At 72.1% G+C, this 56,093-nt stretch carries 50 protein-coding genes and 1 riboswitch; of the genes, 32 read left to right on the forward strand and 18 right to left on the reverse strand.

Features of this window, described 5'->3' with window-relative positions:
• The first annotated feature begins 151 nt into the window (after positions 1-151).
• Positions 152-2,314, forward strand: a complete 2,163-nt coding sequence (locus tag ACWD10_RS26110; protein ID WP_451095046.1) for a primosomal protein N' — start codon at positions 152-154, stop codon at positions 2,312-2,314.
• 490 nt (positions 2,315-2,804) lie between these two features.
• Here ACWD10_RS26110 and ACWD10_RS26115 read toward each other — a convergent pair whose 3' ends face one another.
• Complete coding sequence (locus ACWD10_RS26115; protein WP_451095048.1) at positions 2,805-3,341, reverse strand: hypothetical protein; 537 nt, start codon at positions 3,339-3,341, stop codon at positions 2,805-2,807.
• Between the two features lie 389 nt (positions 3,342-3,730).
• Here ACWD10_RS26115 and fmt point away from each other — a divergent pair, with 389 nt between their 5' ends.
• From fmt to ACWD10_RS26135, 4 genes are all read left to right on the forward strand, one after another.
• Positions 3,731-4,660: a methionyl-tRNA formyltransferase gene (gene fmt / locus ACWD10_RS26120; RefSeq protein ID WP_451095050.1), complete on the forward strand. Its 930-nt coding sequence runs from the start codon at positions 3,731-3,733 to the stop codon at positions 4,658-4,660.
• 198 nt (positions 4,661-4,858) lie between these two features.
• On the forward strand, positions 4,859-6,352 hold the full coding sequence (locus tag ACWD10_RS26125) for an RsmB/NOP family class I SAM-dependent RNA methyltransferase (RefSeq protein WP_451095052.1): 1,494 nt from the start codon (positions 4,859-4,861) through the stop codon (positions 6,350-6,352).
• Between the two features lie 348 nt (positions 6,353-6,700).
• Entirely contained in the window at positions 6,701-7,387 is a 687-nt protein-coding gene (gene rpe, locus ACWD10_RS26130) for a ribulose-phosphate 3-epimerase (RefSeq protein ID WP_451095054.1), read from the forward strand.
• Between the two features lie 348 nt (positions 7,388-7,735).
• Positions 7,736-8,719, forward strand: coding sequence for a sugar-binding transcriptional regulator (locus tag ACWD10_RS26135; RefSeq protein WP_451095056.1), 984 nt, complete (start codon positions 7,736-7,738; stop codon positions 8,717-8,719).
• Positions 8,720-8,857: 138 nt separating this feature from the next.
• Here ACWD10_RS26135 and ACWD10_RS26140 read toward each other — a convergent pair whose 3' ends face one another.
• From ACWD10_RS26140 to ACWD10_RS26150, 3 genes are all read right to left on the reverse strand, one after another.
• Positions 8,858-10,024, reverse strand: coding sequence for an amidohydrolase family protein (locus tag ACWD10_RS26140; RefSeq protein WP_451095058.1), 1,167 nt, complete (start codon positions 10,022-10,024; stop codon positions 8,858-8,860).
• A gap of 1 nt (position 10,025) precedes the next feature.
• On the reverse strand, positions 10,026-11,336 hold the full coding sequence (locus ACWD10_RS26145) for a glutamine synthetase (protein WP_451095060.1): 1,311 nt from the start codon (positions 11,334-11,336) through the stop codon (positions 10,026-10,028).
• A 113-nt stretch (positions 11,337-11,449) separates the two neighbouring features.
• Positions 11,450-12,985 (reverse strand): ATP-dependent DNA ligase, encoded by a 1,536-nt coding sequence (locus ACWD10_RS26150; protein WP_451095062.1) that lies wholly within the window; start codon positions 12,983-12,985, stop codon positions 11,450-11,452.
• 393 nt (positions 12,986-13,378) lie between these two features.
• On the opposite strand from ACWD10_RS26150, the gene ACWD10_RS26155 reads away from it, so the two are divergent.
• Complete coding sequence (locus tag ACWD10_RS26155) at positions 13,379-13,726, forward strand: barstar family protein (RefSeq protein ID WP_451095064.1); 348 nt, start codon at positions 13,379-13,381, stop codon at positions 13,724-13,726.
• Positions 13,727-13,762: 36 nt separating this feature from the next.
• On the opposite strand, the gene ACWD10_RS26160 is transcribed toward ACWD10_RS26155, so the two are convergent.
• Entirely contained in the window at positions 13,763-14,335 is a 573-nt protein-coding gene (locus ACWD10_RS26160) for a GNAT family N-acetyltransferase (RefSeq protein ID WP_451095066.1), read from the reverse strand.
• Between the two features lie 218 nt (positions 14,336-14,553).
• Between ACWD10_RS26160 and ACWD10_RS26165 the strand changes: the two genes are divergently transcribed.
• The 5 genes from ACWD10_RS26165 (at position 14,554) to ACWD10_RS26185 (ending at position 21,195) form a co-directional block, all read left to right on the forward strand.
• The gene (locus tag ACWD10_RS26165; RefSeq protein ID WP_451095201.1) at positions 14,554-16,002 is read left to right on the forward strand and encodes a GuaB1 family IMP dehydrogenase-related protein; all 1,449 of its coding nucleotides are present in this window, start codon (positions 14,554-14,556) and stop codon (positions 16,000-16,002) included.
• A 371-nt stretch (positions 16,003-16,373) separates the two neighbouring features.
• Entirely contained in the window at positions 16,374-17,861 is a 1,488-nt protein-coding gene (locus tag ACWD10_RS26170) for an amino acid permease (RefSeq protein ID WP_451095068.1), read from the forward strand.
• Between the two features lie 63 nt (positions 17,862-17,924).
• Complete coding sequence (locus ACWD10_RS26175) at positions 17,925-18,377, forward strand: Lrp/AsnC family transcriptional regulator (RefSeq protein ID WP_451095070.1); 453 nt, start codon at positions 17,925-17,927, stop codon at positions 18,375-18,377.
• A gap of 203 nt (positions 18,378-18,580) precedes the next feature.
• Positions 18,581-19,369 carry a carbon-nitrogen hydrolase family protein gene (locus tag ACWD10_RS26180; protein WP_451095203.1) on the forward strand — a complete coding sequence of 263 codons (789 nt, stop codon included), beginning with the start codon at positions 18,581-18,583 and terminating at the stop codon, positions 19,367-19,369.
• A gap of 101 nt (positions 19,370-19,470) precedes the next feature.
• Complete coding sequence (locus tag ACWD10_RS26185; protein WP_451095072.1) at positions 19,471-21,195, forward strand: flavin monoamine oxidase family protein; 1,725 nt, start codon at positions 19,471-19,473, stop codon at positions 21,193-21,195.
• Between the two features lie 31 nt (positions 21,196-21,226).
• Here ACWD10_RS26185 and ACWD10_RS26190 read toward each other — a convergent pair whose 3' ends face one another.
• From ACWD10_RS26190 to ACWD10_RS26205, 4 genes are all read right to left on the reverse strand, one after another.
• Positions 21,227-22,156: an LLM class F420-dependent oxidoreductase gene (locus tag ACWD10_RS26190; protein WP_451095074.1), complete on the reverse strand. Its 930-nt coding sequence runs from the start codon at positions 22,154-22,156 to the stop codon at positions 21,227-21,229.
• Positions 22,157-22,232: 76 nt separating this feature from the next.
• Positions 22,233-22,865, reverse strand: a complete 633-nt coding sequence (locus tag ACWD10_RS26195; protein ID WP_451095205.1) for a DUF5995 family protein — start codon at positions 22,863-22,865, stop codon at positions 22,233-22,235.
• 181 nt (positions 22,866-23,046) lie between these two features.
• Positions 23,047-24,444, reverse strand: a complete 1,398-nt coding sequence (locus ACWD10_RS26200; protein WP_451095076.1) for a uracil-xanthine permease family protein — start codon at positions 24,442-24,444, stop codon at positions 23,047-23,049.
• 66 nt (positions 24,445-24,510) lie between these two features.
• The gene (locus tag ACWD10_RS26205; protein ID WP_451095207.1) at positions 24,511-25,749 is read right to left on the reverse strand and encodes an MFS transporter; all 1,239 of its coding nucleotides are present in this window, start codon (positions 25,747-25,749) and stop codon (positions 24,511-24,513) included.
• 125 nt (positions 25,750-25,874) lie between these two features.
• Between ACWD10_RS26205 and ACWD10_RS26210 the strand changes: the two genes are divergently transcribed.
• Complete coding sequence (locus ACWD10_RS26210) at positions 25,875-27,137, forward strand: ROK family transcriptional regulator (RefSeq protein ID WP_451095078.1); 1,263 nt, start codon at positions 25,875-25,877, stop codon at positions 27,135-27,137.
• On the opposite strand, the gene ACWD10_RS26215 is transcribed toward ACWD10_RS26210, so the two are convergent.
• The gene (locus tag ACWD10_RS26215) at positions 27,138-27,869 is read right to left on the reverse strand and encodes an SDR family oxidoreductase (RefSeq protein WP_451095080.1); all 732 of its coding nucleotides are present in this window, start codon (positions 27,867-27,869) and stop codon (positions 27,138-27,140) included. It abuts the gene before it with no gap.
• Between the two features lie 157 nt (positions 27,870-28,026).
• A riboswitch (FMN riboswitch) is annotated at positions 28,027-28,157 on the forward strand.
• Positions 28,158-28,315: 158 nt separating this feature from the next.
• Between ACWD10_RS26215 and ribD the strand changes: the two genes are divergently transcribed.
• The 10 genes from ribD to ACWD10_RS26265 all read left to right on the forward strand — a co-directional run bounded on the left by ribD (position 28,316) and on the right by ACWD10_RS26265 (position 37,145).
• Entirely contained in the window at positions 28,316-29,485 is a 1,170-nt protein-coding gene (ribD, locus tag ACWD10_RS26220) for a bifunctional diaminohydroxyphosphoribosylaminopyrimidine deaminase/5-amino-6-(5-phosphoribosylamino)uracil reductase RibD (RefSeq protein ID WP_451095082.1), read from the forward strand.
• A 1-nt stretch (position 29,486) separates the two neighbouring features.
• Positions 29,487-30,104, forward strand: coding sequence for a riboflavin synthase (locus ACWD10_RS26225; protein WP_451095084.1), 618 nt, complete (start codon positions 29,487-29,489; stop codon positions 30,102-30,104).
• A gap of 74 nt (positions 30,105-30,178) precedes the next feature.
• Positions 30,179-30,760 (forward strand): nicotinamide mononucleotide transporter family protein, encoded by a 582-nt coding sequence (locus ACWD10_RS26230; RefSeq protein WP_451095209.1) that lies wholly within the window; start codon positions 30,179-30,181, stop codon positions 30,758-30,760.
• Positions 30,757-32,031, forward strand: coding sequence for a bifunctional 3,4-dihydroxy-2-butanone-4-phosphate synthase/GTP cyclohydrolase II (locus ACWD10_RS26235; RefSeq protein ID WP_451095086.1), 1,275 nt, complete (start codon positions 30,757-30,759; stop codon positions 32,029-32,031). Before ACWD10_RS26230 ends, ACWD10_RS26235 begins: the two co-directional genes overlap by 4 nt.
• A 64-nt stretch (positions 32,032-32,095) precedes the next feature.
• Entirely contained in the window at positions 32,096-32,581 is a 486-nt protein-coding gene (gene ribH, locus ACWD10_RS26240) for a 6,7-dimethyl-8-ribityllumazine synthase (protein WP_451095088.1), read from the forward strand.
• Between the two features lie 34 nt (positions 32,582-32,615).
• Complete coding sequence (locus ACWD10_RS26245) at positions 32,616-32,888, forward strand: phosphoribosyl-ATP diphosphatase (protein ID WP_409004520.1); 273 nt, start codon at positions 32,616-32,618, stop codon at positions 32,886-32,888.
• A gap of 60 nt (positions 32,889-32,948) precedes the next feature.
• Positions 32,949-33,806: an ATP phosphoribosyltransferase gene (gene hisG, locus ACWD10_RS26250; RefSeq protein ID WP_451095090.1), complete on the forward strand. Its 858-nt coding sequence runs from the start codon at positions 32,949-32,951 to the stop codon at positions 33,804-33,806.
• 29 nt (positions 33,807-33,835) lie between these two features.
• Positions 33,836-34,279: a PH domain-containing protein gene (locus ACWD10_RS26255; RefSeq protein WP_451095092.1), complete on the forward strand. Its 444-nt coding sequence runs from the start codon at positions 33,836-33,838 to the stop codon at positions 34,277-34,279.
• A 329-nt stretch (positions 34,280-34,608) separates the two neighbouring features.
• The gene (locus ACWD10_RS26260) at positions 34,609-36,066 is read left to right on the forward strand and encodes a hemolysin family protein (protein WP_451095094.1); all 1,458 of its coding nucleotides are present in this window, start codon (positions 34,609-34,611) and stop codon (positions 36,064-36,066) included.
• Complete coding sequence (locus tag ACWD10_RS26265) at positions 36,063-37,145, forward strand: hemolysin family protein (protein ID WP_451095096.1); 1,083 nt, start codon at positions 36,063-36,065, stop codon at positions 37,143-37,145. Before ACWD10_RS26260 ends, ACWD10_RS26265 begins: the two co-directional genes overlap by 4 nt.
• A 48-nt stretch (positions 37,146-37,193) precedes the next feature.
• On the opposite strand, the gene ACWD10_RS26270 is transcribed toward ACWD10_RS26265, so the two are convergent.
• Together ACWD10_RS26270 and ACWD10_RS26275 are read right to left on the reverse strand one after the other, a co-directional pair.
• A complete protein-coding gene (locus ACWD10_RS26270; RefSeq protein ID WP_451095098.1) occupies positions 37,194-39,155 on the reverse strand; it encodes an AAA family ATPase in 1,962 nt (653 codons plus the stop codon).
• Positions 39,156-39,629: 474 nt separating this feature from the next.
• On the reverse strand, positions 39,630-40,268 hold the full coding sequence (locus tag ACWD10_RS26275; protein WP_451095100.1) for a uridine kinase family protein: 639 nt from the start codon (positions 40,266-40,268) through the stop codon (positions 39,630-39,632).
• Positions 40,269-40,507: 239 nt separating this feature from the next.
• On the opposite strand from ACWD10_RS26275, the gene ACWD10_RS26280 reads away from it, so the two are divergent.
• Together ACWD10_RS26280 and ACWD10_RS26285 are read left to right on the forward strand one after the other, a co-directional pair.
• Positions 40,508-41,947: a peptidase C39 family protein gene (locus ACWD10_RS26280; RefSeq protein ID WP_451095102.1), complete on the forward strand. Its 1,440-nt coding sequence runs from the start codon at positions 40,508-40,510 to the stop codon at positions 41,945-41,947.
• Positions 41,948-42,080: 133 nt separating this feature from the next.
• Entirely contained in the window at positions 42,081-42,239 is a 159-nt protein-coding gene (locus tag ACWD10_RS26285; protein WP_451095104.1) for an SCO1431 family membrane protein, read from the forward strand.
• On the opposite strand, the gene ACWD10_RS26290 is transcribed toward ACWD10_RS26285, so the two are convergent.
• From ACWD10_RS26290 to ACWD10_RS26300, 3 genes are all read right to left on the reverse strand, one after another.
• Positions 42,217-43,140, reverse strand: coding sequence for a hypothetical protein (locus tag ACWD10_RS26290; RefSeq protein WP_451095106.1), 924 nt, complete (start codon positions 43,138-43,140; stop codon positions 42,217-42,219). The genes ACWD10_RS26285 and ACWD10_RS26290 overlap by 23 nt on opposite strands.
• Entirely contained in the window at positions 43,137-44,066 is a 930-nt protein-coding gene (locus ACWD10_RS26295; RefSeq protein ID WP_451095211.1) for a DUF6114 domain-containing protein, read from the reverse strand. Before ACWD10_RS26295 ends, ACWD10_RS26290 begins: the two co-directional genes overlap by 4 nt.
• A 95-nt stretch (positions 44,067-44,161) precedes the next feature.
• A complete protein-coding gene (locus ACWD10_RS26300) occupies positions 44,162-44,755 on the reverse strand; it encodes a DUF6230 family protein (protein WP_451095108.1) in 594 nt (197 codons plus the stop codon).
• Positions 44,756-44,849: 94 nt separating this feature from the next.
• On the opposite strand from ACWD10_RS26300, the gene ACWD10_RS26305 reads away from it, so the two are divergent.
• The gene (locus ACWD10_RS26305; protein WP_451095110.1) at positions 44,850-45,479 is read left to right on the forward strand and encodes a TetR/AcrR family transcriptional regulator; all 630 of its coding nucleotides are present in this window, start codon (positions 44,850-44,852) and stop codon (positions 45,477-45,479) included.
• A gap of 85 nt (positions 45,480-45,564) precedes the next feature.
• On the opposite strand, the gene ACWD10_RS26310 is transcribed toward ACWD10_RS26305, so the two are convergent.
• Positions 45,565-46,818: a glycoside hydrolase family 18 protein gene (locus ACWD10_RS26310; RefSeq protein ID WP_451095112.1), complete on the reverse strand. Its 1,254-nt coding sequence runs from the start codon at positions 46,816-46,818 to the stop codon at positions 45,565-45,567.
• A 466-nt stretch (positions 46,819-47,284) separates the two neighbouring features.
• Between ACWD10_RS26310 and ACWD10_RS26315 the strand changes: the two genes are divergently transcribed.
• The gene (locus ACWD10_RS26315) at positions 47,285-48,514 is read left to right on the forward strand and encodes an acyl-CoA dehydrogenase family protein (protein ID WP_451095114.1); all 1,230 of its coding nucleotides are present in this window, start codon (positions 47,285-47,287) and stop codon (positions 48,512-48,514) included.
• 99 nt (positions 48,515-48,613) lie between these two features.
• On the opposite strand, the gene ACWD10_RS26320 is transcribed toward ACWD10_RS26315, so the two are convergent.
• Entirely contained in the window at positions 48,614-48,964 is a 351-nt protein-coding gene (locus ACWD10_RS26320; protein WP_451095115.1) for a hypothetical protein, read from the reverse strand.
• A 194-nt stretch (positions 48,965-49,158) separates the two neighbouring features.
• Between ACWD10_RS26320 and ACWD10_RS26325 the strand changes: the two genes are divergently transcribed.
• On the forward strand, positions 49,159-50,283 hold the full coding sequence (locus tag ACWD10_RS26325) for a hypothetical protein (RefSeq protein WP_451095117.1): 1,125 nt from the start codon (positions 49,159-49,161) through the stop codon (positions 50,281-50,283).
• 38 nt (positions 50,284-50,321) lie between these two features.
• Positions 50,322-51,428, forward strand: coding sequence for a phosphotransferase family protein (locus tag ACWD10_RS26330; RefSeq protein WP_451095119.1), 1,107 nt, complete (start codon positions 50,322-50,324; stop codon positions 51,426-51,428).
• A 31-nt stretch (positions 51,429-51,459) separates the two neighbouring features.
• Here the strand turns inward: ACWD10_RS26330 and ACWD10_RS26335 are convergent, their stop codons facing one another.
• Positions 51,460-51,891, reverse strand: coding sequence for a hypothetical protein (locus ACWD10_RS26335; protein ID WP_451095121.1), 432 nt, complete (start codon positions 51,889-51,891; stop codon positions 51,460-51,462).
• A 249-nt stretch (positions 51,892-52,140) separates the two neighbouring features.
• On the opposite strand from ACWD10_RS26335, the gene ACWD10_RS26340 reads away from it, so the two are divergent.
• From ACWD10_RS26340 to ACWD10_RS26355, 4 genes are all read left to right on the forward strand, one after another.
• Positions 52,141-52,581 carry an Lrp/AsnC family transcriptional regulator gene (locus ACWD10_RS26340; RefSeq protein ID WP_451095123.1) on the forward strand — a complete coding sequence of 147 codons (441 nt, stop codon included), beginning with the start codon at positions 52,141-52,143 and terminating at the stop codon, positions 52,579-52,581.
• Positions 52,582-52,622: 41 nt separating this feature from the next.
• Positions 52,623-52,763, forward strand: a complete 141-nt coding sequence (locus ACWD10_RS26345) for a hypothetical protein (RefSeq protein WP_451095125.1) — start codon at positions 52,623-52,625, stop codon at positions 52,761-52,763.
• Between the two features lie 444 nt (positions 52,764-53,207).
• A complete protein-coding gene (locus tag ACWD10_RS26350) occupies positions 53,208-54,755 on the forward strand; it encodes an amidohydrolase (RefSeq protein ID WP_451095213.1) in 1,548 nt (515 codons plus the stop codon).
• A gap of 538 nt (positions 54,756-55,293) precedes the next feature.
• The gene (locus ACWD10_RS26355) at positions 55,294-56,019 is read left to right on the forward strand and encodes a polyprenol monophosphomannose synthase (protein ID WP_451095215.1); all 726 of its coding nucleotides are present in this window, start codon (positions 55,294-55,296) and stop codon (positions 56,017-56,019) included.
• Positions 56,020-56,093: the final 74 nt, after the last annotated feature.

The following is a 56,093-nucleotide window of genomic DNA, read 5'->3' on the forward strand; positions in this document are numbered from 1 at the left end:
GACCGTGTCAACCGCGGTCGCCTCGTGCGGGACGCGATCGTCACGGCCGTCGCGGTCGGCTTCTCGCTGGGGCCGCGGCCGTGTGCGCTCCGGCAGGACGCGGTTTCGAGGGCCGGCTCGAGTGTCCGTGCGGTCTGATAGGAATTCTGGTGTGAGCAGCCAGAATGAGGGCCGGGCGGACGGCGCGCAGGACGCGGCGCCGGAGCAGCTTGCGCTCATTCGGGAGAGCGTCCGGAAGGCCCAGGTGCCGCGGGCCAAGCCGCGCACCTGGCGCGGTGCCGAGCTGGCCGGGCAGCGGCCGGTGGCGCGGGTCCTCGTCGACAAGGGCGTCCTGCATCTCGACCGGTACTTCGACTACGCCGTGCCCGCCGAGATGGACGCGGACGCGCAGCCGGGCGTACGGGTACGGGTGCGGTTCGGCGCCGGACGCGGTCAGGTGCACGGGGGGCGGCGCGAGGGCGGCGGCCTCATCGACGGCTACGTCATCGAGCGACTCGAAGAGTCGGACTACGCAGGCCCGCTGGCCGCGCTCGCTCAAGTCGTATCTCCCGAGCGGGTGTTGAGCCCCGAACTACTCGGGCTCGCCCGGGCCGTGGCCGACCGGTACGCCGGAAGCCTCGCCGACGTACTGCAACTGGCGATTCCGCCGCGGAACGCCAAGGCCGAACGCAAGCCGTCGCCGGAGCCGCTGCCGCCGCCCGCCGCACCGGAACCGGGGACCTGGGAGCGGTATCCGCGCGGGGCCGGGTTTCTTCAGGCGCTGGCCCAGGGGAGCGCGCCGCGCGCCGTATGGCAGGCCCTTCCCGGGGCCGAGTGGGCCGGGGAACTGGCGCGGGCCGTCGCCGCGGCGCTGGCCTCCGGGCGTGGCGCGCTCGTCGTCGTACCGGACGGACGGGCCGCCGCGCGCGTGGACGCCGCCCTGACCGAGGTGCTCGGCCCCGGGCGGCACGCGCTGCTCACCGCCGACGCCGGGCCCGAGAAGCGGTACCGCGAGTGGCTGGCCGTGCGGCGCGGGTCCGTGCGGGCCGTGGTGGGGACGCGGGCCGCCATGTTCGCGCCCGTCCAGCACCTGGGGCTCGTCGCCATCTGGGACGACGGGGACGACAGCCACAGCGAACAGCACGCACCACAGCCACACGCCCGGGACGTGCTGCTGCTGCGCGCCGCCCACGAGAAGTGCGGCTTTCTGCTGGGCAGTTGGAGCTGCACGGTGGAGGCGGCCCAGCTCGTCGACTCCGGCTGGGCGCAGCCGATAGTCGCCGACCGGGAACAGGTGCGGGCCACCGCGCCGCTGGTGCGCACCGTCGGGGACGGCGACCTGGCAAGGGACGAGGCGGCCCGCGTGGCCCGCCTCCCGACGCTCGCCTGGCAGGCCGCCCGCGAAGGGCTGCGGCACGGGCCGGTGCTCGTACAGGTGCCCCGCCGGGGCTATGTTCCGCGGCTGGCCTGCGAGCGGTGCCGTGAGCCCGCGCGCTGCAGGCACTGCTCCGGGCCCCTGGAGGCGCGGGACAGTGCCTCCAGGGGGCTGCTGCACTGTGCGTGGTGCGGGCGGGACGAGGGCGAGTGGCAGTGCCAGGAGTGCGGCGGGTTCCGGCTGCGGGCCCAGGTCGTGGGGGCCCGGCGCACCGCCGAGGAACTGGGCCGTGCCTTCCCGGCGGTGCCGGTACGCACCTCGGGGCGCGAGCAGGTACTCGACACGGTCTCCGACGCCCCGGCCCTCGTGGTCTCGACCCCGGGCGCCGAGCCCGTCGCCGACGGCGGCTACGCGGCGGCGCTGCTCCTCGACGGCTGGGCGATGCTCGGCCGGGCCGACCTGCGGGCGGGCGAGAACGCCCTACGACGCTGGATCGCGGCGGCCTCGCTCGTACGTCCCCAGGGTGCGGGCGGCACGGTGGTGGTCGTCGCCGAGCCGACGCTGCGGCCCGTGCAGGCCCTGGTCCGCTGGGACCCGGTCGGCCACGCGGTGCGCGAACTGGCCGAGCGGGCCGAACTGGGGTTCCCGCCGGTGTCCCGGATGGCGGCGGTGTCGGGGCGGCCGGAGGCGCTCGGGGAGTTTCTGGCGGCGGTCGAACTACCCGGGGACGCGGAGGTGTTGGGCCCGGTCCCGGTGCCCGTGACCTCCCCGGGAAGCCCGCGCCGCCCGGGCGGCCCGCCGCCGGGGGAGCAGTGGGAGCGGGCGCTGATCCGGGTGCCGCCGGGCAGCGGGGCGGCGCTTGCCGCTGCGCTCAAGACGGCTCAGGCGGGGCGGATGGCGCGGGGCGCTCGGGCCGCTTCGGGGGTGTGGGTGCGGATCGATCCGCCGGATATCGGGTGAGGGGACACTTCCCCCACCCCGCCCCTTCCCGTAAGCCTGACGGCGCTTCGGGGGCTCCGCCCCCGGACCCCCGCTCCTCAAACGCCGGAGGGGCTGGATTTGGGGCGCCCGGGACCGGGGCTCCGGTGGGGCAGGTCCGGAAACTCTCAGCCCGTCCGGCGTTTGAGGACGAGCGCCTTAAGCGCGATGGAAGCGGGGGTCCGGGGGCGGCAGCCCCCGAAGCGCCGTCAGGCTTACGGGAAGGGGCGGGGTGGGGGAGCAAACCGAGCCGCAGGCGCCAAGTCGCCGCCGCCCGGCATGTGAATGCCCCCGCCGAAGGGAGCGGGGGCATCGAGGGCGCGCGCAGTGAGGTGGCAGCGGGTCGGCGTGGCAGTGCCCATGGGTGCGCGGCCGGAAGGGGGGGGGGCGGCGCGGGGCCGGAGTGGAGCTCTGCCGTCGCGCCTGTGGTCAGCAGGGGAGGCCGAGCGGGGCGCGGGCCCGGGGGCGAAGCTCAGCCGTTGCGTGGGCCGGGGAACGCTCCCGGGCGTGCTTCGTCGCGGAGCTTCGGGCTGCCCGCCGTGGGCTGGGTCGGCATCGTGCGCGCCGCGGGCACCGAGGCCAGGGGGCCCGAACTCACGGGCACCGGGCGGCTGCCCGCTGTCTCGGTGGCGCGCTCGGCCTCCGCGGCCGCCTGCGTCGTGGCCCGACGGGCGCCGTAACGGCGGTGCACCGCCTGCTTGGTGACACCCAGAGCGGAGCCCACCGCGTCCCAGGAGAACCCCAGGGAACGGTCGAAGTCCACCGCGGCCGTCACCAGGGTCTCGACGCTGTCCCGGAGTTCCTGGGCGAGGCGGACGGTCGGGGCGGGGGCGCGCCCGTACACGACGAAGCCCGTGGAGGGCCCGGAGCGTCGCGGGCGGTAGACATTGCCCAACTGCGCGGTGAGCGTGCGCAGGGCGTCCACCTGCCGGCGGACCCGCTCGATGTCCCGCACCAGCAGATGCAGGCTGGCCCGTGCCTGGGCGTCGTGGGTTGCGTGGTCGGCCATGAACAAGCCTCTCGAACCGGCGTTGAAAAGGATCGGGCCGCGTCCGCGGCCCGTTGTGGTCAACTCTTTCTTGACCAACGCGCCACCCGTAGATGTGGTCACGGTGTCAGGGCGTATGGGCATATGCGCAGGGCGCCCGGCTCGACGTACGCCCCCCAAAAGGGGAGTTGGCCTAAAGGGGAGTCGGCCTAAGGAACCTAAAGGGGAGTTGGCCTAAGGAACCAGCAATCCCCGAAGCCGACCCGGCGGACAGCGACGTGCCTACGTCCCCGGGGGCGCGCCCGAAGACGCGCCCATAGACTGGTGCGCTGCTCGTCGCCCGGGGACCTAGGCCCTCTTCGACCTGGGACGGCGGGCGGAATCAGCCCGAGATAGCGAGGTAACCCCGAGTGAAGCTGGTCTTCGCAGGCACCCCCGAGGTCGCCGTACCCGCCCTGGACGCCCTGATCGCCTCCGACCGGCACGAGGTGGCCGCGGTCGTGACCCGCCCCGACGCCCCCGCCGGGCGCGGCCGCAGACTGGTCGCGAGCCCCGTCGCGGAGCGGGCCGAAGAGGCGGGCATCGAGGTGCTCAAGCCCGGCAAGCCACGGGACGAGGGCTTTCTGGAGCGGCTGCGTGAGATCGGGCCCGACTGCTGCCCGGTGGTGGCCTACGGCGCGCTCCTGCCCCGGGTCGCGCTCGACGTACCCACGCACGGCTGGGTCAATCTGCACTTCTCGCTGCTCCCGGCCTGGCGCGGCGCGGCGCCGGTGCAGCACGCGCTGATGGCCGGGGACGAGATCACCGGCGCCTCGACCTTCCAGATCGAAGAGGGCCTGGATTCCGGGCCGTTGTACGGAACCGTGACCGAGCATGTGCGACCCACCGACACCAGCGGCGACCTGCTCACGCGGCTCGCGTTCGCCGGGGCCGGGCTGCTCGCGGCGACCATGGACGGCATCGAGGACGGCTCGCTCAAGCCCGTGCCGCAGCCCACCGACGGGGTCTCGCTCGCCCCGAAGATCACCGTCGAGGACGCCCGGGTCGACTGGGCGGCGCCCGCGCTGGGGGTCGACCGCGTGGTGCGCGGCTGCACGCCCGCGCCGGGGGCGTGGACGACGTTCCGCGGCGAGCGCCTGAAGCTCGTCTCGGTGCGCCCGGAGCCGAAGCGTACGGAGCTCACGCCCGGGCAGCTCGCGGTCGGCAAGAACGACGTGTACGTCGGCACCGGCTCGCACGCCGTGGAGCTGCTGTGGGTGCAGCCGCAGGGCAAGAAGCCGATGAAGGCGGCGGACTGGGCGCGCGGGGTGCGGATCGAGGCCGGGGAGATGCTGGAGTAGCGGCCTCCTGGCGGGGCGTGGGGCCGGGTGTGGGGCTGGGCGTGGGGCTGTCCCGGACGGGCGTGGGGCTGTGTCCCGGAGGCCCTCAGCGGTCCCCGGAGCCTTCGGCCGCCCCCCTGTTCGGGCAGAACGCGGCGGCTCCCGGCTGCGGCGGTAGGGTTGACGTGCATCTTTATCCCAGAACCGGAGCACCTTTTCGTGACCGAGCAGCCTCGTCGGACCCGTCGGCCCCAGGGGCAGGGCGGCGGGACCCCCGGCAAACACGCCAAACCCGGCAAGCCGTACCGCCGCCCCAAGAAGGACCCTGTGCGGATCCTCGCGTTCGAGGCGCTGCGGGCGGTGGACGAGCGGGACGCGTACGCGAACCTCGTGCTGCCGCCGCTGCTGCGCAAGGCGCGCGAGAAGGAGGGGCCGGAGAAGTTCGACGCGCGTGACGCCGCCCTCGCCACCGAGCTCGTCTACGGCACGCTGCGCCACCAGGGCACCTACGACGCGATCATCGCGGCCTGTATCGACCGGCCGCTGCGCGACGTCGACCCGCCGGTCCTCGACGTGCTCAGCCTGGGCGCGCACCAGCTGCTCGGCACCCGGATCCCCAGCCACGCCGCCGTGTCCGCGACCGTGGAGCTGGCCCGGGTGGTGCTCGGCGACGGGCGCGCCAAGTTCGTCAACGCCGTCCTGCGGAAGATCGCCGCCGACGACCTGGACGGTTGGCTGGAGCGGGTCGCGCCGCCGTACGACGAGGACCCCGAGGACCATCTCGCGGTCGTGCACGCGCACCCGCGCTGGGTCGTCTCGGCGCTGTGGGACGCGCTCGGCGGCGGCCGCGCCGGAATCGAGGACCTGCTCGAGGCCGACAACGAGCGGCCCGAGGTGACCCTGGTCGCCCGCCCGGGCCGCACCACCGCGGCCGAACTCCTCGACTCGGTGGCCGAGTCGGCGGGCGCGGACGCCGCGCTGCCGGGCCGCTGGTCGCCGTACGCCGTGCGGCTCACCGAGGGCGGCGAGCCGGGCGCGCTCGACCCGGTGCGCGAGGGACGGGCCGGAGTGCAGGACGAGGGCAGCCAGCTGGTGGCGCTCGCACTCGCCAACGCGCCCGTCGAGGGCGACGACCGGCGCTGGCTGGACGGATGCGCCGGTCCTGGCGGCAAGGCCGCGATGCTCGCCGGGCTCGCCGCCGAACGCGGCGCCGTGCTGCTCGCCTCCGAGAAGCAGCCGCACCGCGCCCGGCTCGTCGCGGGCGCGCTCGACGGCAACCCGGGTCCGTACCAGGTGATCGCCGCCGACGGCACCCGCCCGCCGTGGCGGCCCGGCACCTTCGACCGGGTCCTGATGGACGTGCCCTGCACCGGCCTCGGCGCCCTGCGGCGCCGCCCCGAGGCCCGCTGGCGGCGCAGACCCGAGGACCTGGACGGCTTCGCGCCGCTCCAGCGGGCGCTCCTCGACCAGGCGATCGAGGCGGTACGCGTCGGCGGCGTCGTCGGCTACGCCACCTGCTCCCCGCACCTCGCCGAGACCCGCGCGGTCGTCGACGACGTGCTGCGCAAGCGGGGCGGCGAGGTCCAACTCATCGACGCACGGCCGATGTTGCCCGACGTACCCGCCCTGGGCGACGGGCCCGACGTACAGCTGTGGCCGCATCTGCACGGCACCGACGCGATGTATCTGGCCCTGCTGCGGCGGGTGGCCTAGGCCCTGTCTTCAAACCCCCGCCTGCCCCGCGACGCTGGCACGCACTCCCCCACTCTCGGCTTCGCTCGAGCGGGAGGTACCCCCGCGCCGCGCTGCCAGACGGCCCACGTAGCGCCGCTACGAGGACCTTCCGGCGCCTTGCGGTCGCCGCACCAGCCTCCCCCACTCTCGGCTTCGCTCGAGCGGGAGGTCCCCCCCCGGCGGGGCCGCCCTACGGGCGACGACGGGGGTTTGAAGACAGGACCTGGCACACCGTGAGCATGCGCCTCGACCGCGTGCCGGAGGTCCCGTCGCGCTGTGACCAGGGTCCGGGACGGTAACACCGCGTGAGCATGGCAGGCTTGGGTCATGGCCGTTCAGATCAACCCCAGCATCCTGTCCGCCGACTTCGCGCGTCTCGCCGAGGAGGCCAAGGCCGTCGAGGGCGCCGACTGGCTCCACGTCGACGTCATGGACTACGCCTTCGTACCGAATCTGACGCTCGGCGTGCCGGTCGTGGAGGCGCTGAGCCGCGCCACGCGCACCCCGCTGGACTGCCATCTGATGATCGAGAACCCGGACCGCTGGGCCCCGCAGTACGTCGAGGCGGGCGCCGGTTCGGTCACCTTCCACGTCGAGGCGGCCAAGGCCCCCGTACGTCTGGCCCGCGAGATCCGGGCCAAGGGCGCCCGCGCCTCCATGGCCCTGAAGCCGGCGACGCCGATCGAGCCGTACGAGGATCTGCTGCCCGAGCTCGACATGCTGCTGATCATGACCGTGGAGCCGGGCTTCGGCGGACAGTCGTTCCTCGACATCATGCTGCCGAAGATCCGCCGCACCCGTGAGCTGATCGCCAAGCATGGCCTCGAGATCTGGCTCCAGGTCGACGGCGGGGTCTCGGAGACCACCATCGAGCGCTGCGCCGAGGCCGGTGCCGACGTCTTCGTCGCGGGCTCGGCCGTGTACGGCAAGGACGACCCGGCCGAGGCGGTGCGCGCCCTGCGGGGCTGGGCCGAGGACGCCACCGCGAACGCCGCGTGGGCCTGCGACCACTGAGCGTCGCCGGGGCCTGGGGCACTGAGCGTCCGCACCCGCACACGCTCCCGGCGCACACCGCGGCGCACTCACGCGTCGCCCGTGCCACCGGGAGCCCACCGGGACGCCACCAGGACCCCACCGAGAGATGAACGAGACCGTGCAGGACTGATCAAGTACCGCTGGATCTGCAAGGATGAACGGCAACGGCACCCGGGTGAGTGACATCGTGGAGAGCCCCGGCAGGAGCCTCCGCGAGAGCCCCTGCACAAAAGTCACCGCACGTGAACAGCCGCAGCCCGTGCACCGACGTACAGACGTGAGGAGATCGCCGTGACTGGCATGTCAGCGGGGAGGCCGGCCCTGCGGATGGGACCCGCTGAGCTGGTGCAGGCGGCGGCCATGGCCCGCCGCTTCTATCTCGAGGGCAAGTCCAAGATCCAGATCGCGGAGGAGTTCGGCGTCAGCCGCTTCAAGGTCGCGAGGGTCCTGGAGACCGCTTTGGAGCGGGATCTCGTACGGATCGAGATCCGCGTCCCCGCCGAACTGGACGCGGAGCGTTCGGACCGGCTGCGGGCCCACTACGGCCTGCGGCACGCGGTCGTCGTCGAGTCGCCCGCGCAGACCGTGGAGGAGTCCCCCGACCCGGAGAACCTGGGCGAGGTGGCCGCCGACCTGCTCGGCGAGCTCGTCACCGAGGGCGATGTACTCGGCCTCGCGTGGGGCCGCTCCACCATCCACATGGCCGCCGCGCTCGACCGCCTGCCGCCGTGCACGGTCGTGCAGCTCACCGGCGTGTACGACGCGGGGACCGCGGAGCGCGGCTCGGTCGAGGCCGTACGGCGGGCCGCCCAGGTCTCCGGCGGCGAGGCCCACCCGATCTACGCGCCGATGCTGCTCCCGGACTCGGCGACCGCGGCCGCTCTGCGCAACCAGACCGGCATCGCCCGCGCCTTCGAGTACTTCGACAAGGTCACCGTCGCCGCGGTGTCCATCGGCTCCTGGGAGCCGGGCATCTCGACGGTGCACGACATGCTCACCGACGAGGAGCGCGCGCACTACGCCTCGCTCGGCGTCGCCGCCGAAATGTCGGCGCACCTCTTCGACGCCGAGGGCCGCCGGGTCGGGCGTGACCTGGGGGAGCGGTGCATCACGGTCGAGGCGGACCGGCTGCGCCGTATCCCGGAGGTCGTCGCGATCGCGGGCGGGCAGCGGAAGGCCCCGGCGATCGACGCGGTGCTCCGCTCCGGCCTGGTCACGAGCCTGGTCACGGACACGACGGCCGCGGATCAGCTCCTTGCCGCGGAGCCTGCCCCGCATCCCGCGCTTGATCGGGTGGATCCGGACGCGTAGGGGCTGCGCCGCGGGGCGTGTCTTACGGATCACGTATCCGTGCCGTCGGCTCGGTTGCCGTCATCTGGGGGCTGCGCCCCCAGACCCCCTGTCGCCCCTGAACGGGGCTCGTCCTCAAACGCCGGACGGGCTTGATGGTCAGGCCACGGGCCCGTACACCCGCTCCGCATTCCCCGCCCCGATCAGGCCCGCCACCCGCACCGCGTCCGCCTCCGACCACGCGCCGGACGCGACCCAGCCGGTGAGGAGCGCGTCCAGGGCCTCGCGGTAGAGCCGTGCCCCTACGACGTACAGCTCGGGCAGGCCGTACGCGTCCGTCGAGAAGAGCAGCTTGCCGAACGGTGTGAGTTCCAGGGCCTCGGCGAGCACGGCCGTGGCGCGTGCCCCGGTGTGCGTGAGCGCGAGGCCCACGTCGGCGTACACCTGCGGATAGATGTGTGCGAGATAGGCCGCGCCGCGGTGGAACGGATAGCCGTGCAGGAGCACCAGCGGGCCGCCGGTCGGGCCCACGGCGCGGATGAAGTCGGTCAGGAGCAGTGGGTCGGCCTCGCGCAGCCGCAGGTCCGGGTCGCCGAAGCCGGTGTGCAGCTGTAGCGGCAGGCCGGTGCCCAGGGCGGTCCACAGCAGGTGGCGCAGGAGCACCGGGTCGCGCAGGCGGTCGCCGCGGCGGCGCGAACCGAGCCAGCGGGTGGCGGCCTCCTCGGCCTCGGCGGCGGTGGGTGGCTCGGGAGCGAGGCCCAGGCCGTGGCGGTAGGCGGCCACGGACTTGAAGCCCGCGGCGGTGTGTGCGGCCGCTCGGATGTCGGCGGCGATCGCGGTGAGCAGGGCGGGGGCGTCGGTCGCGGCGTCCGCGGCCCGTTCGGCCAGGCTCTCCAGGCGTACGATCTCGCGCGCGGGCGCGCCGCCGAGCGCGGCCAGTTCGTGCGGCGCGGTCAGGTCGCCGGGCAGTCCGGTATCCACCAGGAACCCGCCGATCCCGGCCGCCCGTAGCAGCCGCCGGGTGACCTCTTCGGCGCCGAGCTCGTGGCGCCGGGCGAGGTAGCGGTCCGGTGGGCAGTGCGGGTCGAGGCCGAGCAGCGGCGGGCACAACCGGCGTACGGCGAAGCCCAGTTGAGTGTCGAAGAACGTGGTGCCGGGGGCGGCGGGCGCGTCCGACTCGGTGAGCAGCGCCTCGAAAGCACCACGGTCGGGGTCACCGCGCAGCACGCCGTGACAGTGGTGATCGAGGAGGGCGAGGTCGGGGAGGGAGAGGTCGGGGAGGAGGCCCTTCCCCCGTGGTGCGCCGGTCCCGTTCCCGGACGTCACGTCAGTACCGCTCCCGCGTGGCGGCGGCCAGCGCGTGGGGTGGCGTGCCGTCGTACAGCTCTGCCTCCGCCCTGCGTACCGCCGCGAAGGCTTCGAAGAGGCGGTCGCCCATGGCCTCGCGGAGCACCGTGGACTCGGTGAAGTGGCGCAGGGACGTGGTCAGGGACGTCGGCAGGCGAGGCACGTCGCGGCCGACCGGGTCGCCCGTCACCGGGGCGGGCAGGGTGTCCCCGGCGGCCATGCCCGCGAGGCCCGCGGCGATGACCGCGCCGGTCACGAGGTAGGGATTGGCCGCCGGGTCGAAGCACTTGACCTCGGCGTTGGCGGAATCGGGGGCGTCCGGCTCGGCGGTGATGAAGCGGATTGCCGCCTCCCGGTTCTCGTGCCCCCAGCACTGGAACGCGCCGGCCCAGCGGGAGGGTTCCAGGCGGAGGTAGCTCGCGGGGGAAGGGGCGCCGATGGCGAGGAGGGCGGGGAGAGCGTGGAGCACTCCGGCGAGAAAGGACTCGGCGGCGGGCGTCAGGCCGTGCGGGCCCTCGCCGCCCGTGCAGAGGTTGCGGTCGCCCTGCCACAGGCTGAGGTGCAGATGGCGGCCGTTGCCTACCGTGCCCGGCTCCAGAACCGGTCCGAACTGCGGGGTGAGGCCATGCTCCAGGGAGACGGCACGGATCGTCTCCCGCACCAGGACCGCCTCGTCCGCCGCGCCCACCGGGTCGCTCGGCGCGACGGACACCTCGAACTGGCCCGGCGAGTACTCCGGGTGCAGCTGCATCACATCGAGGCCCTGCGTCAGCAGTGCGTTCATCAAGTCGTCGGTGTACTGCGAGAGTTGGACGATGCGCGTCATGCCGTACGCCGGTCCCGTACCGACCGCGTCCGGGCCCCGCCGTACCGCCCACTCGGTCTCGAAGCTCATCCGCAGCGCGAGCCCGCGCTCCGCCGCCCGCTCGGCCATCCGCCGCGCGAACCCCCGCTGACAGCCCGCGTACGGACTGCCGTCCTGCTCGAACCGGTCCACCGGCGCCCAGGCCCAACCGGGCTGCGCGGCAAGCACGGTCAGATGGTCCAGATCCGGCACCAGACGCAGGTCACCGTCCGGCCCGCCGGTGCCCGGGGCGGACGTCATCGAGTCGTCGACCAGGTACACGTCGAACACCGGGGACATGCCGACGCCGCGCTCCGCGGCCCGCTCGAGGCGGCCGACCGGGACGGTCTTGACCCGGGTGAGGCCCGCGTTGTCCACCCAGGTCAGGGCGGTGGCATGCACCCCGTGGGCGCGGAGCTCGCCGGGTCGGTCCGGTGAAGTGGCCACTCTTCTCTCCCCTGTTGCTGCATACGCTGTCGTTCCTTCCTGCCCGCGTACGCGCGCTTCTCCCGTCCCGCCCGCATGCGTATGCACCTGTCCTGCCCGCATTCCTCAGCTCCTCACCGCAACAGCCCGAGCACCGTCGTCACGGTGTCGGCATCCTCGGCCCGCTTGTCCGGCCGGTACCGCACCACCCGCGCGAACCGCAGCGTCACGCCCTCCGGATAGCGCGGCGAGCGCTGCACCCCGTCGAAGGCGACCTCCACGACCAGCTCCGGCCGCACCCGCACCACCCCCGCCTCCTCCCCGACCGCGAGCTCCCGCAGCCGCTCGGTCTGCCAGGCGAGCACCTCGTCCGTGAGGCCCTTGAAAGTCTTGCCGAGCATCGCGAACGACCCGTCCGGGCGCCGCGCCCCCAGATGCAGATTGGACAGATATCCGGTGCGCCGCCCGTGCCCCCACTCGGCCGCGAGCACCACCAGGTCCAGGGTGTGTACGGGCTTCACCTTCAGCCAGGACGCACCGCGCCGCCCCGCGCTGTACGGCGCGTCGAGCGACTTGAGCATGACCCCCTCGTGCCCCCGCTCCAAGGTCCGCTTCGCGAACTCCCTAGCTCTTTCCCGCTGTTGTACGTCGTCGGGGTCCTCGATCACGTAACGCCGGACCTGCCGGAGCCCCGTCGCCACCCGGGCCAGCTCGTCGTGGCGCGCGCGGGCGGGCCGGTCGAGCAGATCGCGGCCGTCGACGTACAACAGGTCGAAGAAGACCGGGACGAGGGGAAGCGCGGCCTGCGCGCCCGCGATATCGAGCCGGGAGCCGACCCGGCCCGCGACCTCCTGGAAGGGCCGCGGCCGCCCCGCCTCGTCGAGGGCGATCACCTCTCCGTCGAGCACGGCCCGGTCGGCCGCCGACTCCCGTGCCGCGGCGACGACTTCGGGCAGCCGCTCGGTGATCTCGTCCAGGGTGCGGGTGAAGACCCGTACCGTCTCACCGTCCCAGTGCACCTGCACCCGGATGCCGTCGAGCTTCTCCTCGACCGCGCACGGTCCAAGGGCGTCGACGGCGCCGTCCACGTCCCCGGCGGTCTTCGCGAGCATCGGCTGCACCGGGCGGCCCACGTCGAGCCGGAACGCGTCGAGCGCGGCCGGGCCGTCGGCGGCGAGCGCCCGCGCGACGGTATCCGTACGGCCCGCCAGCATCACCGCACGCCGCACCGCACCCGGCTCGGCGCCGGTCGCCACGGCCAGACCCTCGACGGCGAGCGCGTCGAGGGCACCCTGGCGCAGCTCGCCCCCGATGAGCCCGAACAGAAACCGCTGCTCGTCCGCGGTCGCGGCGCCGAGCAGCTCCCGCACGAGCCGTCTGCGCTCGCCCTGCGCACCGGTCCCGGACACGGCCGCGATCCGCTCGAACGCCTCGTGCAGCTCCTGCACGGTGAGCCGCGGTGCGGCGGCCGGAGGCGGCGGATCCCGGAACGCGGCCCACCCCACCCCCAGCTTCCGCTGCGGCAACCGCCCCGCCAGATAGCTCACGAGCAGCGGCGACTCCTGCGGCGACATCTCCCGGAACACCCCGGCGAGCAGCTCCGTCTTACGCGAGCGCGCGGACGTGGCGGCGATCGCGAGCGACGCCCGGGCGACCTCGGCGAGCAGCATGAGGTCATGGTGACGCAGGGGGCGCGGTGGCGCACCGGGGCCGTGGGGTGTCCGGTGGCCTCTTCCCCTACCCCGCCCCTTCCCGAAGGCGTTCAGCCGCTCCGCGCCGAGGGTGCCGCTGCGCCCACCCTTCCCCAAGCTCTCAACTGCGTTCGAGCAGGGGAGACCCCACTCGCCCTGCGGCACGACTGCCCGCGGCGGCGGGGGAGGACGAGCGCGTTCAGCGCGACATCTGCGGCGGGCGGGTCCGGGGGCGGCAGCCCCCGAAGCGCCGTCAGCCAGGCGGCGTTAGCCGCATATCGACACTGCCGGGAAGGTGCGGGGCTGGGGAGCAATCCAGCCGTACGGGCAGAGCGCGGGGCACCTGCCCACCCCCTGTGGCAGCATCGGCGCATGCATCACCGGAACGCCCCCGGCCCGTTCGGCCCCCTCGCCCCCGTGCTCGACGCCGCCCGCGCGGCCGGGCGGAGCGTGGCCGTGCTCGACCTCGACGGGGTCACGGACAAGGCGGCGTTCATGGAGCGCTGCGCCCGGGACCTCGACCTGCCGGGCTGGTTCGGCCGCAACTGGGACGCGCTCGCGGACTGCCTCACCGATCTGCCGCACGGCACGCTGCTCGTGGTCACCCACTGGCAGCCGTACGCCGCCGCGCAGCCGCGCGAGTGGGGCACCGCCCAGGACGTGCTCACCGAGGCGACGGGCAGCGCCGCGGAACTCTCGGTCCTGCTGGCCCTGGGCTGAGCGGAGGGGCGGGCGCGCGGTGGCCGCCGTCCAACCTCAGGCCTGCTGTTCCCGCTGCGCCCGCTGTGCCCGCCACTCCGGGGCGAGCACTGACCAGACCTCCATGTCCTGCCGCTCGCCGCGGTACAGGAAGACCCCGCGCAGCACACCGTCCTTGGTCATGCCGAGCCGCCGGGCCACCGCGATGCTCGCCGCGTTCTCGGTGCCGACCTGCCACTCCACGCGGTGGATGCCGCGCTCCAGGACCGCCCAGTCGATGATCACCCGCGCGGCCCGGGTCACCAGCCCCCGGCCCACCGCCGAGGGCTCGAGCCAGCAGCCCGCCTCCGCGACGCCCTGCGCCACGTCCATCGTCCGGAACAGCACGCCGCCGACCAGCTTGCCGCCGTCCCGGATCCCGTAGATCCGCCCGGTGTCCGACGCGGTCTTGTCGGCGTACGACTGGAGAAACGCGCGCGCCGAGTCCAGATCCGTGGCGGCGTCCGCAAGGCCGACGTACCGCCCGATGAACTCCCGCCCCCGGTCGATATGGGCCAGAAACTCCTCCGCCTGCCACGGCTCCAGCGGCCCCAGCTCGGCGCCGTCCGTACCAAGCGTTGTCGCGAACATCGTGCCCCCTCCGCATCCGTGCCTGCCTCGTCAGCATCGTGATCTTCTCACGCGGGACCGGACCGAAGACCCCTCTTTTTTGGAGCTTTCCACGACCAACGCCCTTGCCGTCCTGGACGATCGGCCCGGGGCGCGCCCTCCCCCTGTCGTGGGAGAATGAAGTACGTGCGTTTCCTCGGCTGACCTGCCCGAGGGTCACCTCCGAATGACTGGATGTTCTGCACGTGCGTTTCCTCAACGACATCAAGCCGCCGTACGACCTCACGTACGACGATGTGTTCATGGTGCCGAGCCGCTCCGCCGTGGGTTCCCGGCAGGGCGTGGATCTTTCCGCGCCGGATGGTACGGGCACCACGATTCCGCTGGTCGTGGCCAACATGACCGCCATTGCCGGGCGCCGGATGGCCGAGACCGTGGCGCGCCGCGGCGGCCTCGTCGTCATTCCGCAGGACATCCCGATCGAGGTCGTCACCGACGTCATCTCCTGGGTCAAGCAGCGCCACCTGGTGCTCGACACCCCGATCACGCTCGCCCCGAGCCAGACCGTCGCGGACGCGCTCTCGCTGCTGCACAAGCGGGCGCACGGTGCGGGTGTCGTCGTGGACGGCGACAGCCGGCCGATCGGTGTGGTCACCGAGTCGGATCTGACCGGCGTGGACCGGTTCACGCAGCTGTCCGAGGTGATGTCGCGGGAGCTGCTGCTCATCGACGCCGACATCGACCCGCGGGACGCGTTCCACCAGCTCGACGCCGGGCACCGCAAGGTCGCCCCGGCCGTCGACAAGGACGGCAAGCTGGTCGGCATCCTGACCCGTAAGGGCGCCCTGCGCGCGACCCTCTACACCCCGGCCGTCGACAAGAACGGCAAGCTGCGGATCGCCGCCGCCATCGGCATCAACGGCGACTTCGTGGGCAAGGCGAAGCAGCTGCTCGACGCCGGTGTGGACACCCTCGTCATCGACACCGCGCACGGCCACCAGGAGACGATGATCTCCGCGATCAAGGCCGTGCGGGCCCTCGATCCGCAGGTTCCGCTCGTCGCGGGCAACATCGTCTCGGCCGAGGGCGTCAAGGACCTGATCGACGCCGGTGCCGACATCATCAAGGTCGGCGTGGGCCCCGGCGCCATGTGCACCACGCGCATGATGACCGGCGTGGGCCGCCCGCAGTTCTCCGCCGTCCTGGAGTGCGCCGCCGAGGCCAAGAAGTACGGCAAGCACGTCTGGGCCGACGGCGGCATCCGGCACCCGCGTGACGTCGCCATGGCGCTGGCCGCCGGTGCGTCCAACGTCATGATCGGCTCGTGGTTCGCCGGGACCTACGAGTCGCCGGGCGACCTCCAGCAGTCCGCCGACGGGCGGCTCTACAAGGAGTCCTTCGGCATGGCCTCCGCGCGCGCCGTGCGCAACCGCACCGCCGAGGAGTCCGCGTACGACCGGGCCCGCAAGGCGCTGTTCGAGGAGGGCATCTCCACCTCGCGGATGTTCCTCGACCCGGCCCGGCCGGGCGTTGAGGACCTGATCGACTCGATCATCGCGGGCGTCCGCTCCTCCTGCACGTACGCCGGTGCCGGAAGCCTCGAGGAGTTCGCCGAGCGCGCGGTCGTCGGCCTCCAGTCCGCCGCCGGTTACGCGGAGGGCAAGCCGCTGCACGCCAGCTGGAGCTGAGTCCCAGGACGAGCTTGTCGAACGGCCCCGGTCGCCACGGTGCGACCGGGGCCGTGGTGCGTGTTCATGGCTGACCGAGTCGGCGGCGATCGGGCGACCCCTCGGCCTTCCCGGCCCGCCCGTTTGATGTGGCAATAGTCACCTTCGTGCAGTGATCGAAAGGTGCACCGCAATGAAGACCTGTATTTTCGGGGGGTACGCAACAATCTTGCCTTGATGCGCAAGGTTGCTTCATTACGCAAGTGAAGCCGCGCCTCGTAAAGTCCTGCGCTGTACTTCGTCTGGCGGGGACCGCCTGCTCGTTGGTCCCCGTCGTCGCGGGCCGCCGAGGTCCCCGTCAAGCGCTCCGCAGTGATGAAGGAGTCCCCCTCGTGCTCGACCAAGGCGCCCCGCCGAGATCTGCCCCGCCGCGCCCGTCCCCGGTCGCCTCGCTGATGCGTCGCAAGCCGGTAGAAGTCCTGGTCGCCGAGGGCGGCAAGGGCGAGGGCGGCACGCTGCGGCGGTCGCTCTCCATGTGGCAACTGACCATGATCAGCATCGGTGCGACGCTCGGCACCGGCATCTTCGTGGTCCTCGGAGAGGCCGTGCCGAAGGCCGGTCCCGCGGTCACCTTGTCCTTCGTGATCGCCGGTCTGACGGCCCTCTTCTCCGCCCTCTCGTACGCCGAGCTGGCCGGGACCATCCCGGTCTCCGGGTCCTCGTACTCGTATGCGTACGCAACGATGGGCGAGCTGATTGCCTGGGTCTGCGGCTGGTGTCTGGTCCTGGAGTACGGCGTCTCGGTCGCGGCCGTCGCCGTCGGCTGGGGCGAGTACCTCAACGAGCTGCTCGACGGCACCATCGGCGTCACCATCCCGGACGCCCTGTCGGCGCCGCCCGGCGAAGGCGGCGTCTTCAACCTGACCGCCCTGATCGTCGTGCTGCTCGCCATGGTGTTCCTGCTCGGCGGAGCCAAGGAGTCGGCCCGCGCCAACACGATCATGGTCGCCGTGAAGATCGGCGCGCTGCTGCTCTTCTGTGCCATCGGCTTCATGGGCTTCAAGTCCGGCAACTACAGCGACTTCATGCCGCTCGGCATGGCCGGTGTCAGCGCTGCCGGAGCCACCCTGTTCTTCTCGTACATCGGCTTCGACGCCGCCTCCACCGCTGGTGAGGAGGCGAAGAACCCGCAGCGCGACCTGCCGCGCGCGATCATGCTCTCGCTCGTCATCGTCACCGCCCTGTACGTCCTGGTCGCGGCCGTCGCCATCGGCGCCCGCCCCTGGCGTGCGTTCACGGACACCGAGGCCACGCTCGCCACGATCATGAAGGACGTCACCGGACAGCCCTTCTGGGGCACGGTCCTCGCCGCCGGTGCCGTGATCGCCATCGCCAGCGTCGTGCTCGTCGTGCTCTTCGGCCAGACCCGCATCCTGTTCGCGATGTCCCGCGACGGCCTGGTGCCCAAGGCCTTCGCCAAGGTCAGCCCGCGCAGCGGCACGCCCCGCGTGAACACCGTGATCGTCTCGCTGTTCTGCGGCATCCTCGCCGCCGCAGTCCCGCTCGGGCAGCTCGCGGACGCCACCAGCATCGGTACGCTCTTCGCGTTCGCCCTGGTCAACGTCGCGGTCGTGGTCCTGCGCCGGACCCGCCCGGACATGAACCGGACCTTCAAGGTGCCGTTCTCGGCGCTCTTCCCGGTGCTCGGCTTCGGGTTCTGTGTCTGGATGATGTTCAGCCTCGACGCCATCACCTGGCAGGTGTTCGGCGCGTGGATGGCCGTCGGGCTCGTGATCTACTTCGCATACGGTCGGCGCCGCTCGCGCCTGGCGTCGGGCGGGAGCCCGGCGTCCGCACCGGTCGCGGCCGAGGAGAAGTGAGCCGACCCGGGGGCCGCCGCCCGCGCGGCCCCCGGGCCCTACAGGAGAAGTGAACCGCCCGCAGTGCTGAACGAACTCGATGAACGGATCGTGCACGCCCTCGCCGAGGACGCCCGTCGCTCCTACGCCGACATCGGCCAACTGGTCGGCCTGTCCGCGCCCGCGGTGAAGCGCCGCGTCGACCGGCTGCGCGAGACCGGGGCCATCACCGGATTCACCGTCCGCGTGGACCCCGGGGCGCTCGGCTGGGAGACCGAGGGGTTCATCGAGATCTACTGCAAGGGGAACACCTCGCCCGAGGTCATCAAGCGCGGGCTTGAGCCGTATCCGGAGGTCGTGGCGGCCTCAACGGTGACGGGCGAGGCGGATGCGCTCGTGCAGGTCTTCGCTGCGGATATGCGGCACTTCGAGCGGGTGCTTGAGCGGATCGCGGGGGAGCACTTTGTGGAGCGGACCAAGTCCGTGCTGGTGCTTTCGCCGTTGATGCGGCGGTTTTCTTCGGGGGCGCCTGCTTAGTCGGGTGCGGGTTTGTTTCTGGTGCGGGTTTGTGGGGCGCTCTGCTCCCGCGCAACAGATCGCCGGAACCCCCCTCCCACCCGCAACAAACCGCTCACCAAGGCGCAACGGACGCGTCTTGTAGCCCCCGCCCCGCCGCCCGTACCGTCATTGCGTCCCCCGTACACCCCGTACACCGAGGTCTGCCCATGCCGTCGTCGCCGTTGCGTACCGCCCTGTTTCAGAGTTCTGGACGGCTCGGTGACGTCGCGTACAACCTTGGGCTGCTCGAGGAAGCCGCGGGGCGGGCCGCCGATGCCGGGGCGGGGCTCGTCGTCGTGCCGGAGATGTTTCTGACCGGGTACGCCATCGGCGACGACATCGCTCGCCTCGCCGAGCCCGCCGACGGCCGCTCCGCCGAGTGGATCGCGACCATCGCCGCACGCCACGGCGTCGCCGTCGCCTACGGCTACCCGGAGCAGGGCGACGGCGCGGTGTTCAACTCCGCCCGGCTCGTGGGCCCCGATGGCACCGCCCTCGCCAACTACCGCAAGACGCACCTCTTCGGCTGCTTCGAGCAGGAGCACTTCACGCCCGGGGACACCCCCGTCGTCCAGGCCGAGCTCGGCGGGCTCACCGTCGGCATCATGATCTGCTACGACGTGGAGTTCCCGGAGAACGTCCGGGCGCACGCGCTGGCCGGGACCGATCTGCTGCTCGTGCCGACCGCGCAGATGCACCCGTTCCAGTTCGTCGCCGAGTCGCTCGTGCCGGTGCGTGCCTTCGAGAACCAGATGTACGTCGCGTACGTCAACCGCATCGGTCCGGAGGGGGAGTTCGAGTTCGTCGGGCTCTCCACGCTCGCCGGGCCCGACGGACTCGCTCGGGTGCGTGCGGGGCGCGGCGACGATCTGGTTGTCGCTGACGTCGATCCCGTCTTCCTGGCCGATTCGCGTGCCGCCAACCCGTATCTGCGGGACCGCCGACCTGGCCTGTATGCCTCGCTCGGCTGAGTTCGGCGAGTTCGGCTGAGCTCGTCGTACAGCCTGGCCGCCGCCACCCACACCTCACCTCACCCTGCCCCACCCCCGTACGCGCAAGGAGTCCGCCCGCCATGACGTCCACGGTGCCCACCGCCGTTCAGCACACCGACGGCGAGCCGCCGATCACCATGTTCGGCCCCGACTTTCCGTACGCGTACGACGACTTCCTGGCGCACCCGGCCGGGCTCGGTCAGATACCCGCGACCGAGCACGGCCAGGAGGTCGCGATCATCGGCGGCGGAATGTCCGGCATCGTGGCCGCGTACGAGCTGATGAAGATGGGCCTCAAGCCGGTCGTCTACGAGGCCGACCGGATCGGCGGCCGCCTGCGCACCGTCGGCTTTTCTGGCACCGCCACCGAAGGTGAAGCAGGGGCACTCACCGCCGAGATGGGCGCGATGCGGTTTCCGCCGTCCTCGACCGCGCTGCAGCACTACATCGACCTGGTGGGTCTGAAGACCAAGCCGTTCCCCAACCCGCTCGCCCCGGACACCCCGTCGACCGTCGTCGACCTCAAGGGCGAGTCGCACTACGCCGAGACCGTCGACGATCTGCCGCAGGTCTACCGGGACGTCATGCACGCCTGGAACGCCTGCCTGGAGGAGGGCGCCGACTTCTCCGACATGAACCGCGCGCTGCGCGAGCGCGATGTGCCGCGGATCCGGGAGATCTGGTCCACGCTCGTGGAGAAGCTGGACAACCAGACCTTCTACGGGTTCCTCTGCGAATCCGAGGCCTTCAAGTCGTTCCGGCACCGCGAGATCTTCGGACAGGTCGGCTTCGGCACCGGCGGCTGGGACACCGACTTCCCCAACTCGATCCTGGAGATCCTGCGGGTCGTCTACACCGAGGCCGACGACCACCACCGCGGCATCGTCGGCGGCAGCCAGCAGCTGCCGCTGCGGCTCTGGGAGCGCGAGCCCGAGAAGATCGTGCACTGGGCGCTCGGTACGTCCCTCAAGTCGCTGCACGAGAACGGCGAGCCGCGCCCCGCGGTGACCCGGCTGCACCGCACCGCGGGCAACCGCATCACGGTCACGGACGCGAGCGGCGACATCCGTACCTTCCCGGCGGCGATCTTCACCGCCCAGTCCTGGATGCTGCTCTCCAAGATCGAGTGCGATGACTCGCTCTTCCCGATCGACCACTGGACCGCCATCGAGCGGACGCACTACATGGAGTCCAGCAAGCTGTTCGTGCCGGTCGACCGGCCGTTCTGGCTGGACAAGGCCGTCGACGACGAGGGCAACGCCACCGGGCGGGACGTCATGTCGATGACGCTCACCGACCGGATGACCCGCGGCACCTACCTGCTCGACGACGGCCCGGACAAGCCCGCCGTCATCTGCCTCTCGTACACCTGGTGCGACGACAGCCTCAAGTGGCTGCCGCTGTCCGCGAACGAGCGGATGGAGGTCATGCTGAAGTCGCTGTCGGAGATCTATCCGAAGGTCGACATCCGGAAGCACATCATCGGCAACCCGGTCACGGTCTCCTGGGAGAACGAGCCGTACTTCATGGGCGCGTTCAAGGCGAACCTGCCCGGCCACTACCGCTACCAGCGCCGCCTGTTCACGCACTTCATGCAGGACGAGCTGCCCGCCGACAAGCGCGGCATCTTCCTCGCGGGCGACGACATCTCCTGGACGGCCGGCTGGGTCGAGGGCGCCGTGCAGACCGCGCTCAACGCCGTGTGGGGCGTCATGCACCAGTTCGGCGGCGCGACCGACCCGGCCAACCCCGGGCCCGGCGACGTGTACGAGGAGATCGCGCCGGTGGAGCTGCCCGAGGACTGACCGGGGCCGCGCGCGGCGGGCAGCACCCGGATCAGGCGCCCGCCGCGCGCACTCCCGCGTACACCGCGGCGGCCACGTCCGTGAGTTCTTGGGCGTCGCGCATCGTGCCCTGAAGGTCGATCAGGATCTCCTCGACGCCGACCCGCGCATGCGCCACCAGGTCCTCGACGATCTGCTCGACGCTGCCCTGGAAGGGTGCCCGGTCCTCGCCGTCGTACGGCTTCGCCGAGTACCGCGCGTTCGCCCGTACGCACACCGCGAAGGGACGCTTCCGGCCGCGCTCGGCCGCCAGCTCCTTGAGCCGCTGCCACTCCTCGGCGAGCCGGTCCGGACCGGTGGCCGCGGGCATCCAGCCGTCCGCGCGGTCGATCAGGCGGCGGGCGGCGCGCGGGCTGTTCGCGGGCAGATAGACGGGGATCGGGCGCGCGGGCTTCGGGCCGACCTCGGACGGTACGACCTTCGCCGACTTGCCCTCGTACGCCACCGGATCCGGCCCCCACACGGCACGGCACACGTCGAGCAGCTCGTCCAGGGCGGCGCCGCGCCGCTCGAAGGGCACGACGCCCTGCGCCGCGTACTCGCTGCGCGACCAGCCGGTGCCGAGCCCGGCGACGACCCGGCCGCCGCTGGCCGCGTCGAGCGTGGCAAGGCCCCTGGCGAGCTCGAACGGCAGGTGCAGCGGCGCGACCAGGACGCTGGTGCCGAGCCTGGCCCGCTCCGTGGCCGCCGCGGCGAGGGTGAGGCTGACCATCGGGTCGGCCACCGAGCGGTACTGCTTCGGCCAGGGCAGGCCCTCGATTCCGTACCGGCCCTCGGCCGGTGGCGTCGGGAACAGCACCCGCTCGAAGACCCACAGGCTCTCGTACCCGGCCTGCTCGGCGGCGCGCGCCACCTCGGGAATGTCGCGCCCGATGGCGTACTGCTTCATCTGCGGAAGTCCCAGGCCGAGCTTGACTGCCATGCTGCCTCCAGGGGGAGTCATAACGGCTTCAACTACCGTATGCAGCCTACGCGTTGGGCTCCCGCCGGGCGCTGCCTCACGGCAAGGGCGTGAGCAGGCACCGTCCGACCAGGCCGACCCCCGCGTCCATCCGCTGCCGGAACTCCTCGGCCAGCTCGGGCAGATCCCGCAGCCGCCACAGCACCCGGGCCGCCGACCAGGCCCCGTCCCTGGCCCGCTCCAGGCTCCAGGTGCCCAGGAGATGGGTGAGCGGGTCGGCGATCTGGAGGAGATCGGGGCCCGGCATCAGGTCCTCGCGGATGCGCTCCTCCAGGGCGACGAGGAGGTCCCCCACCCGGTCGAACTCGTCCTCGATGTCGCCCGGTACGCAGTCCAGGGTGCGGCAGGTGTCCAGGACCGCGAGCGCCAGGTCGTGCCCGATGTGCGCGTTGATGCCCGCGAGCGCGAACTGCAGTGGCCGTACGCCGGGATGGCGCCGGTACTGGAACAGTGGACGCCAGCACCTGGCGGGGCGGTCGCCGCGTGCCACCGCGTCGACGGCCGCCAAGTACCGCTCCGCGAACCGGACATCGAGCGTCGCGCCCGCCCGTACGTCGGGGAAGAAGCCGCCGTCCAGGTGTCGGTCGACCTCCTCGGTCACGGTGAGGTAGACGCGGTTGAAGACGGCCACGCCGTCGGTCGGTGGCCAGTCGGCGGCGAGGGTGCGCATCCGCGCGAGCACGGCGTCGACGTCGGCCGTTCTGGACCTGGCCGTTCCGGTGGTGGCCGTGGTGGCCTTGTCCGTTCCGGTCCTGGTGTGTCCCAACTGCCGCATACGGGCAGCGTCCCAGGCCCGGCCACGCGTGGAGTCCGGCGGGCCGGGGGCTTCCCCGAAACGGGGGACGCCCCGCCTACGCGGTCGGCTCCGGCGACTCGTCCTTGTCGTACCGCGAGGTGCCCTCGTCGAGGAGCGGCTCCTGCGGGGTCTTGAGGTGGGCCGGGGCCATGAAGCGCAGTGCGTGGTAGCCGGTGATGACCACGAGCGTGCCGAGGGCGATGCCGCTCAGTTCGAAGTTCTCGGTGAACTTCAGCGACACGTTGCCGACGCCGATGATGATGCCCGCGGCCGCCGGGACGAGGTTCAGCGGATTGCGCAGATCCACCTTGGCGTTGATCCAGATCTGCGCGCCGAGCAGCCCGATCATGCCGTACAGGATGACCGTGATCCCGCCGAGCACCCCGCCGGGGATCGCCGCGACGACCGCCCCGAACTTCGGGCACAGGCCGAAGAGCAGCGCGAATCCGGCGGCCGCCCAGTACGCGGCGGTGGAGTAGACCCGGGTCGCCGCCATGACGCCGATGTTCTCGGAGTACGTGGTGTTGGGCGGGCCGCCGACCGCCGTGGAGAGCATCGACGCGGCGCCGTCCGCGGAGATCGCGGTGCCCAGCTTGCTGTCCAGGTTGTCGCCGGTCATCTCGCCGACCGCCTTCACGTGCCCGGCGTTCTCGGCGATCAGGGCGATCACCACGGGCAGGGCCACCAGGATCGCGGACGACTCGAAGCTCGGCGCGTGCAGCGAAGGAAGCCCGATCCACTCGGCCGTGCCGACGCCCGACAGGTCGAGCCGCCAGTGGTCCACGGCCTCCGCGCTGCCCACCGGCGAGTGGATCTTCCCGAAGACGAGGTCGAACAGCCAGGAGATCCCGTACCCGAAGACCAGACCCAGGAAGATCGCGATCCGGGACCAGAAGCCGCGCAGACACACCACGGCGAGACCGGTGAAGAGCATCACGAGCAGCGCGGTCCACTGGTCCTGCGGCCAGTACGTGGTCGCCGTCACCGGCGCCAGGTTGAAGCCGATCAGCATGACCACGGCACCCGTGACGATCGGCGGCATCGACGCGTGAATGATGCGCGCCCCGAACTTCCGCACCGCGAGCCCGGAGAGGAAGAGCGCGGCGCCGACCACGAAGACCGCGCCGGTCACGGCGGCACTGGAGCCGCCCTGGGCCCGGATCACGGCCGCCACGCCCACGAAGGAGAGCGAGCAGCCCAGATAGCTGGGCACCGTGCCGCGGGTGGCGAGCAGGAAGATCACGGTGGCGACACCGGACATCATGATCGCCAGGTTCGGGTCCAGGCCCATCAGGACCGGCGCGACGAACGAGGCACCGAACATCGCGACCACGTGCTGGGCACCGAGCCCCACCGTGCGCGGCCACGAGAGCCGTTCGTCGGGGCGGACCACGGCGCCGGGAGCGGGTACGCGCCCGTCGCCGTGCAGGGACCAGCGGACGCCGAGGTTCATCGCGGGATTCACTTTCGGTACACGTTTCAGCACGAAACGATCTGGCTCAAAACAATCCGACCCATGCTAAGTCCGTGCGCGGGGTGCCTCTCGACGCTCCGCGCCCCGCTCCGTACCGCCGCCGCGGTCCGTACGCAGCACCCCGGCGCCAAGGACAAGCCCGCAGGCCAGCGCCGTCACCAGGCTGAAGGAGGCCACCAGGGACGTCGCGTCCGCGATGGCGCCGATCGCCGACGGGGCGATCAGACCCGAGGTGTACGTGATCGTGGCCACGCCCGCGATCGCCAGGCTCGGGTTGTCCCCGCTGCGCCCGGCCGCCGCGAAGGCGAGCGGCACCACGACCGCGATGCCGAGCCCCATGCACCCGAAGCCCGCCATGGCGAGCACGGGGTTCCCGCCGAACACCACGAGCAGCCCGCCAGCCGCGGCGAGCACCCCGCCCGTCCGTACCGTGCGCACCGCCCCGAACCGGTCCACCACACGGTCCCCGGCAAGCCGCGCCACCGCCATGGTCAGCGCGAACGCCGTGGTCGACGCGGCCGCCGCGCCCGGCGACGTACCGAGCACGTCCTTGAGGTACACGGCCGACCAGTCCAGGCTCGCGCCCTCCGCGAACACCGCGCAGAACCCCACCGCGCCGATCAGGACCGCCGACCTCGGCGGCACCGCCCACCGCGGCGGCGCCTCGGCCTCCGGCGCACTGCGCAGGTCGGGCACGCCCTGGCAGGCGACGAGACCGAGGACGGTGAGGGCCAGGGCCGCGAGCAGGTGGTGCAGCCGGGCGTCCGAACCCAGGTGCGCGGCGAGGGTGCCGGCGGCGGAACCGACCAGGGCACCGGTGCTCCACATGCCGTGCAGGCTGGACATGATCGAGCGGCCGAGCCGGTTCTCGGTCTCCACGCCGAGCGCGTTCATCGCCACGTCCGACATCCCGGCCGTGGCCCCGAACACGAAGAGCGCCGCGCAGAGCGTCAGGAGGTTCGGCGCGAGCGCGGGCAGGGTGAGCGCGAGCGTCCAGAGCGCGAGCAGGCCGCGCAGCGCGGTCCGGGCGCCGAAGCGGTGCGAGACGGTGCCCGCGAGCGGCATCGCGACCGAGGCACCGATCGCCGGGAAGGCGAGGGCGAGGCCCAGCTGTCCCGCGCTCACCGCGGCGTGCTCCTGGATCCACGGCACCCGCGTGGCGAACGATCCGGTGACCGCGCCGTGCACGCCGAAGACCGCGGCCACGGCGTAGCGGGCGCGGGTCAACTCCCTTGGCCCGTACGTCTCTTCGCCCGTCGCACGGTCCGCTGTGCCGTCCTCCATGCGGTCCCCCATGCCGTCCCCATACGTCGTCCTCCGGTACGGCGCCGTAAACTATCAGGAACCCTGCCTGATAAATAGGGCCGACGGCGTCCTGCGGCCGTTGTCCGATGTGGAAGGATCTCGCCATGCCCGCGTCACCGAGCACCGCGAGGGCCATCAACGACCGGCTCGCCCTGCAACTTCTCCAGCGCGAGGGCCCGTTGACGGCCGGACAGCTCAAGCAGCTCACCGGCCTGTCCCGGCCCTCGGTCGCCGACCTCGTGGAGCGGCTGCGCGGCGCCGGACTCATCGAGATCGTGGGCGAGGCGGGGGCCCGGCGCCGGGGCCCCAACGCGCGCCTGTACGGGATCGTGGCCGACCGCGCCCACCTCGCCGCCCTCGACGTACGCACCGACGGCGTCGCCGTCACCGTCACCGATCTGCTCGGCGGCGTACGGGCCGAAGCCTCGCTGCCGATCGAGGGCGCCGTCGACGACACAGCGGCCGCGGCGGCCGTCGAACGGGCCGTCGCGCTCGTCGAACGCACCGCGAAACAGGCGGGCGTGGCCCGGCTGCACAGCGTCGGCATCGGCGCGCCGGGGCTCATCGACCCCGCCACGGGGGAGCTGCGCGACTCGGCCGGGCTGCCCGCCTGGCACCGGCGCCTGGTCGCCGCGCTCCAGGAGCGGCTGCCCGCGACCGTGTTGGTGGAGAACGAGGTCAACCTCGCCGCCGTCGCCGAGCAGCGTGAGGGGGTCGCGCGCGACCGGGAGACGTTTGCGCTGCTGTGGCTCGGCAGCGGGATCGGAGCGGCGGTGGTCCTGGACGGGAAGCTGCGGCGGGGCGCCTCCGGTGGGGCTGGGGAGATCGGGTTTCTGCCGGTTCCTGGGACGCGGGGTCTGCCTTCGGCCACCGGGTGCGACGGGGGGTTTCATTCGCTGGCGGGGGCCGCGGCGGTGCGTCGACTGGCTGTGGAGTGCGGGGTGTTGGGGGATGCGGGGGCGATTGACGCCGGGGGAGCCGTCGAGGCCGATGAGGCGGTGGCGGCCGGGGTCGTGGGGGATGCGGTTGCCGCCGAGGCCGGGGAGGGGGCCGCGGCCGAGGCCGGGGCGGGGGCCGAGGGGGTCTTTCTCGATGCCCTTGCCGATCGGCTGGCCCTCGGGGCGGCCGCGGTGACCGCGGTGCTCGATCCGGGGTGTGTGGTGCTCGGCGGGGAGGTCGGGCGGGCGGGGGGTGTGGTGCTCGCTGAGCGTGTGGCGCGGCGGCTGGCCGCGTTGTCGCCGCTGGCCACTGAGGTCAGAGTCACGTCGCTTGGTGGGGCGGCGGTGCTTCGGGGGGCTCTGTGTACGGCGCTTGATGCCGCTCAGGACGCGTTGTTCCCGGCCTCGGGGCCGGGGTTCGATCGCTGATCAGCCCTCCGCCAGAAAGTCCGCGAACCTGATCTTCCCCAGCGCCCGTTCCGGAGTCAGGTTCCCGCCCGCGCGCAGCGCCGCGTACACCTTCCCCGCGAGCCGTACGTTCACCATCGGCCGCCGTTTCCCCACAGCCGTCAGGTACGCCGTGGCGAGGTCCCGGAGCGTAAGGACCTCCGGCCCGCCCAGGTCCGGTACCCGGCCCGACGGTTCGCCGAGGGCGAGTGCGGCCAAGCGGTCGGCGACCTCCGTAGCCGCGATGGGCTGCATCCGTACGCCCGTCGGCAGCGGCAGCACCGGCAGCTTCGCCAGGTAGCGCACCAAGGTGTGCGCCAGCTCGTGGAACTGGGTCGTGCGCAGCACTGTCCAGCCGATGTCCGAGGTCTCCAGGAGACGCTCCACGTTCCGCTTCGTGCGGTAGTAGCCCAGCGGGACCTCGTCCACGCCCACGATCGAGATGTAGACGAGGTGCGGCACCCCGGCCTCGCGTACCGCGTCGATCACCTGGCGTGCGGCCTTCTCGTCGCCGCCCCTCGGCGTGGTCGCGCAGTGCACCACCGCGTCCGTGCCCGCGACCGCGCGGTGCAGGCCCGTGCCGGAGATCAGGTCCACGGGGTACGTCGGGGAGTGGCGGCTCAGGGAGCGCACCTCGTGTCCGTCGGCCCGCAGGCGGTCGACCACGAGGGTGCCGAGCGTGCCCGTGCCTCCGGTCACCAGGATCGTCGCCATCGTGGATCGGTCCCTTCCGTCGGTCGCCCGCCCCGGTCCGTCTCCGCGATACTGCCGGTCGCGCCGGTCCGTCGCCGGGATACAGCTGTGAGTTACCCCACAGGTCTCGGCCGCATGGGTGACGATCAGGCGTGGCAAACTGGCTCTGTACCAAAAGCAGCGCACTCCGGGGTCGGTGCAATTCCGAACCGGCGGTTAAAGTCCGCGACCCGGCCGCAGCCAGTGGCCGGTTGACCAGGTGAAACTCCTGGACCGACGGTGAAAGTCCGGATGGGAGGCAGTGCGCGGCGGACGAGACGCACCCGAGGTGCGTACGCCGCCGTCGGTTCGTCCGTACCCAGGACGGCCGCCGTCCGGCGTACCCCCACCGAGTGCCGCACCACGTCCGTAACTCTGTCGTCATCGACAGGCCCCGGAGTCCGTGCCCTGAGAGGCAGGAGGACCCGGTGGCCACCGCAGCCGAAGCAGACGCGATGCGTCGAGCGATTGAGCTCGCCGCGCGCGGACTCGGCTCCACCAGCCCCAATCCGGTCGTCGGCTGCGTCATTCTCGACGCCGCGGGCGAGACCGTCGGCGAGGGCTACCACCAGCGCGCGGGCACCCCGCACGCCGAGGTGCACGCGCTGCGCGCGGCCGGTGAGCGGGCCCGCGGCGGCACCGCGCTCGTCACCCTCGAACCCTGCAACCACACCGGCCGCACCGGCCCCTGCGCCCAGGCGCTCCTCGACGCCGGGATCACCCGTGTCGTGTACGCCGTGCCCGACCCCAACCCGACCGCCACCGGCGGCGCCGCCACCCTGCGCGCCGCCGGGGTCGACGTCGAGGCAGGGCTGCTCGAGGACGAGGCCACCGCGGGCAACCTCGCCTGGCTCACCTCCGTCAAGACCGGCCGCCCGTACGTCACTTGGAAGTACGCCGCCACGCTCGACGGCCGGATCGCCGCCGCCGACCGCACCAGCCGCTGGATCACCTCGTCCGAGTCCCGGGCCGATGTGCACCGACTGCGCGCCGAGTGCGACGCGGTCGTGGTCGGCTCCGGCACGCTGCGCGCCGACGATCCGCATCTCGCGGTGCGTGGCATCGAGGGAGTGACGCAGCCGCTCCGTGTGGTCGTGGACACCGAGGCCCAATGGGTGCAGCCCGGAGCGCGGATCCTCGACGACGCTGCCGAGACGGTCGTCGTGGTGGCGGACGACCTGGACCCCGATCTGCTCGTGGAGACGGGGGCGGGTGAGCACTGGACGCTGCCGCGCGCCACGGACGGTCGGGGCATCGACATCCCCTACCTGCTCGACACCCTCTACCGGCGCGGCGTCCGCTCCGTCCTCCTCGAAGGCGGCCCCACCCTCGCCGGAGCCTTCGTCGCCGCGGGCGCCGTCGACCGGGTCGTCGGCTACCTCGCCCCCGTCCTGCTCGGCGCCGGACCCGCCGCGCTCGGCGATGCCGGAATCAACACCATCGCCCGGGCGTTGCGGCTCGACGTCATCGAGACCGTCCGCATCGGCCCCGACCTCCGTATCACCGCCGTCCCAGCCGAACCTGCCGTCCCTGCCGAACCCACCGAACCCGCCGTCCCTGCCAACTCCACCGCCACCGCTGCCGCAAAGGAGCACTGAAGTGTTCACCGGAATCGTCGAAGAGCTGGGTGAGGTCACCGCCGTCGAGAAGCTCGACGACGCCTCCCGCTTCCGCCTGCGCGGCCCCGTCGTCACGCAGGGCGCCCGGCACGGCGACTCGATCGCCGTGAACGGCGTCTGCCTGACCGTCGTCGACACCGCGGACGACTGGTTCACCGCGGACGTGATGGCCGAAACCCTGAAGCGCTCCAGCCTCGGCGCACTCGCCGCCGGTTCCCGCGTCAACCTGGAGCGGCCCACCGCGGTCGGCGCCCGGCTCGGCGGACACATCGTGCAGGGGCATGTTGATTCCGTCGGCACCGTCCTTAGCCGTAAGCCGTCCGAGAACTGGGAGATCGTGAAGATCTCGCTGCCCGCCGAACTCGCCCGCTACGTCGTCGAGAAGGGCTCCATCACCGTCGACGGCATCAGCCTCACCGTCGTCGACGCGGGCCCCGACTTCTTCACCGTCAGCCTCATCCCCACCACGCTCGCGCTGACCACCCTCGGCATCAAGCAGCCCGGCGACCCGGTCAACCTCGAAGTGGACGTCATCGCCAAGTACGTCGAGCGGCTCCTCGGCGACCGCGCCGACCGGGCCGAAGGGACCTCCAAGTGAGCGCCCTGGACTCCCTGAACTGGCTGAACGGCGAGGCGTTCACGGCCTTCGGACAGCACATCGTGTGGTCCGACATGGTCGGCAACGTCATCGGCCTGATCGCCCTCGCGCTCGGCTGGCGCCGCTCCATATGGACCTGGCCCGCCCAGCTCCTCTCCGGCGCCGTGCTCGTCGCCGCCTACGCCTCCGCGCAGCTCTCCGGCGGTGTCGGCAAGCAGCTCCTCGTCATCGGCGTCGCCGTGTGGGGCTGGCGGCAGTGGCAGCTCGGCAAGCAGCAGGCGCAGGACGGCACGCTCGCCGTACGGTTCGCGAGCTGGACCGAGCGCGGGCTGCTCCTCGGCGGTGCGGTGCTCGGGACGCTCGCCGTGGGCGGCCTGTTCACCGCCTTCCCGTCGCTCTCCTGGAGCCCCTGGGCGGATGCGTACATTTTCGTCGGCACGCTCGTCGCGATGGTCGCCCAGGCCCGCGGCCTCGTGGAGTTCTGGTTCGCCTGGCTCCTCGTCGACCTCGTCGGCGTGCCCCTCGCCTTCAGCAGCGGACTGGCCTTCTCCGGCCTCGTCTACGTCATTTATCTCGCCCTCGTCCTGTGGGGGATGCGCGACTGGTGGCTGCGCTCCCGTGCGGCGGCGCCCGCCCTGGAAGGAGCACCGGCATGACCACAGCCCCTGTCTGGTACAGCCTCGACCACACCGAAGACGTTGAGGACACAGTCCTCGACCCGGTCGAGCGGGCCATCTCCGACATCGCCGCCGGGCGGCCCGTCGTGGTCGTCGACGACGAGAACCGGGAGAACGAGGGCGACCTCGTCATCGCCGCCGAGAAGGCCACGCCCGAGATCATCGCCTTCATGATGAGCGAGTGCCGCGGCCTCATCTGCGCCCCCATGGAGGGCGACGAGCTCGACCGGCTCGAGCTGCCCCAGATGGTGCAGCACAACACCGAGATGATGAGCACCGCCTTCACGGTCTCCGTGGACGCCGCCCCCGCGCACGGCGTCACCACCGGCATCTCCGCCGCCGACCGCGCCACCACCCTCCAACTCCTCGCGGACGGCACGGCGCAGCCCGCCGACTTCGTGCGGCCCGGCCACATCTTCCCGCTGCGCGCCCGCCCCGGCGGCGTCCTGGTCCGCAACGGCCACACCGAGGCCGCCGTCGACCTCGCCCGGCTCGCGGGCCTGCGCCCGGCCGGGGCCATCGTGGAGATCGCCGGTGAGGACGGCCGGATGCTGCGGCTTCCCGAGCTGATCCCGTTCGCCCGCAAGCACGGCCTGACGATCATCTCCATCGAGGACCTGATCGCCTACCGGCGCACCGCCGAACCCACCGTGCGCCGCGAGGCCACCGTCCAACTGCCCACGTCCTACGGCGAGTTCACGGCATACGGCTACCGCTCCGCGGTCGACGGAGTGGAGCACGTCGCCCTCGTCCAGGGCGACATCGGCGACGGCGAGGACATCCTGGTCCGGGTCCACTCCGAGTGCCTGACCGGCGACGTCTTCCACTCCCTGCGCTGCGACTGCGGCCCCCAGCTACAGGCCGCCATGGAGCGGATCACCGCCGAGGGCCGCGGCGTCGTGGTCTACCTGCGCGGCCACGAGGGGCGCGGCATCGGGCTGCTCTCCAAGCTGCGCGCGTACGCCCTCCAGGAGCGCGGCCGCGACACCCTCGACGCCAACCTGGAGCTCGGCCTGCCCGCCGACGCCCGGGACTACGCGGCGGGCGCGCAGATCCTCGCGGACCTCGGCGTCCGCAGCGTCCGCCTGATCACCAACAACCCCGACAAGTCCACGGCGCTCACCGACCACGGCCTCAAGGTCACGAGCCGCGAGTCGATGCCCGTCAAGACGGGCGAGCACAACCTCCGGTATCTACAGACAAAGCGGGACCGCATGGGCCACGATCTGCCCTGGCTCGACGCGCAGTAGCGCACCCCCCCGGCACCACCCCATCTCGTACGACAGCACCACACAGCACACCCCTAGGAGAAACGTGAGCGGCAAGGGCGCACCCGAACTGAGCGTGAAGAACTGCGGCGACCTGCGCGTCGCGGTGATCGCCGCCCAGTGGCACGAGCAGGTGATGGACGGCCTGGTGAACGGCGCCCTGCGCGCGCTGCACGAGCTCGGCATCGACGAGCCGACCCTGCTGCGCGTCCCCGGCAGCTTCGAGCTGCCCGTGGTCGCCAAGGTCCTCGCGGGCCGCGGCTACGACGCGGTCGTCGCGCTCGGCGTGGTGATCCGCGGCGGCACCCCGCACTTCGACTACGTCTGCCAGGGCGTCACGAACGGCCTCACCCAGGTCTCCGTCGAGACCGGCGTCCCCATCGGCTTCGGCGTCCTGACCTGCGACACCGACGAGCAGGCCCTGGACCGCGCGGGCCTGGAGGGCTCCAGCGAGGACAAGGGCCACGAGGCCGTCACCGCGGCCGTGGCCACCGCCGCCACGCTGCGCAGTGTCTCCGAGCCCTGGCGCTGAGCTGGCCTGGGACCCGCGTAGAGTAAGGCACACCATGTCCAAGAAGACGTTCGAGGAGCTCTTCGCCGAGCTCCAGCAGAAGGCCGCCGAGGGCGACCCCGCCACTTCCCGCACCGCCGAACTGGTCGGCAAGGGCGTCCACGCCATCGGCAAGAAGGTCGTCGAAGAGGCCGCCGAGGTCTGGATGGCCGCCGAGTACGAGGGCAAGGAGGCCGCCGCCGAGGAAATCTCCCAGCTCCTGTACCACGTACAGGTGATGATGGTCGCCCGCGGTATCTCCCTCGACGACGTCTACGCCAACCTCTGAACCACCCCGCATCCGCCGTACGTACTCCGTACGACTCCTCACGCAAAGGAAGCCGACCTCATGCTGCGCATCGCCGTCCCCAACAAGGGTTCACTGTCAGGGCCTGCGTCGGAGATGCTCCATGAGGCCGGCTACCAGCAGCGCAAGGAGTCCAAGGAGCTCGTCCTGGTCGACCCGGACAACGGGGTGGAGTTCTTCTACCTCCGCCCCCGGGACATCGCGATCTACGTCGCCTCCGGGAAGCTCGACATCGGCATCACCGGCCGTGACCTCCTGATCGACTCCGGCGCGAACGCCGAGGAGATCCTGCCGCTCGGCTTCGCCCGCTCCACCTTCCGCTTCGCCACCAAGCCGGGCACGGCCGAGAGCGTGGAGGAGTTCGCGGGCATGACGGTCGCCACCTCGTACGAGGGGATCGTCGCCAAGTACCTCGCGGACGAGGGCATCGACGCCTCCGTCGTGCACCTCGACGGCGCCGTGGAGACCGCCATCCAGCTGGGCGTCGCCCAGGTCATCGCGGACGTCGTGGAGACCGGCACCTCGCTGCGGAACGCCGGGCTCGAGGTGATCGGCAAGCCGATCATGAAGTCCGAGGCCGTCGTCATCCGCCGCACCGACCCGGACACCACCACCGACGTCGAGCCGAAGATCGAGCAGTTCCTGCGCCGCCTCCAGGGCGTCCTCGTCGCCCGGACGTACGTGATGATGGACTACGACTGCCGCGCCGAGCACCTGGAGCAGGCCGTCGCCCTCACTCCCGGCCTGGAGTCCCCGACGGTCTCCCCGCTGCACAACGAGGGCTGGGTCGCCGTCCGCGCCATGGTTCCCACCAGGGACTCGCAGCGGATCATGGACGACCTGTACGCCCTGGGCGCGCGGGCCATCCTGACCACCGAAATCCACGCCTGCCGTCTCTGACGGTCCGACCGAATCCCAAAGTCGCCGCCATGCCGGAACTCCCCGCCCTGCCCGTCACCTTCCGGCCGAACCGGACCCGGGCCGTCCTGCTCACCGTGGGCGCCGCCATGTTCGTGGTCATCACCGCGATCGCGCTGCTCCTCGACCCGCTCGGCCCGGGGGAGCGCCTCAGCTTCATCTTCATCGGCGCGCTGCTCTACGGCGTCCTGCTGCTGCTCAGCCGCCCCAAGGTGGTCGCCGAGGACTCCGGGGTCACCGTCGTCAACCTCACCACCCGGCGCAAGCTCGCCTGGGCGGAAATCATCCAGGTCAATCTGCGCCCCGGCGACCCCTGGGTGTACCTCAACCTCAGCGACGGCACCAGCCTCCCGGCCATGGGCATCCAGCCGGGCATCGCCAAGGAGCGGGCCATCGCCGACGCCCGCGCCCTGCGCGCTCTCGCCGAGGCCCGCGGCACCGGAGATCCAGTCTGATAGGGTCTTCTGCGCCGCGATAGCCAAGTGGTCCGAGGGCGGGGCGTCCTTGGCAGCCTGTGGAGACTTCGAGCGTTGGCCGGTCTGCGAAGCAGGAACCAGCGACTCGGGCGACCGGGAAGCGCCAACCTGCGGGTTGGAATCCCCCGGCTTCAGCTGTGGGGAGGAACTCAATAATCTGTTGGGCGGAGGCACACACGGGGCGTGCCTCCGCCCCTCTCCGGGCCACCGGCCCGCGAGGGGCTCCTGCTATCAGAGGAGTGACGAACTCCGGCAATGGACGGATCGTCCTGTAGTACCTGCGCCGCCCCCTTCCGTCGGGCGGCGCCATGACCATCCCCCTGCTGCTCCTCGCGGCGGCCTTCCTCCTCATCCTCGCCAACGGCTTCTTCGTCGCGGCCGAGTTCGGCCTCGTCACCGTCGAACGCGCCGACGCCGAGCGGGCCGCGGCCGAGGGCGACCGGCGCGCCCGCCGCGTGGTGACGTCCCTGCGCGAGCTGTCCTTCCAGCTCTCCGGCACCCAGCTCGGCATCACCCTCACCTCGCTCGTCGTCGGCATGCTCGCCGAGCCCGCCCTGGCGCACCTGCTCGCCGGTCCGCTCACCGCCGTGGGCCTGCCCGAGGGCGTCGTGTCCGGCGCGGCCGTCGCCATAGGCATGCTGCTCGCCTCCGCCGTACAGATGGTCGTCGGCGAACTCGTGCCCAAGAACTGGGCGGTCTCCCGGCCGCTCCAGGTCGCCCGCTTCGTGGCCGGGCCGCAGCACGTCTTCGCGCGGCTCTTCCGGCCGGTGATCGCCGGGCTCAACGCGGTCGCCAACCGGCTCGTACGGTTGTTCGGCGTCGAGCCCGCCGAAGAGCTCGAGTCGGCCCGTACGCCCGGCGAACTCGTCGCCCTCGCCCGGCACTCCGCGCAGGCCGGGGCCCTGGAGGCGAACACCGCCGACCTGTTCGTGCGCACCCTGTCGCTCGGCGAGCTGACCGCACAGCACGTCATGACGCCGCGCGTGAAGGTCAGCGCACTCCAGGCGTCCGCGACCGCCGCCGACGTCGTCAACCTCACCCGGGCCACCGGCCTGTCCCGCTTCCCGGTCTACCGGGAGCGCATCGACGAAATAGTCGGCATGGTCCACCTCAAGGACGCCCTGGCGGTACGCAGCCAGGAGCGGCACCGCACGGCCGTCGGCCGGATAACGGTGCCCCCGCTCATGGTCCCGGAGACGCTGCCCGTCCAGCCGCTCCTGGCGCGCCTGCGCAACGAACAGCCGATCGCCGTCGTCGTCGACGAGTACGGCGGCACGGCCGGGGTCGTCACCCTGGAGGACATCGTCGAGGAGCTCGTCGGCGAGGTCCGGGACGAGCACGACGCGCACGGCCTGCCCCAGCTCGCCCCCGCCCCGGCCGAGGACGGCCGCCCCGCGTGGGAGGCCGACGGCAGCTGCCGCGTCGACATGCTCCAGCGCATCGGCCTGGAGGCCCCTGAAGGACCGTACGAAACCGTGGCCGGGCTCGTCGCCGACCTGCTCGGCCGCATCCCGGCCCCCGGCGACAAGGCCGAACTCCCCGGCTGGCGGCTCACGGTGCGCCGGGTCGGGCACTATCGCGCGGAGCGGGTCCGGTTCGTCCGCGCCACGCCGGTGGTGAGCGGGGCGGCTCCGGCCGCTCCCGTTCCGGTGGCGGCGGCCACGTCCGCGCCGGCGCCGCACGCCGTGGCGCCGGTCGCCGCGCCGCCGGTCGAGGAGCCGCCGCTCGAGGCGCCCGTGGCCGAGCCCGCGGAGGCCGTCCGATGAGCCTGCTCCAACTCCTCTTCGCCGGGCTGCTCGTGCTCGGCAACGGCTTCTTCGTGGGTGCCGAATTCGCCCTGGTGTCGGTGCGCCGCAGCCAGATCGAACCGCTGCCCGGCAAGCGCGCCCGACAGGTCCTGTACGGCCTGGAGAATCTGCCGCAGATGATGGCGGCGGCCCAATTCGGCATCACCATCTGCTCGTTGACCCTGGGCGCCGTGGCCGAGCCGACGGTCGCGCACCTCCTGGAACCCGTCTTCCACGCGGTACACGTGCCGGACGCCCTGATCCACCCGCTCGGCTATGTCATCGCCCTCGCGCTCGTGGTGTTCCTGCACCTCGTCATCGGCGAGATGGTGCCGAAGAACCTGGCCATGGCGGCGCCCGAGAAGACCGCGCTGTGGCTGAGCCCGGCCCTGGTGGCCTTCGCCCGCCTGTGCCGCCCGGTCACGGCCGCGCTCGCCGCCTGCTCCCGGGTGGTGCTCCGGCTCTTCCGGGTCGAGCCCAAGGACGAGGTCGAGGCGGTGTTCACCAGCGTCCAGCTGGGCCGCCTGGTCGAGGACGCCGGCCAGGCCGGACTGCTCGAACCCGAGGCCCAGGAACGCCTGGAGGACGCCCTGGAGCTGGGGTCACGGCCGGTCACGGACGTCCTGCTCGACCGCGCGTCGCTGGTGACGGTGGACGCCTCGGTCACCCCGCACCGGATCGAGGAGCTGACGGTCCGTACCGGGTACTCCCGCTTCCCGGTGTGCGCGGAGGGGGGTGCCTTCATGGGCTATCTGCACGTCAAGGACGTACTGGACCTGGAGGACCCCGAGCGGGCGGTGCCGCAGCACGTGTGGCGGCCGATGACCACGCTCAGCGCGAAGCTGCCGCTGGACGATGCGCTGACGGTGATGCGCCGGGCGGCTACGCATCTGGCTCAGGTGGCGGATGCTTCCGGCAAGGTGGTGGGTCTGGTCGCGCTGGAGGACGTCCTTGAACTTCTCGTCGGCGAGGTCCGTGACCCGGCGCACCGCCGCCAGACGGTCGCACGGGTGGCGGAGCCGCGGCGCGAGGACGTACGGGCGGACGCGTCGGCGTAGCAGGGCAACGGCATAGGGCGGCGTCCCGGGCGGCGGCTCGGGCCCGTCTCAGCCGAGCCCGGGGCCGAGCCCCTGTCCCGGCCCCCGGCCCGAAAGCACCTCCCCATACGCCTGGACCAGGTCCGGCAGCCGTAGCGTCGCGAGGTCGTCGCGGGTCGGGGAGGCCGGGTAGCCGGAGAGCCGCAGGTCCCGGTAGGCGCAGCTCTTCTCGTACAGCGTGCGCAGGAAGCGTCCGTTGCCGAGCTCGTCGATCCAGCCCTCGTCCACCACGTGGCCGCTGATGGAGCGCAGCTCCTCCAGCGCCTCCTCGTCCCACACATCGCCGTTCTCGGCGGCCAGGACCTCGCCGATCGCGGTGAGTTCGAGCGGGCGGTACGAGGGGAAGTCCACCCGGGTCGTGAACCGCGAGGACAGACCGGGGTTGGCGGCGAGCAGCCGGTCCATGCCCTCCGGGTACCCGGCCAGGATCACCACCAGGTGGTCCCGGCTGTCCTCGGCCCGCTTGAGCAGCACCTGCAGCGCCTCGTCGCCGTACGCGTCGCCCTTGCTGTAGCCCGAGTTGGACAGGGCGTACGCCTCGTCCACGAAGAGCACCCCGCCGAGCGCCGAGTCGATCAGCTCATTGGCCTTCACCGCGGTCTGGCCGAGGAACTCGCCCACCAGATCGGCGCGTTGAGCTTCCACCAGATGGTCGCCGCCGAGCAGCCCGAGGGCGTAGAAGACCCGGCCGAGAATCCGGGCCACGGTGGTCTTGCCGGTGCCCGAGGGGCCGGAGAAGACGAAGTGCCGCTTCGGCGGCTGCACCGGAAGGCCCTGCCCGGCGCGCAGCCGGGCCATCCGCAGCTGCGCCGAGAGCGCCTTGACCTGCCGCTTGACGGGTTCGAGGCCGACCATGCCCTCCAGCTCGGCGAGCGCCTCCTGGAGCAGCACCGCGTCCGCGGGCCCCGTGGGCAGCTGCGGGGGACCGGAACGGCCCCGTGCCGCGGCCTTCTCGCGCACCGCGTCCGCCCCGGTTCCGGCGGGGCCGCCCGGGCCGTCGGGTTCCGGACCGATCCCGAGGTTCGCGAGGTTCTGGAACGTGAAGTCCTTGGAGCTCTTGGTGTCCTTGGGATCCTTGAGCTCGAATCCGTCCGCGCCGTACGGCCCGTCGAGCGTGTCCGGAGCGTCCGCCGTGTCCTGGCCCGCTCCGGCGAGGCTGACCGTGGCGAGGTCCGCCGGGTCGTCGAGGCCCTCGCAGCCGTCGGCCCCGTCACTGTCGGCGATCGCCGTGAGCCGTGCCGCGGTGTCCATGAACGCCGGGTCGACCCGGTGCACCGCCCGGTACAGCGGGAGCGCCGCCGCGCTGCGGCCGGTGCCCTCGTGCGCGCGGGCCAGCCAGTAGCGCAGCTCCTTGCGCTGCGGCTGTTCGCTGCGGCAGCGCATCAGGGCGGCCGAGAGCAGTGGCTCGGCCTGCCCGAACATCTCCAGGCGTACCCGGGCCATGCCGCCGAACAGGCCCGCCTCTATGCCGAGCACCGGGTCGTCGAGCAGCGGGTCGGTATGGCGCACGAGCTGCTCCCAGTCCTTGACCAGATACGACCGGCAGGCGTGCAGAAAGCGCACCTGCGGGTCCGCGTCCACCGGTGGAAGGCCCGCGAGCGCGCGGTCGAGGTCCGGGACGTGGCGGCCGTCGAGCCAGTGCGAGGCGTGCGCGAGCAGCAGGTCGCGCGGCGACTCGAGCACCGGCTGCACCCACCAGCCGAGCCAGTACCAGGAGTTGAGGGTGCGGCGGTGCCGGGCACGCTGCTCGCCGAAGCGGTCCCGGTGCCGGTACATGCGGAGCAGGGCGGTCGTGGTGTCGATGCGCAGCGCGTGCAGGCCGAGCCAGCCGTCGGCCATGCCCGGGTCGATCCGCACCGCCGCCCGGAACTCCTCCTCCGCCTGCGGGTACGCGCCCATCGTGTAGGCGTCGACCCCGCGCAGCCAGGCGAGGTCGGCCGGGGCAGCGGAGCCCTGCGTGCCGAAGTCCATCACGTCCCCCACAAACCGTGCCCCCGCGATGTCCCGCCGGGCGACTGCCCGCCGGTGCGCTCGCCTGCCGGTCCGGCGGTCCCCACAGCCGCCCACCCGGTGATCCACCGTGTGAACGAACAGCCGTACAGCAGACGGGAGTTGATCCGGTGCCGCCTCCCGGATGTCCGGAAGGTCGCACGCAAGGCATCGTACCTGCGGAGGAGGGGTCGGCCGTAGGGTGCGGTGCGACGCATTGGCGCACGCGGCGGAATGAGCGGGGGAACGCGCGTGGTGACCCAGGGTGAGCGAAGCGGAGGGTGTCGCGCCCGTGACGGGAGGGGGAGGGCAGAACGAAGCCCCCGATCACGGGGGAACAACCGGGGGCTTCGCATCTGCGGGCGGTCCGAAGAACCGCACATTGAGAACGTAAGTCCTGTACGACCCCTGGGTCAAGCGGAGTTGGGAGTCCGGTGGAAGTGGTTTTCCGTCGGTTCAGCGTGCCTCGGAAGGGTTGTCACGTTCGGTGACGGCTTGGTGGGCGGTGGCCGTTCCCCCGGGTCCCGGCAGTACCAGATATCCCTCCGGGCCCTGCTGTACCAGGCAGTCCGCGTGCGGCCGCGTCGGATCCTCGGCGAAATGACGGTGCTCGGCGTCCTCCCATCCGTCCCAGAAGTCACGCTGCGCGGGACCGTCGCGGTGGCGGCCGCGCTCCCAGGAGTCGCCGTGCGGCAGATCCATCCAGAGCAGCCGGGCCAGGCGGGGGCGCAGCTCCCGGCGTCCCGCGCCGACGCCCTCGATCAGGACGACGGGTGCGGGAGTGATCTCCCGAGGTTCGCGGAATGTCGCCAACTCCCAGTCGTATGCGAGAAAATGGGCCGGGCGCCCGAACGCGAGCGGCCCGAGCACCTCCCGCTCGAACCGCTCCGTCCAGGCGAACAGCGCGTCGTGGCTGCGGACCTCGTCGAGCTGCACCACCGGGGCGCCCCCCAGGGCGGCGGCAAGCCGCCCGGCGAAGGTCGACTTCCCGGACCCGGCGTGCCCGTCCACGGCGACGAGCCGGACGGGCCCGCAGGAGGGCGGAAGCGCGAGCAGGTCACGGGCGAGACGGGTGAGGGGCGTGGTGCTGTTCATCCCGGCCAGCGTACGGCGGCCCCCGGCATCCGGCGCCGGGTGCTGGCCTCGCCGTGCTCCGACCCGGGATAGTTGGGCACAAGTCCTAGGGGGAGTCTCTCCGCGTCGCGGGTCCGCAAGGATCCGGGAGACCCCCCTGGCCCGGCTGCATCCGGCTGCATCCGGCCGTATCCGTCCGCACCTCGCCGCATCCCTCCGCACCCGTCTGCGTACGACGACTAGACCAGGAGCTCTACGCCATGACCTCGTCCCGGAACCGGAACGACCGGAAGCCCGTCCCCGCCTCCAGAAGAGCCGTCATCGGCGCGGTCGTCGCCGCCGCCGCGGGCACGGCCGTCACCGCCTTCTCCGCCAGCTCGAGTTCGTCGTCCGGCGCGCCCGAAGGCCGGGACCCGGGCGCCGGAGCGGGTCGGCCCGAGCCACGGCAGCGCTCCGTGCAGAACCGATTCTGGGTGTCGTACGCGGACTGGCGCGGCGGCACGCACGACGGCACAAGGGCGGTGGACGGCGACCGGCCCGGCGTACGGATCGGGACGCCCACCGGGACCACCGAGTACAAGGACCCGCACACCAACAAGAAGCGCACCTGGGAGTACGCGACCTGGACGGCGCCGCTGCACCGCGGCGAGGTCCCCGCGACCGAGGTGATCGCATCCTGGAACGCCCATACGCCGTCCGGGACTTGGCTCCAGATCGAGCTCCAGGCCACCTACAGCGACGGCGAGAGGTCGCCCTGGTACGTGATGGGCCGCTGGACGTCCGGCGACGACCGCGGGAACCCGGACGCCCCCGTCATCCGGCGCACCTCCGTGGACGGCCAGAAGGACGGCAAGAGCTCCGTGTGGACCGACACGCTGGCCGTCGACGACGCCGCCTCGGGGCTGCGCGTGGCCGCGTACCGGCTGCGCCTCACGCTCTACCGCGAGCCGGGCTCCTCGGCCACGCCCACGGTGTGGCGCCTGGGCGCGATGGCCTCCGACGTCCCGGACCGCTTCACGGTGCCCGCGTCGGAGCCGGGGCTCGCCAAGGAGCTGACGGTACCGCGTTATTCGCAGAACACCCATATCGGGCAGTACCCGGAGTACGACAACGGCGGCGAGGCGTGGTGCAGCCCCACTTCCTCGCAGATGATCATCGAGTACTGGGGCCGTAAGCCCACGGCGGAGGATCTGGCCTGGGTGAACCCGGACTTCGACGACCCGCAGGTCTGCCACGCGGCCCGGTTCACGTACGACTACCAGTACGAGGGCTGCGGCAACTGGCCGTTCAACGCGGCCTACGCGGCCACGTACCAGGACATGCAGGGCGTCGTCACCCGGCTCGGCTCGCTCACCGAACTCGAGACGCTGATCAAGGCGGGCATCCCGGCGATCACCTCGCAGTCCTTCCTGGAGAAGGAGCTCACGGGCGCCGGGTACGGCACCGCCGGTCACCTGATGACCGTGATCGGGTTCACGCCGGACGGCGACGTGATCGCCAACGATCCGGCGTCGCCGAACAACAACGCCGTGCGCCGGGTCTACAAGCGGCGCGAGTGGGAGAACATCTGGCTCCGCACCAAGCGCAAGAACGCCGACGGCAAGGTCGTCTCGGGCACGGGCGGCGTCTGCTACCTCTACTTCCCGGCCAAGCTCTCCGCAGGTCAGCGGCGCGCCCTTGCCGCGGTGGGAGTGCGCTGATCCGGCCGGGCGGTGGGGCGTGGGCCACGGCCTCGGGCAGTGACCCACGCCCTACCGCGCATGCCGTTTTCGCTGGCAATGTGGGCGGGTCAAGGGGGACACCACCTGCCGCACCACCGTGAGCGAGACACCCATGACTGCGACCGCCACCACCGTCGAGGCCGCCCGCGCCGCCACCCGGGCCCGTACCGGTGGCCCCAAGGACGACGGGCCGAAGATCCTCGAGCACTTCCTCGGCTGGACCCTGGTGGTCGTCCTCGCGATGTTCGTCACGCAGACCGGTCTGCTGTAACCCCTTCTCCCGTGACCCCCGCCGGATCCGGTGACACGTCGCCGGACGCCCGCCAGTGCCGCTCCGGGATGCCCACCAGGCCGTACAGCAGGCGCACCGGGGACCGCCTCGGCAGCAGCACGACGCCCGCGAGCACCCCGAAGAGCAGCAGCCCCGGCAGGCCGCCGAGCAGCCGCATCAGGACGCTCGCGGTCAGGGCGCCCAGGAACGGAAGGCCGTAGACCCCGGCCGCCGCGATCGCCACCGCGAGCAGGCGCGGCACCTTGCGGTCCGCGTCCGCGCCGGGCAGCGCCCAGCCCTCCATCAGCCAGCCGATCTCGGTGACGAGCAGCGTGCCGATCACGGCCGCGCCGAAGAGCAGCAGGGCCAGGAAGGTGCCCGAGGTCAGGAAGTCGAGGACGTTGTTCACGACGCTGTCCTTCGGCCAGTCGGCGAAGTCCTCGGCACCGGTGGAGAGGAACCGCGCGTAGCCGGTCCCGTCCCAGCCGTGGATCAGCGTCCCGAAGACCAGGAAGTGCCCGCCCACGCTCTGCAGATACGCCCAGTAGCCCGCGCCCACGAGCACCAGCGCCTGCGCCACCAGGAACCCGAGTAGCGCGCCGACCGGAATCCCGCCCGCGTACAGGAGCACGAACCCGGCCCATACGCCGCCGTGGTCCCCGGCCACCTGCATGGTCGCCCACGCGGGGTTCTGCCACAGCACGAAGAGCCCGGTCGGTACCAGGAGCACCGTCGCGAACAGCAGCGTCAGGGTGAGATACGGGTTGGCGGCGCGACTGCGCGTCCGGGGCCCCTCGCCCACGCTCAGCCGCTCCCACACCTGAAGTTGCCGCCCCGCCGCCACGGCGAACGTCGCCCCGATCGCGTACGCCCAGAACAGCGCGGCCTGAATCTGGATCATGGTGCCGCCTCAAGGGTCAGGCCGCCCGCCACGATCAGGTCCGAAGTGACCAGGGCCTGCTCGGCCCGGACATCCGTCATGAAGACGAACGGCGGCACCAGCGGTGGCACCGGCAGCTTGTCCGGCGTGAACGTCAGGCAGACCAGGCCTTCCAGACAGCCCCGGAACTTGGTGAGGTAGAGCGTGACGTCCCCGCTGAGCTCCAAGGTGTCGGCGCCCAGGGCGAGTTCGTCGTGACCGTCGCGGGTGCGCAGGCGGTAGTCGGTGAGCGAGGCCGCCTTCATGTGCAGCACCATCACCTTCAACGGCCCGTCGGCGGTGGGGATGTCGCGTACTCCGGCGACCGTGAAGCCCTGGGGTGCGAAGAGGGTGGTGGTGACGGTGGGGGGTGTGCGTGGGGCCACCACGGGAGGCTCTGTGGGGGCCGCCTGCGCCCGGCTCAGGCCCGGCCCGAACACCGCGGCGAGGAGCACCACCGGGAGCAGCACCGCGAGGGTCCGGGTGCCCTGCCCCTCGCGGATCCCGGGCGGTTCCGGCGCCCGCGCCGCCTCCGCCGCCTCCTCTTCGTCCCGGCCGACCGGAGTCCAGCCGAAGCCCATCGCACTGCCCGCGATACCGAGCACCATGCCGACGAGGAAGCCGCCGAGGTTGGTCGCGGCGAACGAAAGGACCGACAGGATCAGGGCGTTGACGCTGACGTAGTGCCGGGCCTGCGGCATCACCCACAGGAACACCCCGGCCACCATCAGGGCGAGCCCGATCCCGATCGCCGCAAGCCCGCCGAGCCCGAGGCTCACCAGGACGGTCAGCGGCGACAACGGCACGAGGAGCAACTCGGCGCCGCCGAGGATCAGTAGTAACCCGCCCCAGAACGGCCGCGTCCGCCGCCACTGGCGCAGTGTCCGGCGCGGCCCCGGCAGCGGCAGTCGCCGGTCGAGCCAGCCACCGCCCTCGCGGCTCCCGGAGCGGCCACGGGCCCGCCGTATGGACTCGAGCAGCGGCGCGCCTCCGGTGAACCGGCTCAGAAGCACTTCTCGCCGTCCACGCTGACGTCCACCTTCATGCCCTTGAGCCGGAAGTTCCCGCCGGTCGCCGACCAGGCGTGGGACCTCACGGCGGACACCTCGATGTCCCCGGCCTGCAGGCCGAACTTGCCAGGCTCGCCCTTGACGCCTTCCACCTCGTCAAGCGTGGAGGCGTCCCGGCCGATCTGCGCGGTGCCGAAGCGCGCGTCGCCGACCAGGTCCTCGCCGTCGATCACGAGGTTGCTCGCCGTGACGTCACCGGCCTTCCCACCGGCGGTCAGCTTGAACACCACGTTCCCGACCGGGGTCTTGACCTCCGCGGCCTGACAAATGTCGCTGAGCCTGGCGTCCCCGATGCCGAGCAGCGCCACCGGGTGGCCCTTGCCGTCGACCGACCGGTCCGTCTGGACGTACGACGCGAGTCCCTGGCTGCTCAGCTTGTCCGAGGCGACCTGAAAGCTGGTCCCGGAGACCGCGAACGAGGCGGCGAGCGCCCCCTCCGCCATCACCGAGGCCATCGCGCCGACCGCGAGCACCGCGGGCATGGCGACGACGGCGGTCTTCTTCCAGTCGGTCCTGCCCTCTCTCATTGTTCCTCCCGTACGTCGTCTCGTGCGTAAGGGGAGTTACATGGGCTCTGCCATACTGCGGGCATCCCGTGGCAGTTGGAGACTAGGGCGCAATTTGAATAATAGTCAACAGCGTGGCGGCACCGAACGCTCCCAGGTGCGGCGCACCGAACTCATCGCCATCGGCCGGAAGTTGTTCGCCGACACCTCCTACGACGCGCTGTCGATGGACGACATCGCCAAGCAGGCAGGCGTGGCCAAGGGGCTCATCTACTACTACTTCAAGTCCAAACGCGGCTATTACCTGGCCATAGTCGAGGACTCCGTCGCGGGGCTCGTCGCCCGCGCGGGCAGCGACACCGAACTGCCGCGCGCCGAGCGGGTGCACCGCACCATCGACGGCTATCTGCGCTACGCGGAGCACCACCAGGCCGCGTACCGCACCATCGTCACCGGGGGAGTGGGCTTCGACTCCCAGGTCCTCGCCATCCGGGACGCCGTACGCGAGGAACTGCTCGGCACGATCGCCGACGGGGCGTACGGACACCGCGAGTTGCCGCAGGTGGCCCGCCTGGCCCTGGTCGGCTGGATGAGCAGCGTGGAGGGCGTCACCCTCGACTGGCTGAGCCGCGGCCGTGCGCCGGACCGGGGCACCGTCCGCGCACTCCTGGTCCGCACCTTGGGCGACACCCTGCGCACGATCGAGGAGTTCGAGCCGGGCTTCCCGGCGCCGGAGCCGGTCTGAGCGACACCGGCTCCAGCGGGTCCGGACCCGGGAAGGGGCGGGGAGCCCCGCCAGGCTCCCCGCCCCAACGTCCGTACGAAATCGGTCAGTTGATCGCCTTGATCAGCTCACCGTCCGCGGTGTCCCCGCTGAGTTCCCAGAAGAAGGTGCCGCCGAGGCCCTCCTTGTTCTTGTAGTCCATCTTGCCCGCGATGGTCTCGGGGGTGTCGTAGCTCCACCAGTTGCTGCCGCAGTGGGCGTAGGCGGTGCCCGCGACCTTGCCGGTGGCCGGGCACTTCGACTTCAGTTCCTTGTAGTCGTCGATGCCCTGCTCGTACTTGCCCTGGGCCGGACCGGTCGCGGTGCCGCCCGGGGCCTCCTGGGTCACGCCGGTCCAGCCGCGGCCGTAGAAGCCGATGCCGAGCAGCAGCTTCTCGGACGGGATGCCGAGCCCCTTGAGCTTCTGCAGCGCGGCGTCGCTGTTGAACTTGTCCTTCGGAATGCCGTCGTACGAGGTCAGCGGCGAGTGCGGGGCGGTCGGGCCCTGCGCGTCCCAGGCGCCGAAGAAGTCGTACGTCATCACGTTGTACCAGTCGGTGTACTGCGCGGCGCCCGCGTAGTCGGTGGCGTCGATCTTGCCGCCGTCGCTGGCGTCGGCCGTGATCGCGGCGGTGACGAGGTCGCTGCCGAACTCGGCCCGCATCGCGGACATCACCTTCTTGAAGGCGTCCGGACCGCTGGTGTCACAGGAGAGACCGCAGGCGTTGGGGTACTCCCAGTCGATGTCGATCCCGTCGAAGACCTCGGCCCAGCGCGGGTCCTCGACCAGGGCGCGGCAGGACTTGGCGAAGCCCGCCGGGTCCTTGGCGGCCTCGGTGAAGCCGCCCGACCACGTCCAACCGCCGAAGGACCAGAGGATCTTCAGGTCCGGATGCAGCTTCTTGAGCTTGAGCAGCTGGTTGAAGTTGCCGCGCAGCGGCTGGTCCCAGGTGTCGGCCTTGCCGTCCACCGACTGGTCGGCGGTGTACGCCTTCTCGATCGCGGCGTACGAGTCGCCCATCGTGCACTTGCCGCCCTGGACGTTGCCGAAGGCGTAGTTGATGTGCGTGAGCTTGTCCGCCGAACCCGAGGTCTCGATGTTCTTGACGTGGTAGTTGCGGTCGTAGACGCCCCACTCCGTGAAGTAGCCGAGAACCGTGTTGCCGGCTGCTGCGGTCTCCCTCTTGTCCGTGGGTGCCTGGTCGACCGCGCCCGCGGTGACGCCGGCGCCGACGAGCAGCCCGGCGCCGAGAACCGCGGCGCATACGACGGAGAGGAGGGTCCGCATCCGGGTGCGGGGGCGGCGGTGCGGTCTGAGCATCGTGTCTCCTCGTGGGGGTGGGAGAGGGATGGTGCTTGTGACCTTGACATGAACGCGCTCAGGCGCTCGCCGGAACAGTAGAGGACTAGACCAGTGCGGTCAATGGTTCGTACCAATCGCGGAGCCGGTGCCGCTGGCCCGGGTCCGGCTTCCGGCCGCCAGGAACCGGACGCAACGGACCCCCGTTCCGGGCCCCGCCGGATCTTCACGGGAAAAGTGAAGTGAACGGTCGTGAACCTGATGACGTGCAGCCTCTGATCGGGCATACTCGGCGCCACAGCCGCTGGACAGCCGGAATTCGAGACCCGACAGGCGCCATCGGCAAGGGTCCGCGTCTCAAGGCCCCGTCGTCCGCCCGGAGGGCGGGCCCCGAGACGCGGAGCCTGGATACCTCAGAGACGTCGGCGACGCCGCCCCACCCTCAGCGCGCGCCCGCCGCAGCCGTACAGGGAGGAGCGTCGCTGTCATGCAGGACTCAGCGGGTGCCGGACGGAGCGCGTCGGCCGCGGGCGGCGACCGGGAGCGGGCACACCGACCGGCCCAGGGAGTGGAGCGCCGGCTCCCCACCGAGGAGGCCCGCGACCTCCTGGCGCTCGTACGCGAACTGATCAAGCGCGAGATCGCCCCCACCACCTCCGAAGAGGAGGACGCCGGACACTTCCCGCGCGAGATCTTCACGCTGCTCTCCGAGTCCGGCCTGCTCGGCCTGGCGTACGACGCGGAGTACGGCGGCGGGGACCAGCCGTACGAGGTCTACCTCCAGGTCCTCGAGGAGCTCGCCGCCGCCCGCCTCACCGTCGGCCTCGGCGTCAGCGTGCACTCGCTCGCCTGCCACGCCCTCGCCACGTACGGCTCCAAGGAGCAGCAGGTCGAGCACCTGCCCACGATGCTCGGCGGCGGACTGCTCGGCGCCTACTGCCTCTCCGAGCCCGCCTCCGGCTCGGACGCCGCGTCGCTGCGCACGAAGGCGGTGCGGGACGGGGACAGTTGGGTGCTCACCGGCACCAAGGCGTGGATCACGCACGGCGGGATCGCGGACTTCTACACCGTCCTGGCCCGCACCGGCGGCGAGGGCCCGCGCGGCATTACGGCTTTCCTGGTGCCCGGCGACGCCGAGGGTCTGAGCGCCGCGGCGCCGGAGCGCAAGATGGGCATGAAGGGCTCGCCCACCGCGCAGGTCCACTTCGACGGCGTACGGATCAGCGACGCCCGGCGGATCGGGGACGAGGGCCAGGGCTTCACCATCGCCCTCGCCGCACTCGATTCGGGTCGGCTCGGCATCGCCGCCTGCGCGATCGGCGTGGCCCAGGCGGCCCTCGACGAGGCGGTGCGGTACGCCACCGAGCGCAAGCAGTTCGGCCACCCGATCGCGGACTTCCAGGGCCTGCGCTTCATGCTGGCCGACATGGCCACCCAGATCGAGGCCGGTCGCGCGCTCTACCTGGAGGCGGCGCGGCTGCGCGACGCGGGCCAGCCGTTCTCCCGCCAGGCCGCGATGGCCAAGCTCTTCTGCACGGACGCCGCGATGCGCGTGACCACGGACGCGGTGCAGGTACTCGGCGGGTACGGCTACACGGCCGACTTCCCGGTCGAGCGCCTGATGCGCGAGGCGAAGGTGCTGCAGATCGTCGAGGGCACGAATCAGATTCAGCGGATGGTCATTGCTCGGCACGTAGCGGGGCCCGAGTCCACATGAGACGCCGCCGTGCCGTTGGCTCGGTCGCTGTCTTCCGGGGCTTTACCCCCCGGACCCCCAGTTGCCCCAAGCGCCGGACGGGCTGATCCAGTCCAGCCCCTAGTCCGGCCTCCGTACCGCGCTGAACGGGATCGTCGAGCCGAACTGACCCCGCTGCACCATCGGCACCGCGAGCCGGGACCACTCAGGGTCACGGTGTCCCGGGAGCGTCCTGCCCTTTCCGGCCCACTGCTGTAGCAGGGCGCAGTAGATGGGGGTCTCGGCGAGGGGCTCCTGGGGGAGGCCCGTGGACTGGGTGCCGGAGCCCGCTCCCGGGTTGCTCTCGACGCGGTGAAACGCGGGGCGGTGAAACTCGGGGCGTGGGAACTCGGGTCGCTGAACCGATTCTTCCGGTGCGGGGACGACGAGCGCGTGCCGACGGTGGCCGATCGCTTCGTGCATGACGGTCATGCCCGGCAAACGGTACGCGTCCCCGCGGAGTTACCAGCGGACCGATTCGACCCTCAGTTCGCGGCTTGCCCGTATTGTTCCTTGCTGCTCGACGTCTGGCCCCCGGCCGCTACCTGACGTACCGTCAATTCGACCGCCGGGGGCCCGCACCCCTCCGCGCGACGCCGCCACCGCCGCGTCCAGGGAGGTATGCCATGACCGGCGACGACCGCCCGGTTCCGCTCGACGAGTACCCCGTGCACCAAGTCCCGCTCTCCATGAAGTACGTCGCCACCGGCGACCGCAACGCGTACGACCGCTGCATCTTCCAACTCTTCGACCACAGCGGACAGTTCCTGCTCATCCTCGGCCTCGGCGTCTACCCCAACACCGGGGTCATCGACGCCTACGCCACCCTGCGCACCGGCGACACCCTGCATGCCGTACGCGCCTCGGACGCCCTCGGCGACGACCGGATGCGGGCGCTCTCCGTGGGCCCGCTCAGCATCACCGTCGAGGAGCCGCTGCACCGCTTCCGGCTGCGCTGTACCGCGGACGGGGCAGAGGGCTCGGCGTTCCTGTCCTACGACCTCACCTGGACCGGCGACTTCGCGCCGCTGTGGGAGCCGCACCACCTGCAACGCCGCGGTGACCGGCTCACCCTGGAGGGTCGCCGCTTCGTGCAGGCGGGTTCGGTGAGCGGCACCCTGCGGATCGGCGGCGAGGAGATCGCCGTCACGGCGGGGGAGTGGACCGGTACCCGGGACCGCAGCTGGGGCGTGCGGCCGATCCCCGGTGAGGAGGGCGGGCGCGCGGCCGAGGAGCACCGGCCGGAGGGGTTCCACTGGCTGTGGGTGCCGGTGCGGTTCGAGGACCGGTTCCTGATGGTGATCGTGCAGGAGGACGCGGACGGATACCGCTCCCTGAACGAGGCGACGCTGGTCCGTCCGGGCGAGCGCGACCTCCAACTCGGCTGGCCCCAGGCCGACATCCGGTACCGCTCCGGCACCCGGCACCCTGAGAGCGCCGTCATCCACCTCACCGACCGCGACCGCAAGCCGGTGGAACTCGGCGTCGAGATCCTCGCTTCCTCACCGCTCGCGATCGGCGCCGGGTATCCGCCCGCGGACGACTGGCAGCACGGCACGTGGCGCGGCCGCGGCTGGACCGACCGGCGCGCGTACGACCTGTCCGACCCGGCGGCCCACCCGCTCGCCGCGTACGGCGTCACGGATCACGCGGCCCGCTTCTCGCTCGACGGCCGCACCGGCTACGGAATCTTCGAGCACGGCAGCTTCGGGCGGCACGACCCCAGCGGATTCACGGGGTTCACGGGCTGAAGGCGCCCCGGCCCGCACCTAGCGGAAGGAGTCCGACCATGGCCACAGCCCCCCGCCCCCGTACCACCACCCGTGACCCGGCAGAGCTCACCCGCCGCCTCACCGCCTGGCTCGACGGGCGGCTGCCCGGCGCCCGGGCGCGTGGGGTGACGGTGCCCGAGTCCAACGGCATGTCGAGCGAGACCTTGCTCTTCGACATCGAGCATCCCCAACCACCCGTGCGCGCCTGCGCGTTGCGGCTCGCGGCCGACCCGGCGGCGTACACGATCTTTCCCGTGTACGACATGGCCCGGCAGTTCCACCTCATGCGCCTGGTCGCCGAGCACACCGATCTGCCGGTGCCGCGCGTGCTCTGGCTGGAGGAGGACCCGGGGCCGCTCGGGGCGCCGTTCTTCGTGATGGAACGGGTGGAGGGCCGGGTGCCGCCGGACGTCATGCCCTATACGTACGAGGGGAATTGGCTGCACTCCGCCACCAACGCCGAACGTGCCCGCCTGGAGGCGGACAGCGTGCGCGTCCTCGCCGCGCTGCACGACCAATTCCCCCTGGAGAGCGCCGAGTTCCTCGGTCCGCGGGAGCGAGGGGCGGACGCACTGCGCCGTCATGTCGACGGCCAGCGCGACTACTACGCCTGGGTCGTGGCGGACCTGCCCCGCTCACCCCTCATCGAGCGCGCCTTCGAGCGGCTTGCCGAGCTCTGGCCGGACGACCCCGGCGAGACCGTGCTGACCTGGGGCGACGCCCGTATCGGCAATATCGTGTACGACGGCTTCGCGCCCGCGGCCGTGCTCGACTGGGAGATGGCGGCGCCCGCCCCGCGCGAGGTCGACCTCGGCTGGACGGTCTATCTGCACCGGTTCTTCCAGGACTTGACGGTGAGCTTCGGCCAGCACGGCCTGCCGGACTTCTTCCGCCGCGACCGGGTGGAGCGCCGCTATGCCGAACTCACCGGGCACACCCCGCGCGACATGGACTTCTACACACTCTACGCCGCCCTGCGGCACGCCATCGTGATGCTGCGGGTCGCCTATCGGCAGCTGCACTTCGGTGAGGCCGCGGCGCCGGAGAAGCCCGAGGACGCGGACCGGCTGATCCTGCACCACGACAGCCTGGCGGCCATGGTGCAGGGCAGCTACTGGGATTGACGTACTGTCAGTGAAATCCGGTCGATCGGGCTCAGGCCGCCCGGTGCAGTTGCGGCACCTTGATCGGGCGCGAGCCCGGGCCGCCGACGTGCGAGAAGGGCTGGGTCCGCCAGTCGAGCCCCTGAGGGAGCGTCAGGAGTACGGAAGTGTCCTGTTCCTGGGCCCCGTCCGTGTCATCGGCGGGCGCCGCGCTGTCCGCGGGGCGGCCGGTGCCGGAGCAGACCTGGAGCCCGAACGGGTTCCAGGGGGTAGGGCACTTGGCGTGCTCGGGCAGGACGACCTCGTCCGCCAGGAGCGCGATGGGCTGTGCGCAGTCCGGGCAGATCACCCGGTAGATCTCGAAGGTGTCGTACGCGTCGCTCTCGTCGCCGGAGGCGTCGGGTTCGACGCCCTCCGGAGTGGGCTCGGGGAACGGCTGCTGCCGGTTCCGGGCGGTACGGCCAGGGCGCTTCACACTCTGCATGGGACTCTCCCCCTCGGGTGGGCCGGCCGGGCGCTGCGGCCTCGACCACAGCAAGCATTTCCCGGCTCTCCTCGCGCATAATCACGCCACTCCGGCGGACCGGGTCACATGCCTGTGGCGTTCGTCACATGGCCGTTGCCCGTGGGGCGGTGGGCGGTTGGCGGCCGTCGCCGCGACCCGGCTCCGGCATGCGAGACGGGGCCACGAACGTGATCCGGGTGGCAGGTGAGCGGTGTAGGTTCTTGCGTCATGGAGGAGCTCGACCGTCAGATCGTGCAGCTGCTCGTCAAGGACGGGCGGATGAGCTACACCGACCTGGGCAAGGCCACCGGCCTGTCCACGTCCGCCGTGCACCAGCGGGTGCGCCGCCTCGAACAGCGCGGCGTCATCCGCGGCTACGCGGCGGTCGTCGACCCGGAGGCGGTGGGCCTGCCGCTGACGGCGTTCATCTCGGTCAAACCCTTCGACCCGAGCGCCCCCGACGACATCGCCGACCGCCTCGCCGACGTGCCCGAGATCGAGGCGTGCCACAGCGTGGCCGGTGACGAGAACTACATCCTCAAGGTGCGGGTGGCCACGCCCCTCGAACTGGAGGACCTGCTCAGCCGCTTGCGCGCCCTCGCGGGAGTCTCCACGCGGACGACGGTGGTCCTCTCCACGCCGTACGAGGCACGGCCGCCGAGAGTCTGAGCCGTGCCGCCGGGCTTCGTTCTGGTGGACAGCTCGGTGGTGTGGTGGGACCGCCCCTGGTGGGCCCGGCGACCTGGCAGCCCGTCGCCGTACTTGCCGTGCACAGCAGCGCAGGTCTCTTCGCACCCGCGATCGCCGACGCGCTCGACCCGGACGGCGGTGCGCAGCGTCTTCATCGTTGACGCCTCACTGTCGGGCACCCCGCGCTGCCCCGGCCTAGCTCGCCGCGCCGCGCCAACTGGCCGACGCGGACGGCCTGTTGTCGCCCTGACCGACCTGGTTCGCCCCGGATACCCTCGTCGGCGGTGGTGACGGCGGTGACGGCGGTGACGGCGCCGGACGTGGTGGCGGAACGGCTGGTCGCTCTGACGGCGCGGCTGTGCACGGTGCGGTGACCAAAGCCCGCGACCACCCGCCGTACGACCCCGCCCCCATCCCCGTACGCCCCCCTGATCACCACCCCCCGACCCCCGGACGGGACACTGTTCCCCATGAGCGAGACCACCCCCGCAGACCCCTCGACGCAGCACCCCTCTGACGGCCTGGTGCCGCCGGGCGGCGACGAGCGCACCGTGCTGCTGCGCGGCGGCGACATTCACAGTCCTGCCGACCCCTTCGCCACGGCGATGGTCGTGGAGCGCGGGCAGATCGCCTGGGTCGGTTCCGAGGGAGCGGCCGACTCCTTCGCGCGCGGCGCAGACGAGGTGATCGACCTGGAGGGTGCCTTGGTCACCCCGGCGTTCACCGATGCGCATGTGCATACGACCGCGACCGGTCTGGCGCTGACCGGACTCGATCTGTCCGGCGCCGCGAGCCTGACCGAGGCGCTCGGGCTGATCCGCGCCCACGCGGCCGCGCACCCCGAGGACCGGGTGCTGCTCGGGCACGGCTGGGACGCCGCCCGCTGGGCCGAGCGCCGCCCGCCGTCCCGGGCCGAGCTCGACGAGGCCACCGGCGGCCGCCCGCTGTATCTGACCCGGATCGACGTGCACTCGGCGGTCGTCACCACCGCTTTGCTCGACCTGGTGCCCGGCATCACCGAACGCGCCGGATACGACCCCGAAGCGCCGCTCACCAAGGACGCCCACCACGCGGTCCGCGAGGTCGCGCACGGCGCGCTCACCCCGGCCCAGCGCACCGCCGCCCAGCGCGCCGCCCTGCGCCACGCCGCCTCCCTCGGCATCGGCTCGGTGCACGAGTGCGCGGGCCCCACCATCTCCTCCGAGGACGACCTGACCGGCCTTCTCGCCCTGGCCGCCGCCGAGCCGGGCCCGCGGGTCTTCGGCTACTGGGGCGAGCGGATCACCTCGGCCGCGGACGCCGACCGGATCCGCGCTCTGGGCGCGCTCGGTGCCGCCGGTGACCTCTTCGTGGACGGCGCCCTCGGCTCCCACACCGCCTGCCTGCACGAGCCGTACGCCGACGCCACGCACACCGGCGCCGCCTACCTGGACGCCGACGCCGTCGCCGCACACGTCACGGCGTGCACCGAGGCGGGTCTGCAGGCCGGATTCCACGCCATCGGCGACGCCGCCGTCACCGCCGTCGTCGAGGGCGTACGGGCCGCCGCCGACAAGGTCGGCCTCGCCCGCGTCCGCGCCGCCCGGCACCGTGTCGAGCACGCCGAGATGCTCACCCCCGAGACCGTCGCGGCCTTCGCCGAGCTCGGCCTCACCGCCTCCGTGCAGCCGGCCTTCGACGCGCTGTGGGGCGGCACCGACGGCATGTACGTCGAGCGGCTCGGCGCCGAGCGGGCCCGCACCCTCAACCCCTTTGCGGCGCTGCTGCGTTCGGGCGTGCCGCTGGCCTTCGGCTCGGACAGCCCGGTCACCCCGCTCGACCCGTGGGGTACGGTGCGGGCGGCCGCGTTCCATCGCACGCCGGAGCACCGCGTCTCGGTACGGGCCGCGTTCACCGCCCACACCAGGGGCGGTTGGCGGGCCGTCGGCCGGGACGACGCCGGGGTCCTGGTGCCGGGCGCGCCCGCGGACTACGCCGTCTGGCAGGCCGACGACCTCGTGGTGCAGGCCCCCGACGACCGCGTTGCCCGCTGGTCCACCGACCCGCGCTCCGGCACCCCGGGCCTGCCCGACCTCACACCGGGCACCGAACTCCCGCGCTGCCTGCGGACCGTGGTCGCCGGGCGCACCGTCTATGTACGGCCGGGCGAGTGATGTCCCGGAGCGGCGCGCGGCGCGGCGCGCCCGATTCCGTTGCCGTACGACCTGCGTATCCTCCGGGCCGACCAGGGGACTTGGGGAAACGCCGCAGGTCAAACGGCTGTTGACAGACGGCGGACCGGGGCGGGTAGTTTCGGCCGGGTCCACCACAGGACGTCCGACCGGGAAACCTCCACGCAGTCGTCGAACGCCGCTGGGTCAGGGGCGGTGTGCCGCACCGGTTCACCGCCACTGGGAGCCAGGCCCAGCGCCCGCGGTCGGTGGCTTCAGGCAGGTCAAGACCGATCGGCAGGTGTGACCCGGGTGGGGCCCGGACGCTCAGTAGACAACGGCTTTCGGTCGACCCGCAGCCAGCGGGTCCCGGGCCGGCCCGAAGGGCGCCGGGCCCCGATCCGCTGCTCCTTCGACGACACCCGCCCCTTCCCCATGAGCCCTGGCCTCTTGGCGTCTATGGTGGTGCATCTGTGTACGGACGTTAGGGGCAGCAGTGAAGGACGGCGGTCAGCGGCAATACGGCCCGCTGGGCACAGTGTTGGTGATCATCCCGACCTATAACGAGGCGGAGAACATCAAGCCGATCGTGGGCCGGGTGCGCGCCGCCGTCCCGGACGCCCATGTGCTCGTCGCCGACGACAACAGCCCCGACGGCACCGGCAAGCTTGCCGACGAGCTCGCGGCCGAGGACGACCACGTGCACGTCCTGCACCGCAAGGGCAAGGAAGGTCTCGGCGCCGCCTATCTCGCGGGCTTCCGCTGGGGCGTCGAGCACTGCTACGGCGTCCTGGTCGAGATGGACGCCGACGGCTCGCACAAGCCCGAGGAGCTGCCCCGGCTCCTGACCGCGCTCAAGGGCGCGGACCTGGTGCTCGGCTCCCGCTGGGTGCCGGGCGGACGGATCGTCAACTGGCCCAAGTCCCGCGAGTTCATCTCCCGCGGCGGCAGCCTGTACTGCCGGATGCTCCTGAACGTACCGATCCGCGATGTCACCGGCGGCTTCCGCGCCTTCCGCAAGGAGACCCTGGAGGGCCTCGGGCTCGACGAGGTCGCCTCGCAGGGCTACTGCTTCCAGGTCGACCTGGCCCGGCGCGCGGTGAAGGCCGGGTTCCATGTGGTCGAGGTGCCCATCACCTTCGTCGAGCGCGAGTACGGCGACTCCAAGATGAGCCGTGACATCCTTGTCGAGGCGCTGTGGCGGGTCACCGCCTGGGGCGTCGGCGAGCGCGCCGGACGGATCCTCGGCAGCGGCCGCAAGCGCTAGGGGGTGACTCCCCGATCGGCCCTGTCTCCTGCTGATCTACCTTGTCTCCTGACAGCCCGCTTATCCCGCATGGA

It is taken from the genome of Streptomyces sp. NPDC002851 (assembly GCF_053591935.1).

Coding starts and splice junctions, on each gene's coding strand:
- ACWD10_RS26115 (WP_451095048.1), bottom strand. CDS start 3,341: ATGGCCGACCACGCAACCCACGACGCCCAGGCACGGGCCAGCCTGCAT.
- rpe (WP_451095054.1), top strand. CDS start 6,701: ATGGCCGTTCAGATCAACCCCAGCATCCTGTCCGCCGACTTCGCGCGT.
- ACWD10_RS26135 (WP_451095056.1), top strand. CDS start 7,736: ATGGGACCCGCTGAGCTGGTGCAGGCGGCGGCCATGGCCCGCCGCTTC.
- ACWD10_RS26150 (WP_451095062.1), bottom strand. CDS start 12,985: ATGCTGCTCGCCGAGGTCGCCCGGGCGTCGCTCGCGATCGCCGCCACG.
- ACWD10_RS26155 (WP_451095064.1), top strand. CDS start 13,379: ATGCATCACCGGAACGCCCCCGGCCCGTTCGGCCCCCTCGCCCCCGTG.
- ACWD10_RS26160 (WP_451095066.1), bottom strand. CDS start 14,335: ATGTTCGCGACAACGCTTGGTACGGACGGCGCCGAGCTGGGGCCGCTG.
- ACWD10_RS26185 (WP_451095072.1), top strand. CDS start 19,471: ATGACGTCCACGGTGCCCACCGCCGTTCAGCACACCGACGGCGAGCCG.
- ACWD10_RS26190 (WP_451095074.1), bottom strand. CDS start 22,156: ATGGCAGTCAAGCTCGGCCTGGGACTTCCGCAGATGAAGCAGTACGCC.
- ACWD10_RS26195 (WP_451095205.1), bottom strand. CDS start 22,865: ATGCGCACCCTCGCCGCCGACTGGCCACCGACCGACGGCGTGGCCGTC.
- ACWD10_RS26200 (WP_451095076.1), bottom strand. CDS start 24,444: ATGAACCTCGGCGTCCGCTGGTCCCTGCACGGCGACGGGCGCGTACCC.
- ACWD10_RS26205 (WP_451095207.1), bottom strand. CDS start 25,749: ATGGAGGACGGCACAGCGGACCGTGCGACGGGCGAAGAGACGTACGGG.
- ACWD10_RS26210 (WP_451095078.1), top strand. CDS start 25,875: ATGCCCGCGTCACCGAGCACCGCGAGGGCCATCAACGACCGGCTCGCC.
- ACWD10_RS26215 (WP_451095080.1), bottom strand. CDS start 27,869: ATGGCGACGATCCTGGTGACCGGAGGCACGGGCACGCTCGGCACCCTC.
- ACWD10_RS26230 (WP_451095209.1), top strand. CDS start 30,179: ATGGTCGGCAACGTCATCGGCCTGATCGCCCTCGCGCTCGGCTGGCGC.
- ACWD10_RS26235 (WP_451095086.1), top strand. CDS start 30,757: ATGACCACAGCCCCTGTCTGGTACAGCCTCGACCACACCGAAGACGTT.
- ACWD10_RS26245 (WP_409004520.1), top strand. CDS start 32,616: ATGTCCAAGAAGACGTTCGAGGAGCTCTTCGCCGAGCTCCAGCAGAAG.
- hisG (WP_451095090.1), top strand. CDS start 32,949: ATGCTGCGCATCGCCGTCCCCAACAAGGGTTCACTGTCAGGGCCTGCG.
- ACWD10_RS26255 (WP_451095092.1), top strand. CDS start 33,836: ATGCCGGAACTCCCCGCCCTGCCCGTCACCTTCCGGCCGAACCGGACC.
- ACWD10_RS26260 (WP_451095094.1), top strand. CDS start 34,609: ATGACCATCCCCCTGCTGCTCCTCGCGGCGGCCTTCCTCCTCATCCTC.
- ACWD10_RS26265 (WP_451095096.1), top strand. CDS start 36,063: ATGAGCCTGCTCCAACTCCTCTTCGCCGGGCTGCTCGTGCTCGGCAAC.
- ACWD10_RS26270 (WP_451095098.1), bottom strand. CDS start 39,155: ATGGACTTCGGCACGCAGGGCTCCGCTGCCCCGGCCGACCTCGCCTGG.
- ACWD10_RS26275 (WP_451095100.1), bottom strand. CDS start 40,268: ATGAACAGCACCACGCCCCTCACCCGTCTCGCCCGTGACCTGCTCGCG.
- ACWD10_RS26280 (WP_451095102.1), top strand. CDS start 40,508: ATGACCTCGTCCCGGAACCGGAACGACCGGAAGCCCGTCCCCGCCTCC.
- ACWD10_RS26285 (WP_451095104.1), top strand. CDS start 42,081: ATGACTGCGACCGCCACCACCGTCGAGGCCGCCCGCGCCGCCACCCGG.
- ACWD10_RS26290 (WP_451095106.1), bottom strand. CDS start 43,140: ATGATCCAGATTCAGGCCGCGCTGTTCTGGGCGTACGCGATCGGGGCG.
- ACWD10_RS26300 (WP_451095108.1), bottom strand. CDS start 44,755: ATGAGAGAGGGCAGGACCGACTGGAAGAAGACCGCCGTCGTCGCCATG.
- ACWD10_RS26310 (WP_451095112.1), bottom strand. CDS start 46,818: ATGCTCAGACCGCACCGCCGCCCCCGCACCCGGATGCGGACCCTCCTC.
- ACWD10_RS26315 (WP_451095114.1), top strand. CDS start 47,285: ATGCAGGACTCAGCGGGTGCCGGACGGAGCGCGTCGGCCGCGGGCGGC.
- ACWD10_RS26320 (WP_451095115.1), bottom strand. CDS start 48,964: ATGACCGTCATGCACGAAGCGATCGGCCACCGTCGGCACGCGCTCGTC.
- ACWD10_RS26325 (WP_451095117.1), top strand. CDS start 49,159: ATGACCGGCGACGACCGCCCGGTTCCGCTCGACGAGTACCCCGTGCAC.
- ACWD10_RS26330 (WP_451095119.1), top strand. CDS start 50,322: ATGGCCACAGCCCCCCGCCCCCGTACCACCACCCGTGACCCGGCAGAG.
- ACWD10_RS26335 (WP_451095121.1), bottom strand. CDS start 51,891: ATGCAGAGTGTGAAGCGCCCTGGCCGTACCGCCCGGAACCGGCAGCAG.
- ACWD10_RS26340 (WP_451095123.1), top strand. CDS start 52,141: ATGGAGGAGCTCGACCGTCAGATCGTGCAGCTGCTCGTCAAGGACGGG.
- ACWD10_RS26350 (WP_451095213.1), top strand. CDS start 53,208: ATGGTCGTGGAGCGCGGGCAGATCGCCTGGGTCGGTTCCGAGGGAGCG.